At 72.3% G+C, this 48354-nt stretch carries 52 protein-coding genes and 2 pseudogenes; 25 read left to right on the forward strand and 29 right to left on the reverse strand.

Annotated features, from left to right (window positions below):
- Positions 1-126 precede the first annotated feature (126 nt).
- A pseudogene (locus ACFOWE_RS24380) lies at positions 127-1674 on the forward strand (Xaa-Pro dipeptidyl-peptidase); the annotation flags it as partial.
- Between the two features lie 159 nt (positions 1675-1833).
- On the opposite strand, the gene ACFOWE_RS24385 reads toward ACFOWE_RS24380, so the two are convergent.
- Positions 1834-2070, reverse strand: coding sequence for a hypothetical protein (locus tag ACFOWE_RS24385; RefSeq protein WP_377291647.1), 237 nt, complete (start codon positions 2068-2070; stop codon positions 1834-1836).
- On the opposite strand from ACFOWE_RS24385, the gene ACFOWE_RS24390 reads away from it, so the two are divergent.
- Positions 2063-2452 (forward strand): DUF899 family protein, encoded by a 390-nt coding sequence (locus tag ACFOWE_RS24390; protein ID WP_377291649.1) that lies wholly within the window; start codon positions 2063-2065, stop codon positions 2450-2452. The two genes, ACFOWE_RS24385 and ACFOWE_RS24390, sit on opposite strands and share 8 nt — an antisense overlap.
- A gap of 110 nt (positions 2453-2562) precedes the next feature.
- On the opposite strand, the gene ACFOWE_RS24395 is transcribed toward ACFOWE_RS24390, so the two are convergent.
- The 3 genes from ACFOWE_RS24395 to ACFOWE_RS24405 form a co-directional block, all read right to left on the reverse strand.
- Positions 2563-3015: a DNA-binding protein gene (locus ACFOWE_RS24395; protein ID WP_377291651.1), complete on the reverse strand. Its 453-nt coding sequence runs from the start codon at positions 3013-3015 to the stop codon at positions 2563-2565.
- A 259-nt stretch (positions 3016-3274) separates the two neighbouring features.
- A complete protein-coding gene (locus ACFOWE_RS24400) occupies positions 3275-4642 on the reverse strand; it encodes a PepSY-associated TM helix domain-containing protein (protein ID WP_377291653.1) in 1368 nt (455 codons plus the stop codon).
- A gap of 289 nt (positions 4643-4931) precedes the next feature.
- The gene (locus tag ACFOWE_RS24405; RefSeq protein WP_377291655.1) at positions 4932-5585 is read right to left on the reverse strand and encodes a hypothetical protein; all 654 of its coding nucleotides are present in this window, start codon (positions 5583-5585) and stop codon (positions 4932-4934) included.
- 80 nt (positions 5586-5665) lie between these two features.
- Between ACFOWE_RS24405 and ACFOWE_RS24410 the strand changes: the two genes are divergently transcribed.
- Positions 5666-6175 carry a MarR family winged helix-turn-helix transcriptional regulator gene (locus tag ACFOWE_RS24410; protein ID WP_377291657.1) on the forward strand — a complete coding sequence of 170 codons (510 nt, stop codon included), beginning with the start codon at positions 5666-5668 and terminating at the stop codon, positions 6173-6175.
- Here ACFOWE_RS24410 and ACFOWE_RS24415 read toward each other — a convergent pair.
- Both ACFOWE_RS24415 and ACFOWE_RS24420 read right to left on the reverse strand, forming a co-directional pair.
- Positions 6142-7359, reverse strand: a complete 1218-nt coding sequence (locus tag ACFOWE_RS24415) for a sensor histidine kinase (RefSeq protein WP_377291659.1) — start codon at positions 7357-7359, stop codon at positions 6142-6144. The genes ACFOWE_RS24410 and ACFOWE_RS24415 overlap by 34 nt on opposite strands.
- Positions 7356-8033, reverse strand: a complete 678-nt coding sequence (locus ACFOWE_RS24420; protein ID WP_377291661.1) for a response regulator transcription factor — start codon at positions 8031-8033, stop codon at positions 7356-7358. The genes ACFOWE_RS24415 and ACFOWE_RS24420 overlap by 4 nt, the downstream gene beginning before the upstream one ends.
- A 170-nt stretch (positions 8034-8203) precedes the next feature.
- On the opposite strand from ACFOWE_RS24420, the gene ACFOWE_RS24425 reads away from it, so the two are divergent.
- The 3 genes from ACFOWE_RS24425 (at position 8204) to ACFOWE_RS24435 (ending at position 11332) form a co-directional block, all read left to right on the forward strand.
- On the forward strand, positions 8204-9373 hold the full coding sequence (locus ACFOWE_RS24425; protein ID WP_377291663.1) for a hypothetical protein: 1170 nt from the start codon (positions 8204-8206) through the stop codon (positions 9371-9373).
- A 215-nt stretch (positions 9374-9588) separates the two neighbouring features.
- Positions 9589-10182, forward strand: coding sequence for a serine hydrolase domain-containing protein (locus ACFOWE_RS24430; RefSeq protein WP_377291665.1), 594 nt, complete (start codon positions 9589-9591; stop codon positions 10180-10182).
- 100 nt (positions 10183-10282) lie between these two features.
- Positions 10283-11332, forward strand: a complete 1050-nt coding sequence (locus ACFOWE_RS24435; RefSeq protein WP_377291667.1) for an aldo/keto reductase — start codon at positions 10283-10285, stop codon at positions 11330-11332.
- A 130-nt stretch (positions 11333-11462) separates the two neighbouring features.
- Here ACFOWE_RS24435 and ACFOWE_RS24440 read toward each other — a convergent pair whose 3' ends face one another.
- A complete protein-coding gene (locus tag ACFOWE_RS24440; RefSeq protein ID WP_377291669.1) occupies positions 11463-11882 on the reverse strand; it encodes an alpha/beta hydrolase in 420 nt (139 codons plus the stop codon).
- The gene (locus ACFOWE_RS24445; RefSeq protein WP_377291671.1) at positions 11845-12651 is read right to left on the reverse strand and encodes an alpha/beta fold hydrolase; all 807 of its coding nucleotides are present in this window, start codon (positions 12649-12651) and stop codon (positions 11845-11847) included. The genes ACFOWE_RS24440 and ACFOWE_RS24445 overlap by 38 nt, the downstream gene beginning before the upstream one ends.
- 426 nt (positions 12652-13077) lie before the next feature.
- Here ACFOWE_RS24445 and ACFOWE_RS24450 point away from each other — a divergent pair, with 426 nt between their 5' ends.
- From ACFOWE_RS24450 to ACFOWE_RS24460, 3 genes are all read left to right on the forward strand, one after another.
- Positions 13078-14133 carry an alpha/beta hydrolase gene (locus ACFOWE_RS24450; protein ID WP_377291673.1) on the forward strand — a complete coding sequence of 352 codons (1056 nt, stop codon included), beginning with the start codon at positions 13078-13080 and terminating at the stop codon, positions 14131-14133.
- The gene (locus tag ACFOWE_RS24455) at positions 14130-15017 is read left to right on the forward strand and encodes an alpha/beta fold hydrolase (RefSeq protein WP_377291675.1); all 888 of its coding nucleotides are present in this window, start codon (positions 14130-14132) and stop codon (positions 15015-15017) included. Before ACFOWE_RS24450 ends, ACFOWE_RS24455 begins: the two co-directional genes overlap by 4 nt.
- Before the next feature lie 360 nt (positions 15018-15377).
- Complete coding sequence (locus ACFOWE_RS24460) at positions 15378-16151, forward strand: SDR family NAD(P)-dependent oxidoreductase (RefSeq protein ID WP_377291677.1); 774 nt, start codon at positions 15378-15380, stop codon at positions 16149-16151.
- A 485-nt stretch (positions 16152-16636) separates the two neighbouring features.
- Here the strand turns inward: ACFOWE_RS24460 and ACFOWE_RS24465 are convergent, their stop codons facing one another.
- Positions 16637-17971, reverse strand: coding sequence for a S41 family peptidase (locus ACFOWE_RS24465; RefSeq protein WP_377291679.1), 1335 nt, complete (start codon positions 17969-17971; stop codon positions 16637-16639).
- 504 nt (positions 17972-18475) lie between these two features.
- On the opposite strand from ACFOWE_RS24465, the gene ACFOWE_RS24470 reads away from it, so the two are divergent.
- Positions 18476-18808, forward strand: a complete 333-nt coding sequence (locus ACFOWE_RS24470) for a hypothetical protein (RefSeq protein WP_377291681.1) — start codon at positions 18476-18478, stop codon at positions 18806-18808.
- A complete protein-coding gene (locus ACFOWE_RS24475; RefSeq protein ID WP_377291683.1) occupies positions 18790-19125 on the forward strand; it encodes a hypothetical protein in 336 nt (111 codons plus the stop codon). The genes ACFOWE_RS24470 and ACFOWE_RS24475 overlap by 19 nt, the downstream gene beginning before the upstream one ends.
- A 154-nt stretch (positions 19126-19279) precedes the next feature.
- On the opposite strand, the gene ACFOWE_RS24480 is transcribed toward ACFOWE_RS24475, so the two are convergent.
- The gene (locus tag ACFOWE_RS24480) at positions 19280-19819 is read right to left on the reverse strand and encodes a GNAT family N-acetyltransferase (protein ID WP_377291685.1); all 540 of its coding nucleotides are present in this window, start codon (positions 19817-19819) and stop codon (positions 19280-19282) included.
- 510 nt (positions 19820-20329) lie between these two features.
- Here ACFOWE_RS24480 and ACFOWE_RS24485 point away from each other — a divergent pair.
- A complete protein-coding gene (locus ACFOWE_RS24485) occupies positions 20330-21577 on the forward strand; it encodes an epoxide hydrolase family protein (protein WP_377291687.1) in 1248 nt (415 codons plus the stop codon).
- Positions 21578-21864: 287 nt separating this feature from the next.
- On the opposite strand, the gene ACFOWE_RS24490 is transcribed toward ACFOWE_RS24485, so the two are convergent.
- Positions 21865-22530 (reverse strand): TetR/AcrR family transcriptional regulator, encoded by a 666-nt coding sequence (locus tag ACFOWE_RS24490; RefSeq protein WP_377291689.1) that lies wholly within the window; start codon positions 22528-22530, stop codon positions 21865-21867.
- A 457-nt stretch (positions 22531-22987) separates the two neighbouring features.
- Here ACFOWE_RS24490 and ACFOWE_RS24495 point away from each other — a divergent pair, with 457 nt between their 5' ends.
- Together ACFOWE_RS24495 and ACFOWE_RS24500 are read left to right on the forward strand one after the other, a co-directional pair.
- Complete coding sequence (locus ACFOWE_RS24495) at positions 22988-24469, forward strand: alpha/beta hydrolase family protein (RefSeq protein ID WP_377291691.1); 1482 nt, start codon at positions 22988-22990, stop codon at positions 24467-24469.
- Positions 24470-24526: 57 nt separating this feature from the next.
- Positions 24527-25057, forward strand: a complete 531-nt coding sequence (locus ACFOWE_RS24500) for a nitroreductase family deazaflavin-dependent oxidoreductase (protein WP_377291693.1) — start codon at positions 24527-24529, stop codon at positions 25055-25057.
- On the opposite strand, the gene ACFOWE_RS24505 is transcribed toward ACFOWE_RS24500, so the two are convergent.
- From ACFOWE_RS24505 to ACFOWE_RS24515, 3 genes are read right to left on the reverse strand one after another with little or no spacing between them, the layout of a single operon-like run.
- On the reverse strand, positions 24963-25901 hold the full coding sequence (locus ACFOWE_RS24505; protein WP_377291695.1) for a Tn3 family transposase: 939 nt from the start codon (positions 25899-25901) through the stop codon (positions 24963-24965). The genes ACFOWE_RS24500 and ACFOWE_RS24505 overlap by 95 nt on opposite strands.
- Positions 25894-26922 carry a hypothetical protein gene (locus tag ACFOWE_RS24510; RefSeq protein WP_377291697.1) on the reverse strand — a complete coding sequence of 343 codons (1029 nt, stop codon included), beginning with the start codon at positions 26920-26922 and terminating at the stop codon, positions 25894-25896. The genes ACFOWE_RS24505 and ACFOWE_RS24510 overlap by 8 nt, the downstream gene beginning before the upstream one ends.
- Positions 26847-27239: a DUF4158 domain-containing protein gene (locus tag ACFOWE_RS24515; RefSeq protein ID WP_377291699.1), complete on the reverse strand. Its 393-nt coding sequence runs from the start codon at positions 27237-27239 to the stop codon at positions 26847-26849. Before ACFOWE_RS24515 ends, ACFOWE_RS24510 begins: the two co-directional genes overlap by 76 nt.
- Positions 27240-27436: 197 nt before the next feature.
- Here ACFOWE_RS24515 and ACFOWE_RS24520 point away from each other — a divergent pair.
- From ACFOWE_RS24520 to ACFOWE_RS24530, 3 genes and pseudogenes are all read left to right on the forward strand, one after another.
- Positions 27437-28840 (forward strand): annotated as a pseudogene (locus ACFOWE_RS24520) (transposase); the annotation flags it as partial.
- Positions 28841-29109: 269 nt separating this feature from the next.
- Positions 29110-29874 (forward strand): DinB family protein, encoded by a 765-nt coding sequence (locus ACFOWE_RS24525; RefSeq protein ID WP_377291701.1) that lies wholly within the window; start codon positions 29110-29112, stop codon positions 29872-29874.
- Between the two features lie 38 nt (positions 29875-29912).
- Entirely contained in the window at positions 29913-30179 is a 267-nt protein-coding gene (locus ACFOWE_RS24530) for a trypsin-like serine protease (protein WP_377291703.1), read from the forward strand.
- A gap of 129 nt (positions 30180-30308) precedes the next feature.
- Here the strand turns inward: ACFOWE_RS24530 and ACFOWE_RS24535 are convergent, their stop codons facing one another.
- Entirely contained in the window at positions 30309-30707 is a 399-nt protein-coding gene (locus ACFOWE_RS24535; RefSeq protein ID WP_377291705.1) for an MmcQ/YjbR family DNA-binding protein, read from the reverse strand.
- Between the two features lie 90 nt (positions 30708-30797).
- On the opposite strand from ACFOWE_RS24535, the gene ACFOWE_RS24540 reads away from it, so the two are divergent.
- Both ACFOWE_RS24540 and ACFOWE_RS24545 read left to right on the forward strand, forming a co-directional pair.
- Positions 30798-30953, forward strand: a complete 156-nt coding sequence (locus tag ACFOWE_RS24540) for a TrmO family methyltransferase domain-containing protein (RefSeq protein WP_377291747.1) — start codon at positions 30798-30800, stop codon at positions 30951-30953.
- A gap of 235 nt (positions 30954-31188) precedes the next feature.
- Positions 31189-32037 carry a recombinase family protein gene (locus ACFOWE_RS24545; RefSeq protein ID WP_449301225.1) on the forward strand — a complete coding sequence of 283 codons (849 nt, stop codon included), beginning with the start codon at positions 31189-31191 and terminating at the stop codon, positions 32035-32037.
- Here ACFOWE_RS24545 and ACFOWE_RS24550 read toward each other — a convergent pair.
- From ACFOWE_RS24550 to ACFOWE_RS24600, 11 genes are all read right to left on the reverse strand, one after another.
- On the reverse strand, positions 32034-32588 hold the full coding sequence (locus tag ACFOWE_RS24550) for a vWA domain-containing protein (RefSeq protein ID WP_377291709.1): 555 nt from the start codon (positions 32586-32588) through the stop codon (positions 32034-32036). The two genes, ACFOWE_RS24545 and ACFOWE_RS24550, sit on opposite strands and share 4 nt — an antisense overlap.
- Before the next feature lie 129 nt (positions 32589-32717).
- Entirely contained in the window at positions 32718-33479 is a 762-nt protein-coding gene (locus ACFOWE_RS24555) for a DUF4192 family protein (RefSeq protein WP_377291711.1), read from the reverse strand.
- Positions 33480-33592: 113 nt separating this feature from the next.
- On the reverse strand, positions 33593-36040 hold the full coding sequence (locus tag ACFOWE_RS24560) for a DUF4132 domain-containing protein (protein ID WP_377291713.1): 2448 nt from the start codon (positions 36038-36040) through the stop codon (positions 33593-33595).
- Position 36041: 1 nt separating this feature from the next.
- A complete protein-coding gene (locus tag ACFOWE_RS24565) occupies positions 36042-37907 on the reverse strand; it encodes a hypothetical protein (RefSeq protein WP_377291715.1) in 1866 nt (621 codons plus the stop codon).
- Between the two features lie 92 nt (positions 37908-37999).
- Positions 38000-38824, reverse strand: a complete 825-nt coding sequence (locus ACFOWE_RS24570) for an AAA family ATPase (protein ID WP_377291717.1) — start codon at positions 38822-38824, stop codon at positions 38000-38002.
- Complete coding sequence (locus ACFOWE_RS24575; protein ID WP_377291719.1) at positions 38821-39222, reverse strand: WGR domain-containing protein; 402 nt, start codon at positions 39220-39222, stop codon at positions 38821-38823. Before ACFOWE_RS24575 ends, ACFOWE_RS24570 begins: the two co-directional genes overlap by 4 nt.
- Before the next feature lie 97 nt (positions 39223-39319).
- Positions 39320-40060, reverse strand: coding sequence for a hypothetical protein (locus ACFOWE_RS24580; RefSeq protein ID WP_377291721.1), 741 nt, complete (start codon positions 40058-40060; stop codon positions 39320-39322).
- Positions 40061-40079: 19 nt separating this feature from the next.
- Positions 40080-40832: a hypothetical protein gene (locus ACFOWE_RS24585; protein WP_377291723.1), complete on the reverse strand. Its 753-nt coding sequence runs from the start codon at positions 40830-40832 to the stop codon at positions 40080-40082.
- Positions 40829-41191 carry a hypothetical protein gene (locus ACFOWE_RS24590; protein WP_377291725.1) on the reverse strand — a complete coding sequence of 121 codons (363 nt, stop codon included), beginning with the start codon at positions 41189-41191 and terminating at the stop codon, positions 40829-40831. Before ACFOWE_RS24590 ends, ACFOWE_RS24585 begins: the two co-directional genes overlap by 4 nt.
- Positions 41188-41367, reverse strand: coding sequence for a hypothetical protein (locus ACFOWE_RS24595; RefSeq protein WP_377291727.1), 180 nt, complete (start codon positions 41365-41367; stop codon positions 41188-41190). The genes ACFOWE_RS24590 and ACFOWE_RS24595 overlap by 4 nt, the downstream gene beginning before the upstream one ends.
- Before the next feature lie 125 nt (positions 41368-41492).
- Positions 41493-41945, reverse strand: coding sequence for a hypothetical protein (locus ACFOWE_RS24600; RefSeq protein WP_377291729.1), 453 nt, complete (start codon positions 41943-41945; stop codon positions 41493-41495).
- A 379-nt stretch (positions 41946-42324) separates the two neighbouring features.
- Here ACFOWE_RS24600 and ACFOWE_RS24605 point away from each other — a divergent pair, with 379 nt between their 5' ends.
- The 3 genes from ACFOWE_RS24605 (at position 42325) to ACFOWE_RS24615 (ending at position 44485) form a co-directional block, all read left to right on the forward strand.
- Complete coding sequence (locus tag ACFOWE_RS24605; protein ID WP_377291731.1) at positions 42325-43404, forward strand: cation diffusion facilitator family transporter; 1080 nt, start codon at positions 42325-42327, stop codon at positions 43402-43404.
- Between the two features lie 299 nt (positions 43405-43703).
- Positions 43704-43931 carry an ArsR/SmtB family transcription factor gene (locus tag ACFOWE_RS24610; RefSeq protein ID WP_377291733.1) on the forward strand — a complete coding sequence of 76 codons (228 nt, stop codon included), beginning with the start codon at positions 43704-43706 and terminating at the stop codon, positions 43929-43931.
- Positions 43928-44485 carry a GNAT family N-acetyltransferase gene (locus tag ACFOWE_RS24615; RefSeq protein WP_377291735.1) on the forward strand — a complete coding sequence of 186 codons (558 nt, stop codon included), beginning with the start codon at positions 43928-43930 and terminating at the stop codon, positions 44483-44485. Before ACFOWE_RS24610 ends, ACFOWE_RS24615 begins: the two co-directional genes overlap by 4 nt.
- Positions 44486-44557: 72 nt before the next feature.
- On the opposite strand, the gene ACFOWE_RS24620 is transcribed toward ACFOWE_RS24615, so the two are convergent.
- Complete coding sequence (locus ACFOWE_RS24620; RefSeq protein WP_377291737.1) at positions 44558-45289, reverse strand: cation transporter; 732 nt, start codon at positions 45287-45289, stop codon at positions 44558-44560.
- Positions 45286-45861: a YkvA family protein gene (locus tag ACFOWE_RS33920; protein ID WP_449301224.1), complete on the reverse strand. Its 576-nt coding sequence runs from the start codon at positions 45859-45861 to the stop codon at positions 45286-45288. Before ACFOWE_RS33920 ends, ACFOWE_RS24620 begins: the two co-directional genes overlap by 4 nt.
- Positions 45862-46016: 155 nt before the next feature.
- Between ACFOWE_RS33920 and ACFOWE_RS24635 the strand changes: the two genes are divergently transcribed.
- Genes ACFOWE_RS24635 through ACFOWE_RS24645 form a run of 3 tightly spaced genes read left to right on the forward strand, consistent with a single transcriptional unit; the run spans position 46017 to position 47538 of the window.
- Positions 46017-46370 carry an ArsR/SmtB family transcription factor gene (locus ACFOWE_RS24635; protein ID WP_377291739.1) on the forward strand — a complete coding sequence of 118 codons (354 nt, stop codon included), beginning with the start codon at positions 46017-46019 and terminating at the stop codon, positions 46368-46370.
- Positions 46367-47137, forward strand: coding sequence for an aquaporin (locus ACFOWE_RS24640; RefSeq protein ID WP_377291741.1), 771 nt, complete (start codon positions 46367-46369; stop codon positions 47135-47137). Before ACFOWE_RS24635 ends, ACFOWE_RS24640 begins: the two co-directional genes overlap by 4 nt.
- Positions 47134-47538 (forward strand): arsenate reductase ArsC, encoded by a 405-nt coding sequence (locus tag ACFOWE_RS24645; protein WP_377291743.1) that lies wholly within the window; start codon positions 47134-47136, stop codon positions 47536-47538. Before ACFOWE_RS24640 ends, ACFOWE_RS24645 begins: the two co-directional genes overlap by 4 nt.
- Before the next feature lie 60 nt (positions 47539-47598).
- On the opposite strand, the gene ACFOWE_RS24650 is transcribed toward ACFOWE_RS24645, so the two are convergent.
- Positions 47599-47805: a hypothetical protein gene (locus ACFOWE_RS24650; RefSeq protein WP_377291745.1), complete on the reverse strand. Its 207-nt coding sequence runs from the start codon at positions 47803-47805 to the stop codon at positions 47599-47601.
- Positions 47806-48354: the final 549 nt, after the last annotated feature.

A 48354-nucleotide genomic window follows, 5' to 3' on the forward strand; every position in this document is an offset into this window, starting at 1 on the left:
CCTGGCCCGTCTGTGGGCCGTGTAAGTGCCGAACAGAGCCAATGACAGCCGAACACAGCCAGAAAGGTTTTCCCAGCTCAGGAACGGTTTTGGGGAGGTAGCCGCAGGTCGGGGAATCGGCGTTGGAAGTACGACAACTACTTCGTGCCGCGCGGGTACGCGGTCGCCCTGGTGGAGAGCCTGGGATCGGGCCGGTCCACCGGCTGCCCGACCACCGGCCTGCCCAACGAGACCGCCGGCCCGAAGGCCGCCGTCGACTGGCTGAACGGCCGGGCGAAGGGCTACGACGCGGCCGGGAACGAGGTGCGGGCCGACTGGTCCACCGGGAACGTCGGCATGATCGGCGTCTCCTACAACGGCACCCTGCCCAACGCCGTCGCGGCGACCGGGGTGGCGGGCCTGAAGACCATCGTGCCGATCGCGGCGATCTCCTCCTGGTACGACTACTACCGCGCGGGCGGCGGCGTCGTCGCCCCCGGCGGCTACCAGGGCGAGGACGCCGACGTGCTCGCCCGCTACGTGCTCACCCGGCAGGACGGGCAGGAGGTCTGCGGCGCGCTGATGGACGCGATCGGGCGCGACCAGGACCGGGTCACCGGCGACTACTCGCGTTTCTGGCACGAGCGCGACTATCTGAAGGACGTGCGCAAGGTGCGGGCGAGCGTCTTCCTGGTGCACGGCCTCAACGACTGGAACGTCAAGACCGGGCAGGCCGTGCAGTGGTGGGAGGCGCTGGCGGAGCGGGGCGTGCCGCGCAAGATCTGGCTCCACCAGGGCGCGCACTTCAACCCGTTCAACTTCGCCTCCCGCAACGCCGAGTGGCTGCGCCAGCTGCACCGCTGGTTCGACCACCACCTGTACGGCCTGCCCAACGGCATCATGGACGAGCCGCAGGCCGACGTGGAGCACGGTCCCGGCCAGTGGGCGCAGCACGCCACCTGGCCGCTGCCCGGCACCCGCGACGTGCGGCTGCACCTGACCGCGGGCTCCGGCGGGGACGGCGGCGGGGGCGACGGCGCGCTGAGCCCCGGGCGCGGTCACCACCGCGACCACCGCAAGGGCGGCCACGCGGTCGAGTCGTTCACCGACGCCCCCGCCCGCACCGCCGAGCAGCTCGCCGAGACCGCCGTCGACGGCGCCGCCGACCCGAACCGGCTGGCCTACCTGTCGCAGCCGCTGGCCGCCGACACCCGTCTGTCCGGCACACCGCGGGTCAAGGTCAGGGCGGCCTTCTCCGCCGGGCGCTCGCCGTACCTGACGGCGCTGCTGGTCGACTACGGCACCGACGCCCGCGCCCACGGGCGGGTCGCCTACGGGGCCACCCCGGTCTGCTACGGCCAGGGCGTGCCCGGTGACACCGGCTGCGCCCGGCTGGCCGAGCACGTCCCCGTCACCGCCCCCTTCAAGATCGTCACCAGGGGCTGGCTCGACGTCCGCAACCGGCACTCGGCCGCCCGGACCGAGCTGCTGCGCGAGGGACGGTTCTACGACTTCGTCCTCGACCTGCAGCCGGGCGACCACGTCTTCAAGGCCGGGCACCGGATCGGCGTCGTGCTGCTCTCCACCGACCGGGACTTCACCCTCCGCCTGCCGGCCGGGACCCGCGTCGAGGTCAGGCCGGGCGACAGCTCGGTGACGCTCCCGCTCGTCGGCGGACGGCGCGCCCTGGGCTGACCCCGGCCGTCCGGAGCGGCCCGGGATCCGCGACGTCCGCGGATCCCGGGCCGCCGTACGGTCCCGGGCCGGGCGCGGGCGCGGCGAACGCTCCTCTCACCCCGCCGCCGGCGGCCACCGGCGTCGATCACGAACCGCCCTTCGTCTCCCGGCCTCCGGTTACGCGGAGCCGTCCCCGGATCCGGGGCCGGGCAGCACGTCGACGTCGGCCGCGCGCATCGGCTGCCCGCAGACCGAGCAGTGCAGTTCCACGTGACCGATCTGGCCGCAGGCATGGTGCCGGTACAGCACAGGCGGCCCTGACGCCCCGGCCGTCCACCGGTCCCCCCAGCGCACCATCACCAGCAGCAGGTGGCACGGAGCCCGCGACTTCTGCCCAGGCTGCTCGATGTTCACCGACAACATCGGCCATCTGGCGCACCTGCACGCCCGCGACGTCTCCATGGCGCTGGTCTCCACCGGACCGCTGGCCGAGATCACGCCGTACAGGCGGCGCATGGGCTGGACCATTCCGTGGCACTCCGCGCCGGACGGCGACTTCAACCGGGACATGGGGGCAGGTGACGGATTCGCGCTGAACGTCTTCCTCCGCGACGGCCGGGAGGTCTACCGCACCTACGCCACCAGCGGACGAGGCGTCGAACGACTCGGCAGCGTCTGGACCTTCCTCGACCTGGCCCCGTACGGACGGCGGGAGGCGTGGGAGGACTCACCCGCGGGCTGGCCGCAGAGCCGGCCCTACGACTGGTGGCGACTGCACGACGAATACGACTCCTGAAACCGGTCGTGATCCGCCTGAGAGGGGCGTCCGCCACGTCGTGCCGCCGATGCCGGTCTGGGCCGATGGGCCTCGCGCCTCGCCGCCCGCCGGAGCGGCGCCGGAGTGGTTCAGGGCCGCTCATCCTGCGGGCCGGTGGAGGTCCGTCCGGCCAGTCGTTCGTAGCGCTGCCTGGCGGCCTGCGGGGTGCCGAGCCCGAGACCGAAGGCGATCTCCTGCCAGGTCATGCCACGGCCCCGTGCCATCTGGATGAGCCCGGCCTCCAGACCGTCCGCCTGCGCGCGGGCCTGGGGGATGAGGCTCAGGGCCGCGACGATGTCGGCCTGGTCCACCTCCGGCTCGCCGTCGTCCGGCGGCACCGCCCCGCTGAGCAGGAACGACACGATCCTGACGGCCTCGTGCGGTCCGAGGAGCGAGGAGTGGGTCTGCCGCCGCCGTTGCGCGTCGGTGGCCGCGTGCCGCTCGGTGATGCGCAGAAGCGACGCGTATTCGCGGTGCGCTCGCGCCTGCTCCGGATGCAGGGGGGTGAAAGGGTCGGCGGGCTGCGCGGGAGTCATCGACATGCGACCAGGATGATCGGTGCATGATCCGTTGTCAACTCATAGTTGTGAACAATCTGTTCAAGAAGTGTGTCCGATCCTGTGAGTTCCGTCGGATCCGTTTCAGGCACCGTGCCGGGTCGGGGTGGATCCGCCGGTGGGGCGGCGGGACGGGATGCCGGTCACGACTACGTGGATCACGGCTTCGGAGCGGACGGGTGGTGTCCCGTGATCGCGGAGCAGGCGGCGGTGGAACATCGGCCGCAGCCCGGCGGCGCCGCCGTCAGCTCCGCCCCGCTGCCCTGCGGGCGGCCCTTCGGGAACGGAGTCCGAGCAGGGCGTCGACCACCAGGAAGAGCACCAGCGAGACCCCCATCAGGGGCACGAAGATCCCGGCGGCGACGGTGAGCAGGCCCAGCGGCGCCAGCACGGTCCAGTGCACCTGCCGCCAGCCGCCCCGAGGGTACGGCTCGCCGAAGCCGCGGGTGGGCCGCCGTAGCCACCACATGCGGTAGCCGAGCACGATGAGGGTGATCAGGGCGATGGCCAGCGCGGCCAGCAGGATCTGGTTGGCCGGGCCGAACAGCAGCCCCATGTGCCCGTCGACGCCCCACCGGAGGAGTTTGGCGGCGAGCGGGTAGTCGGCGAAGCGCAGCTCGCCGGTCACCTGGCCGGTGGCGGCGTCGACGGTGACCTGGTCCAGCCGGGTGGGCGCGGTCTTGTCGATCTCCTTGACGAGGTAGGGGTCGCCGGGGGCGCCGGGCCAGACGATCTCCAGCGGACCGGACAGGCCCTTGTCCGCGGCGGCCCGGGCGATGCGGTCCACGCCGACGTCGGCCGTGGCGGCACGGTGCTCTCCCGCGCCCGTGTACGTGGCGTGGCCGCCGCCCTGGGGGCTGATCGACGGAGCGGTCGTCCAGCCGAGCGTCACACTCAGGCCGGTGACGGACAGGAACAGCAGGCCCGGCACCGCCCACAGGCCGACCGAGCCGTGCCAGGACAGGGTGCGGCGCGCCCCGCGGGCGGCACGGTCGGGGAGCAGGAGCCGGCGCTTCTCGCGGCGGCGCCGGGTGACCCACAGTGCCAGACCGCCGAGCGCGACCACCCACAGCCAGCCGGCGGCCAGCTCGCTGTAGATCCCTCCGGGCTCGCCGAGGTGCAGGTCGCGGTGGAGGTTGGAGATCCAGGCCCGTACGGGCAGCGCTCCCACGTCGCCGTAGCTCTCCAGCCGGCCGCGTACCCGGCCGGTGTGGGGATCGACGAAGACGGCCAGTCGCGTGCTCTCGGGCAGCCCGGGCCGGTCCATCAGCACCCGGGTGGTGTGGCCGGGCTCGGCGGCGGGGCGCACCGCCGTGATCGTGCCCTGGGGCTGTGCCGCCCGGGCGGCCTCGACCTGCCGGCTCAGGGGGAGGGTGGTCGGGCCGGCGGGTGCGGTGAGCTCGTGCCGGTAGACGACCTGCTCGATCTGGAAGGAGGCGGCGTACAGCAGGCCGGAGCCGGCGGCGACGAGCAGGAAGGGGGCGACGAGGACGCCCGCGTAGAAGTGCAGCCGCAGCACCAGCGGGCGCAACGCGGCCCAGACCGCCGGGCGTCCGGTGGGCGTTCCGGGGCCTTGCTCGGCAGCGCTGCCGCGGTCGGCGGTAGAGGTCATCGGGTGTTTCTCCACTCGTGGGCGAGCGAACGCGTCAGGGGTGCTCCCGCCGCGGCCGTGTCGTCAGCGGGACGCGACGGAACGGGGCCGGCGGCATGGCGGAGCGCGGGGTGATGGGCCGGGGCCGGTGGACGGGCCGGCCTGCTCCATGATGGGCCGGGGCCGGTGGACGGGCCGGCCTGCTCCATGATGGGCCGGGGCCGGTGGACGGGCCGGCCTGCTTCATGGCCTGGGCGACGGCGGGCGGGCCGGTGGGCCTCGCCGCCGGCGTACGAGTCCTTGAACGTGGTCAGGCGGCGATGGAGGCGCGTCTGAGGCTGATCATGACGAACCCCAGCGTGTAAGGCACGGCGCCGGCGACTTCGATGATCTGCACGATGGGGGAGTGCGGCCCGGCGGCGAAGATCGTCAGTCCTCCGGCCGTGTAGACGACGGCCCCCGTCCCGATCAACAGGCCGGGCCACTTCGCGCCCTGCCGCATCAGGAGGCGTCCCAGCAGCGCGTATCCCAGGGGGAACAGCAGCAGCGCCGGCAGTACGACAGCGGCCACGCCGGCGTTCAGGTCCGCGGGGGTGTGCACGACGTCGGGGGCGTAGTGGGCCACCACGGGGTTGCGCGAGCCGTCGATGACGATGAGGGCGAACCAGAGAAGATGACCGATCATGGCCGTGAGGACGGTCGGAATCGCCTTCCGGCCGAGCCGTTGGAAGTTGACGGCGTATCCGGACGCCAGGCTCACCGCGAGCAGCAGCAGTCCGAGCGCCTGGACGTCGTGGGTGAGGCCGTAGACGTCTCCGGCGGAGCGGATGCCCGCGCCGTCGCGGGCCGGATGGAGCACGACGCCCAGCAGGAAGAGCACGCCGCCGGACGCCGCGGTCGTCCTGCCGATCACCTTGAGGCGCGTACGCGGGATCTCGTCGTGTCCGAATTCGGCGATGGCCATGGAGTCGCTCCAGAGAGTTGTAAGATACAACTCAGAATACAGAGATAGAGTTGTGGCTTGCAACTATGGAGGTGGGTGGCGTGGAAGGAAAGCTGGGCCCTGAAGATCTCGGGTCTCTCCTCACCGACCTGCTGATCGAGATGGGGCTCCAGCGAGCCGACTCCGTGCTCCCCGGCCTGGCGCTGTCGCTCAGCGAAGGATGGGCGCTCGTCGAACTCAACCGGGCGGGCACGGTGCATCAGCAGCACATCGCGACCCGCCTGCAGCTGGAGAAGAGCAGCGCCAGCCGTCTGCTGGCAGGCCTGGAGCGGCGGGGCTGGCTGACCAGGGAGCGAGACCCGGCCAACCGGCGCTACTACCGGCTCGCGCTCACCGCGGAAGGCCGGGCCGTCGCCGATCACATCGAAGAGCACCTGCATGAACGCCATGCGCGGATCCTGGCCCGGCTCGACGATCGGGAGCGCACCGCCCTGGCTGTCGGGATCTCCGCCCTGGCGCGCGCGATGCGGGAGACCACGGCGCACGCCGGAACGGCGACCGCCTCCCACGACCATGGTCAGGAGCGGAGCACGTCCACCCGCCCCGCCTGACGCGCCGCCGGAAGCTCCATGGTGACGCGGAGACCGCCCTGCGGGCCCGGTTCGGCACGGACCCGGCCGCCGTGGGCCGAGGCGATGGCGGCGACGATGGGCAGTCCCAGGCCGACCCCGTCGCCGGAGCGGGTGCGGTCAGGCCGGTGGCGCCGGAAGGGCTGGAAGAGCTCCGCCACCTGCTCCGGCTCGATCCGGTCTCCCGAGTTGACGACGACCAGCTCGGCGCCGTCCGGCGTGGGCCGCAGGGCGACGTCCACCGTGCCGTCCGCGCGGTTGTGCCTGACGGCGTTGGTCACCAGGTTGACGAGCAGCGCCTCGATCAGGATCGGGTCGCCGGCAACGGTGACCGGCTCCAGGTCGGCCCGGATCTCCAGGCCCGGCGGAGCGGGCGTCGCGTCGAGCACGTGCCGGGTGAGCCGGGCCAGGTCCACCGGTTCCTCTCCCGGCGACGCGTGCTCGGCGCAGGCCAGCAGCAGGAGGCGTTCGACGAGCTGCTGCGTGCGGATGGTCTGGGTCAGCGCGCGTTCGCTCGTCTGCCGCATATCGGCGAGCGTGGCCCCCGGGTCGTCCAGCCCGACCTCCAGTACGGTTCGCTGGTTGGCGAGGGGGGTCCGCAGCTCGTGGGCGATGTCGGCGATGAGGCGCCGCTCCTCGTCGAAGGCGCGCTGGAGCCGGGCGAGCATGGCGTCGAAGGTGTCGGCGAGTTCGCGCAGCTCGTCGTCGGGCCCGTCGAGGCCGATCCGCCGGCTCAGGTCGTGCTCCGACAGGCGGCGGGCGGTGGTGGTGATCCGCTGGACGGTCCGCAGGACGCGGCCGACCACCAGCCGCCCCGCCACGAGCGTCACGACGGCCGTGACTGCGAGCGTGGCGATCGACTGTCGCAGCAGTTCCTCGAGCGTCCGGTCGCGTCTGGCCACGGCGCTGTCCGCGACGGTTCGCCGGACCCGGGCGGTGCCGGACGCGCTGACGGGGCGGCCGTCCCTGACGACGATCTCTCCGGAGGAGGAGGGCGGCCCGGACGCGGCGTCCAGCCGTACGGGTAGCCGGGAGGCGACCAGCGAGTAGTTCACCGCGAGCACCGCGGCCCCCGCCAGCAGGACCAGGCCGGTGTAGAACACGGGGAGGCGCAGCCGGATCGAGGGCCGCAGGCGCACCGCGGTCACCAGGTTCACCGGGTTCACGACCCGGTCACCGGGCCGGGCAGGAGACGGTACCCGGCCGCGCGGACCGTCTCGATGATCGGTGGGTCGCCCAGCTTGCGGCGCAGGCCGACCATCGTGACGCGCACCGCGTTCGTGAAGGGGTCGGCGTTCTCGTCCCACACCCGTTCGAGCAGTTCCTCGGCGCTCACGATCACCTCGGGCTCCGCCGCCAGCACGGCCAGGACGCCGAACTCCTTGGCCGTGAGGTTCACCGCCCGCCCACCCCGTACGACCCGGCGCCGGGGCGTGTCCACGGTCAGGTCGCCGATCTCGAGCACGGGGGGCCGGATCGCCGCGCCGCGCCGGGCGAGAGCGTCGATCCGGGCGATGACCTCGGCGAACGCGAAGGGTTTCGGCAGATAATCGTCGGCGCCGAGGTTCAAGCCGGCGACACGGTCGCTCAGGCCGCCCGCCGCGGTGAGCATGAGGACCCGGGCGCCGGTACGGCCGGCCACGACGCGGCGGCAGACCTCGTCCCCGTGCATGCCGGGAAGGTCGCGGTCCAGCACGATCACGTCGTATCGCTGCCCCAGGGCCCGCTCCAGACCGCCGACGCCGTCCAGGGCGACGTCGACCGCGAACCCGTGCCGGCGCAGCCCGGCCCCGACCGCCTCGGCCATGATCTCTTCGTCCTCCACCACCAGAACCCGCACGGGCCGGAATCTAGCGCCGCGATGATTCAGTGAACGTAAGGTTCTCCGGCCTCTCCGGGCCCGGCGGCCAACGCTGCCCGAACACGCCGCCCTGTAGTCATGGCAGTGGCCGGTGCGCCGCTCGCGGCCCGCCCGGCCGTACAGCGACCCCTGCTCCCGGAGGATCACCCATGCGGCCATGCACACGCCGTTCCCTGCTGACCCGATACCTGCCCGCCCTGCTCGCGGCGGGCGTGGGCGCCGCCGCCTGCGGATCGGACAGACGCCAGACCCCCTCGCCGGCCCGGACCGCCGGGGGGACCGCCGGGGGGACGGCCGCTCCCCAGGCCGTCACGGCGATCCTCGCCCGGTTCGCGAGCCATCGGATCGTCACGATCGGCGACTTCCACGGGCTCGCCCAGCTCGGCGACTTCTACCGGACCCTCGTCACCAGCCCCGGGTTCCCCGACCACTGCCGCAACATCGTGGTGGAGTTCGGCAACGCCTACTACCAGGAGCTCGTGGACCGTTACGTGTCCGGCGGCGAGGTGGACGCCGGTGAACTCGCCAAGGTGTGGACGACCACCGTCGGTTTCGGAGACCAGCCCATGCCCGAGATGTACGGCCGCTTCTACACGGCCGTGCGCCGGGCGAACGCCGGCCTGCCGCCGCGGCGGCGGCTCAGGGTCTGGCTCGGCGACCCGCCCAACGATCCGGCCTCCCCGCTCCGCACCCCTCCGGAGCGGGATAGGCACTTCGCCGGCGTCGTCACGGCGGTGGCCGACCGAGGCGAGACCGTCCTCGCCATCATGGGCGACTTCCACCTCATGCCCGGCGGGTTCCCCTTCCCCGAACCGGGGGAGTCCGGAGGTCCCATCACCAGGACCGACGGCGGTGCGTCTCCGCTCCCGCAGAGGTCCGGCGGAGACGACGACGCACCGCCGCCCCCGCCGGCCCCCGGCCGGAACGTCCGCCAGCTGCTGGACGCCCGCCATCCTGGCCGGACGTACGCCGTCCGGATCCACAACGGGCTCGCCGAACCGGACTGCAACCGGAGACTGGAGGCCCACCTCGCCTCCTGGCCGGCCCCCGGCATGCGATCCCTGAAGGAGGACCGGGAACTGGCGGCCATCCTCCGCGACGGGAACTGCCACGACCTCATGGCCGTCCTCCCGGAGTTCGACAAGGCCTGGGCGGACGGCTATCTCTACCTCGGCCCCGTCGACGCGCTGACCATGTCGCCGGTGCCCGGGAAGCGGCCGATGACCCTCCGGGAGTTCGTCGAGCAGGCGCGCAAGGACTTCAGCGGGAACAGGCCGCAGGGGTCCGGACCCGGCCCGGCGCAGATCACGGCGCCGTAAGGGCCGGCGCCTCCCGGATCGCCCGCACCCGACGGCCGCCGGCGGGTGTTTCGAGCCCCGGTGCTCAGGATTAAGATCTGATCCCCCACGCGGCGGCAGGGCGCGAAAGACGGTTGCCGGCCATCCTGCGTGCGGGAGGGCACGAGAAAGATCGCCTACCGCATGGCACGGGCCTGCGACCGTCCGGCCCGCCTCACTCCTCGGGAGCACGACGGATGACACAGGTTCGGCCGGCAGACCACGTCGGTGCGGCTCCGCGGCGGCTGCGCGAGCCCCGGCTCGCCCATGTCGGGCACCTTGTGGTCGTACGCGACGGCGAGACGGTCGCCGCCCACGCGTTCGGCGTCCGCGGGCTGGACGAACCGGCGGACGTGTTCTCTGTGACGAAGTCGGTGCTGGCGACCGTGACCCTGCTGGCCGTCCGGGACGGCCGGGTGTCGCTGGACGCCACCTTGGGCGAGCTGCTCGGAGAACGGGTGCCGTCCGCGCGGCGCGACGCCACGGTACGGCACCTGCTGTCCATGACCGGCGGAGCGCACTGCGGCGGGCTGGAGGACATCGATCGGGTGATGGGGCGGCCGGGGAGCTGGGTCGACGCGCTGCTCGCGGTACCCGGCCGGTATCCGCCCGGCGAGGTCTTCTCCTACGACAACGGCTCCGCGCATCTGCTCTCCGCAGCCCTGCAGGCGGCGACAGGCGATGTCGCCGAGCTGGCGGCCGCCACCGGTCACGACGGCTTCTGCCGCGGCCGGCCGAGCACGCGCCTCCGCCCGGTCCGTCCGCGGCATGCCGCCCACGCCGGCACTTGATCTGGAGTCGGCTCCAGCTCGTAGGCTCCGATGCATGTCCGGCCCCGGCCATCCGGCGGGGCCGTTCCGGCGTCCCCTGACCTCCTCCAGGAGCCTGATCATGCGTTACCGCGTTCTCGGCGGCACCGGCATCGAGGTGAGCGTCCACTGCCTGGGCGCCATGATGTTCGGCGCGGTCGGCAACCCCGACCACGACGACTGCGCCCGCATCGTCCACCACGCCCTGCACCACGGGATCAACTTCATCGACACGGCCGACATGTACTCGGGCGGAGAGTCGGAGGAGATCGTCGGCAAGGCGCTGCGCGGCCGGCGCGACGACGTCGTGCTCGCCACCAAGGTGCACTTCCCGATGGGGGAGGGCCGCAACAGGAGCGGGAACTCACGACGGTGGATCACCAGGGCGGTCGAGGAGAGCCTCCGGCGCCTGCGGACCGACTGGATCGACCTCTACCAGGTCCACCGCCCCGACCCCGCGACCGACATCGAGGAGACGCTCGGCGTGCTGGGCGACCTGGTCACGCAGGGCAAGATCCGGGCGTTCGGCTGTTCGACGTTCCCGGCCGCCGACATCGCCGAGGCGCACCACGTGGCCGAGCGGCGCGCCCTGCAGCGCTTCAGGACCGAGCAGCCGCCGTACTCGCTGCTGGCCCGCGGCGTCGAGGCCGACGTGCTGCCGGTGTGCCGGCGGTACGGCATGGGCGTGCTGACCTGGAGCCCGCTGGCGGCGGGCTTCCTGTCGGGCAGGTACAGGAAGGGACAGCCCGTCGACCTGTCCACCGGCCGCCCGTCGATCAACCCGGACCGCTTCGACCCCTCGATCCCCGAGAACGCCGTCAAGTTCGACGCCGTGGAGCGGCTCGTCGAACTCGCGACGGGCATCGGCTGCACACTGCCCGAACTCGCCGTCGCCTTCCCAGCGGCACACCCGGCGGTCACGTCGGTCATCGTCGGCCCGCGCACCATGGAGCAGCTGGACGCCACCCTCAAGGGCGCCTCCCTCGCACTCGACGACGCGACCCTCGACCGGATCGACGAGATCGTGCCGCCGGGCACGGACCTGTACCGGGCCGACGGCGCCTGGCGGCCGCCCGCCCTGATGGACCCCGCGAACCGGCGCCGCCTGCCCGGCGACCGGGCCGCAGGCTGAGCCGCGACGCGCTGCGCCCGCACCCGAACAAGGAGGTCCACCGGTCCGCCCTGGTGACCGCAGGCGAGCGGCGCCGCGCCCGCGTCATCCCGGGAAAAGGCCGGCAGCGTGGCCCGGAGTCCCGGTGCGGCTACCGGGCGGTCACGTCGGGGCAGGTGGTGTCCCCGGCGGGCAGGACGCCGTCGAGCAGGTAGCGGTGGACGGCGCCGTCGACGCAGGCGCTGGGGGTGGAGGCGAACACCCCGGACACCAGGTGGCGGAAGGCGCCGCGCACGGTGACCATGCGGGAGCCGCTCAGGGCCCGGCGCCTCGCCCGCTGCCCCGGGTAGGGGGTCTTGGGATCGCCGGAGGCCCCGACGATCAGGGCCGGGACGTCGTTGCGGATCCGGGTGGGAGGTTCCGCGGGGGAGGCCGGCCAGAACGCGCAGGGCAGGTTCATGGCGCGGGTCAGCGGGCCGAACAGGGGCTCGTCGGCGCGGTGGGCCTGGATGTCGCGGTAGCAGGTGCCGACATCACGGGAGGCCGGCCCGTCCGCGCAGGTGATCGCCATCCGCGCGCTGCCGGCTCCGTCCGCCTCCGGGGAGGACAGGAACGTCAGCCCCTCCTCCGGGGAGCGGGTCGGGGTGACCTCGGCCCCGCGGGCGGCGGCCCGGCCGATCCGGTGCACGGTGGCCAGGACGCGGGCGGTCGGCGCGGCCGGGGAACAGCTGCAGGTAGACCGCGCCCAGGTAGGTGCCGTAGGACCCGCCGAGGTAGGACAGCTTCGGCTCGCCGAGGGCGGCGCGGATCACGTCCGTGTCGCGGGCGGTGGCGCGGGCCGAGGCGTGGGGCAGCAACTCCCGCTGCCCCGCGCAGCGGGCGGCCAGATCCTCGGCCTGTGCGGCGATCCGGTCGAAGGCGCGCCGGTCGGGGCCGGTCGAGCGCAGGTAGTCGCCGATGGGCCAGCGGCAGTTGACCGGGGTGCTGCGCCCGGTGAACCGGGGGTCCATCCCGATCAGGTCGTAGCGGGCCGCCAGCGCGGGGGCGGCCGCCTTGAGCAGCGGCGCGTAGATCCTTCCGGGGTCGCCGGGTCCGCCGGGGTTGACCAGCAGCGCGCCGCGCCGGTGCCCGGGGTCGGTGGCCTGCAGCCGGGAGATCGCGACCTTGATGGTGCGCCCGTCCGGGCGGGCGCGGTCCAGCGGGACCGTGACCTCGGCGCAGCGCGCCCCGGCGGCATCCAGCTGGGCGCCGAGCCCGTCTCCGGGACCGGTCCGGCAGCCGTGCCAGATGATCTTCTGCTGTCCGGGACGTCCCGCACCCCGGAGGAGACGTTCCTGCACGCCACAGGCGCGCCCGGGCGACGAGTCGGTCCAGCGCCGTCGCCGGCAACGGTGATCAGGACGGCGGGCGAGCACCGCAGCGGTCACCCGCCGGCCTCGATGAGCCAGCGCAGCAGGCGGGCGTCATCCTCGTCGGGGGCCTCCCCGCCGCGGGCAGGAGGTGTTCCGGCTCGCTGCGGAGCGCAGCAGGGCACACCTGGTAGGCCTGTGCCGCATCACGTGCGCACCAGGCGGGAAGATCGGCGCGGGCCCACAGCCGGCACGCCACGCTCGGGGCGGCCCCGGGCTGCGCCGGGCGGGCCTTTCCGCCGGCTGGGCCCGAAACGGCCGGGGCGCGCCGGATGCAGAGCCGGCCGACACGCGGCGGAGAGAAATATGTCGCCGGACCACACTGCCGGCCGGAGCCCTCCTTGGCAGGATCCGTGCATGGAACTCACTGTTCGTGGTCTGCGGCACAACCTCCTGGTCCGCGGACCCGTCGACGGCCCGCCCGTGCTGCTGGTCCACGGCAACTGCTCCTCCGCGGCGTTCTGGGAGCCGCTGGTACGGCTGCTGCCCGAGCACTGGCGGATCGTCGCGCCCGACCTGCGCGGTTACGGAAGCACCGACGCCGCTCCGGTCGACGCCACCCGCGGGCTGCGCGACTTCGCCGACGACCTGGCCGCGCTGCTGGACGCGGAGGAGGTCTTCCCGGCCGGCACCCGCCCGGCCGTGGTGGCCCACTCCATGGGCGGCGGCGTGGCGATGCAGCTTCTGATCGACGCCCCCGAGCGGGTCGCCGCGCTGCTCCTGGAGGCGCCGCTGTCGCCGTACGGCTTCGGCCTGGGCGGGGCGGGCGCGGCCAACCCCGACTTCGTGGCCCGCCTGGAGGCCGGTGACCGCGGCGACGACTCGCCCGCCAGTCCCCGGACGATCCTGCGCACGTACTACGTGGCCGATCCGGCGAGCCTGGGCGCGGACGAGGAACCGCTGCTCGACACGGTCCTGTCCACCGCGACCGGCGAGGGCAACTACCCGGGCGACGCGGTCGCCTGCGACGACTGGCCGGGTACGGGAGCCGGCCGGCGCGGCGTGCTCAACGCCATGGCGCCGCAGTGGTTCGACATCGCCGACGACCTGGTCGCGGTTCCCGTCAAGCCGCACGTGATCTGGGTGCGGGGCGACGCCGACCGGATCGTCTCGGACACGTCCCTGTTCGACCTGGCCTACCTCGGCAAACTCGGCGCCGTTCCCGGCTGGCCGGGTGAGGGGCTCTGCCCGCCCCAGCCGATGGTCACCGAGACCAGGGCGGTCCTCGACCGCTACGCCGAGGCCGGAGGCTCCTACGAGGAGATCGTCTACGAAGGGGTGGGGCACAGCCCGCACATCGAGCGCACCGCCGACTTCGCCGCGATCGTGACCCGCGTCGTGGCGGATACGGCGGCGGGCACAGCGACGGCGGGCAACGTGACGGGCGCCGCGGCCGGCGCGCCGGGCCGGTGAGCGAGCCGGTCCACCGCCGGGAGCCGGTCCACCGGCGGGAGCGGGTACCCGTCCGGGGCGGCGCGCTGCGGGCGGGGGTGTGGGGCGAGCGGGGGCCGCTGGTCGTCGCCGCCCACGGCATCACCTCCTCCCACCTGGCGTGGACGCTGCTCGGCCCGGACCTGGGGCGCGACCACCGCTTCGTCGCGGTGGACCTGCGCGGCCGGGGCGGCAGCCGGGATCTGCCGGAGCCGTACGGCATGGCCGCGCACGCCGACGACCTCGCCGCCGTGATCGAGTACTACGGCGGCGGGCCGGCCCTGCTGGCCGGGCACTCGATGGGCGGGTTCGTCGTGGCCGAGACCGCCCGCCGCCACCGGGACCTGGTGGACCGGCTCGTCCTGGTGGACGGGGGAGCGCCGCTCCCCCTGCCCGAGGGCGCGGGCACCGTACGGGAGGCGGTCGAACGCACGGTGGGGCCGATCGTGGCACGGCTGGAGCGGACGTTCGCGACCCGGGAGGAGGGGCGGGACCTGTGGCGCGCGCATCCGGCCTTCGCCGAGTGGACCGAGGCGTGCGCCGCCTACGCCGACTACGACCTGGTGGACCTGGGCGACCGGTTCGAGGCCGCGTGCCGGATGGAGGCCGCGCTCGCCGACGCGCCCGAGGTGTACGCCCTGCCCGGCGCGGTCCCCGAGCCGCTGCCGGTGCCCGCCGTGTTCCTTCGGGCGGCCCGCGGCATGCTGGACGAGCCGGACCTGCCGCTGTACCCGCCCGGCCGGGCCACCGAGTGGCTGCCCGGCATCGCGGAGTCCACCGTGGAGGGCGTCAACCACTACACGATCACCCTGTCCCCCCGGGGCGGCGCGGCGGTCGCCACCGCCGTACGCGCTCTCGCGCACTGACCCGCGGGACCCGCACCACCGGACTCGGCCGCCGCCGGGTCCGGCCGGTTCCGGCCTCGGAAAGTGTCGGCAACCGACCTGTTTCGGCTTGCAGCGATCGGATCTCGGTCCCACGAGGATCACCGGCACGCGTGTCCGTGAACCGATCCGGGTCTCGTGGAGGCCCTTGGCCGACGACTCCCGGCCCGGCTGGGGCACCGCCTACTCCGGCGGGACCGCCTGCCGCATGCGCTGGGCGCGGGCCCGGGTCGACCGCGTCCGCGCCGCGGGGGTGTCCTGGGACACCGAGCCGTCATGCCCCTGCGCTTCCGGGGAAAGAACGAGCACCGCAGAACTGGGACACGTGGATCGAGGGAGAGCATGAGCCGTTCGTATGTGGTGACGGGTGGCGGCCGCGGCATCGGCAGAGCCGTGGTCGAACGCCTCCTCGGCGACGGCGGCGCCGTGGTCGCCGTCGAACACGATCCGGCGGCACTGACCTGGGTCGACGGCCATCCCGCGGGCCGGCGCGTGGTCGCCGTGACCGGCGACGCCGCCGACGAGGCGGTCGCCGAGCGGGCGGCCGACGCCGCCCAGGTCGCGGGCGTGCTCGCCGGCTGGGTCAACAACGCCGCCGTGTTCCGGGACGCCTCCATCCACTCCGCTCCCGTCCGGCAACTGCGAGAACTCATCGCGGCCAACCTCGATACCGCGCTCGTCGGCTGCGCGGTCGCGGTCCGTCGCTTCCTGTCCGCGGAAACGCCCGGGGCGATCGTCAACGTCTCCTCCCACCAGGCGCGGCAGGCGGTGCGGGGCTGCCTGCCGTACGTGACGGCCAAGGCCGCCATCGAGGGGATGACCCGCGCGCTGGCGGTGGAATACGGGCCGTACGGCATCCGCGTCAACGCCGTGGCCCCGGGCTCCGTCGGCACCGAACGCTATGCGGACTTCCTCGCCTCCCAGCAGCCCGCGACCGCCGCCGGCATCGAGCAGGAGATGGCGCGGCTGCACCCGATCGGGCGGGTGGCGCGGCCGCAGGAGGTCGCGGCGGCCATCGTCTACCTGCTCTCCGGCGACGCCGGCTTCATCACCGGTGCGACCGTTCCCGTCGACGGCGGGCGGTCGGTGCTCGCACACGATCCCGAGGCACGATGACCGGTCAGGCGCTGCCGCGTTGAGCCGCCCCATCCGACGTTGGACACCGCAGGTCAAGGGCACGCGGCGCCTTGTGGCCGACGGACAGGACACGTCGAGGAACGCTCCACCTCGGGCGGGGGCCGTCACGTCCCGATGGATCCGCTCCACCGAGGAGCTTCCGGGCTGGAGTCCTGGCAGATCGGGGGAGACGCGCGATCGGGCCGGATCTTCATGATCAGCGGGTATCCCACCCGATCGATCGGCTTCGCGGGCAGCGCTCGCCGCACTTGTCCTGCTCTGCCGGCACACTCTCGTTCCCCATCCCTGGCCGGAAGCTCTCGCTTGATCGCCGCTCGGGTGCTCCGGTACGGCTTGCCGGCCGCGATCGGCGTGTCGTGGGTGACGATGGCGAATGTCCGTCCGGACTCGTACGGGTCCTCGAAGAGCCGGAGGACGTCCAGGGTGGGGGCGGCCGGCGCGGTCCGTCTGCTACGGCGAGTGCGTCAAAGCAGCGCAAGCGCCTTGGCCACGCCCGGGTCGTGCCCGGTGGCCAGGTCGAGGGCGGTCATGGGGGCGTGGTGGTCGACCGGTACGCCGATCGTGTCGATGATTTCGCGGGCGGGGCCGAGGTGGCGGACCTTGGGCAGGACCAGGACGCTGCCGTCGTCGAGGAGGTATCCATTGCCGGGACCGGAGACGGCTCCGGCGGTGCGGGTTCCGACGAGGGCGCCCAGGCCGTTTCCCTTGACCGCCGCGCTGAAGTCGTCGCAGGCCGAGGCGCAGCCGCGGTCGGTGAGGACGACCAGGCGCGAGCCGAGCAGCGGGACGCTGTCGTCGGTCCGGTTGGGCACGCAGTCGCCCTTGAGCGGACAGAAGTAGCTGGTGACCTTGCCGTGCGCGAACGCGCCGAGCAGCCGGGTCACCTCGCGGGGCGATCCGCCGCCGTTGCCGCGCAGGTCCAGGACCACCGCCTTCGGTCTGTCCCGCAGCTCGGCGATGACCCGGTCGGCGGCGCCTTCGTGGAATCCGGGCAGCCGGACGTAGAGAGCGCCGCCGGGAAGCTTCTTGGAGGTCACCTCCGGAGGCTGCCGGGTGAGGGGGCCCTGCCCGATCTCGACGGTGCGGGTCCGTCCCGTCGTGGGGCGCTTGAGCGTGAGCCGTACCGGGTCGGAGGCGAAGGCGTCGATGATGGCCTGGTTCACGGTGTCGCCGGTGAATGCCGGCATGCCGTTGACCTTGAGGATGATGTCGCCCGGCCTGACGTCGGCCCTGGCGGCGGGGCTGTGGGGCAGGACCTTGGTGATGAACAGCGGCGGCCGGGCCGCCGGGTCGAGTTGCGGGCCCTGCTCGGCCGACACGCCGACAATGCCCGTTCCGATCGGTCCGCCCTGTGGCGGCGGGGTGGGGTTGATCCAGCGGGCGTGGTTGTCCTGGAGCCCGGTGACCATGCCGGTGATCGCGGCACGCAGCGCGGCGGGGTCGCCGGTGCCGAGGACCTTCGCGAAAGCGGCCCAGTCGGTGTCGCGGTCACCGGTCAGGGCGGGCAACCGGAGGTCGGCCCGGTCGGCGCCGCGCCGGATCAGGCTCTGGGTGTAGGCGGCCATGGCGTTCTTCAGCAGCGTTCTGGAGTCCAGGACCGGGCCGCTGTAGTAATTGTCCAGCACGCAGAAGTACGCCTGCCGGAGCGTGTTCACCGAGGTCGGTGGCGGTGACTGCGGCGGTGGCGCCGTGACGGCGGTGCAGCCGGCGCCCTCGGTGGAGACCGGCCGGGAGGTCGGGGCGGAGGCGGACACGGTGCAGGCCGTCACCAGGACGGCGGCGCAGAAGGTTCTGATCATGTCCGCCAGCGTGGCCGGAAGCGGGTTTCCCGGCGGTAACCGCAACTGTTGACGCCGTTGTTACCACCTTTCGTATAGGAACCTCGGCACGCGGGTGCTGACGGTTGGAGACGGACGCGACCCGGCCGATCTCGTGGCGGCGGGACCGCGCCGCCACGCCATGGCCGCCGGGGGCCGACGACGAGATCGGCGGGGCCCTGAGGTGCTGTGGGGCGTCGCGGTGGTCGGCACCTGGAACGCGCGCCGTGTTCGGCGTGGTGCCGTGTTCGGCGTGGTGCCGGGAGCGCGGCCATGAGACCCCGGCCGTGCCGGGGAGGTCCTGGGCCTGGACATCGAGGATCTGGACCTGGCCGGGCGGCGGACACGGCGAAGGCGGAAGGGGCGGTGGCGGGCGAGAACCTCGGTGCCGGCGAGCCGCAGGAAGCACGAGCCGTTGCGGGCCGACCGGGAAGGCGGCAGGTAAACCCGGTGCGGTGATGCCCGGGAGCCGGCCACGATGAGGTGATGAGTGATCCGCTCGAACACGGTGGAGACCGGCCGTCGGCGCTGGCCGCCGGCGAGCTGGCACGCCTGGAGGCCCTGGTGCACCGGCGGCTGTCCGAGCGTGCCTGCACCGCCGTGGCCCTGTCACCGCTGTGCCTGCTGTGCCTGCTGTGCCCGCTGGGCACCGTCTCGGCAGTGGCGGCCGCGGACCAGAACAAGGTGGTCACGACCGTCCGCACCGCCGAGAGAGCACGGCCCTGGCCGAGCAGATCGGCGTCCACCCCGACGTCCTGCACAACGCCCGCGACCTCGGCCACTAGGTCAGGTCGGTGCGCGTGTCCGTCACCGACCTGACCGCCGGACGGCACCGCCGCACCCTGCGTGAGGGCGTCCTGGACCCGTTCACGCAGGCGTATCCCGGCACCGCGTTCGCCTTCGACGACGACCGCACCGGCGGCCGCGGCTACTACCGGGACGCCTGCTTCGGGATCCGCGCCACCACCCCGGCCGGAGACGATCTCAGCCTCGGCGACGGCGGGTTCGTCACCTGGAGCACCGACCTGCCCGGCAACGCCAGGGAACGCCTGCTCATCAGCGGTCTGGGGCTCGAGCGCCTCTGCGAAGGCTTCAGCTCATCCGCCTGCGGCGATCAGAGGGGCACCGGGGGTTGAGCGGCGAACCGAACGGCCAACGGCGTCAGAGCCTGCGGACAAAGGCCCCAGGGCTCGCGGGGACGGCAGCGCGGAGGGCCGGGCCGATCTCGTTGATGCAGCCCTGGTAAGGCCACTGGGGCAGTCGGCCGCGATCCGGAAGGAACGGCCGAGCTCACGTGGACGGCTCGACCGGGGACCGCAGGCCGAGCCACTGCTCGGCGCCCCATGCCTGGAACCGCTCCACCTCGGTGAATCCCAGCTTCGCCGCCAGGCGCATCGAGCCGACGTTGGCGGTCTGGGTGGTGAGCACCACCGGCTCCCCGGGAAGGACGCCGTCGAACCAGCCGAGTGCCGCCGCGCACGCCTCGGCGGCGTACCCGAATCCCCACGCCCGCGGCAGGAACAGGTAACCGAGATCGGCCTTCCCCGCGGCAGCCGGGCGGCGGTGCTCCGTCGCTCTCCTGAGCAGGATCTGGCCGATCATCGCCCCATCGAGATCAACGACGAAACTCCCGGGCCACCGCTCGGGCACCTCGGGCATCTCGCGCTCAAGCTCGTCACGAGGCCGGGGGCCGCCGAGGTAGGTGTGCACCTCCGGTGACGCCAGCAGCTCGACGAACACCGCGCGATCCCGGGACTCGGACGCACGGAGCACGAGGCGCCCGGTCCTGATCGGGGCGGGCGGCCAGGCGACGGGTCCGATCTCGGCCATGGAGGTCAACCTATCGCATGCTTGCGAGAGTGATCCGAAAGGACGGCTTTGACCGCCACTTCGCCCCTCGCCGTGGCCGATGGAGGTGCAACCGGCCCTCGGGGAAGAACGGTCGTGCAACCAGCCGTCCGGTGAGCACTCGCCGTAAGGGCTACGGTTACCGTCGGGGCATGCAGGCCACTTTCACCCGCACCGCGGAACGCCGCTATCGCGTGACGGTGGATCGTGAGCCGCTGGCACGCGCTGGCCGTCGGCGAGTCGCTCACCCTGGACTGGCCCTGGCCGGAACGACGCGGCGGACGCCGCATCGCATAGGAGTCGGGCACCGGTGCTGCTTGACGGCTTGGCACCGTGGGACGGCTTCGGGAGGCTGGGCCTACCAGGCCGTGTCTTCAGGGTGATCCGGTACTACAACGGCATCTCGTTCTCTTCCAGCCTGGCCGTACGTCGGATGTGGTGACCGCATCCTTAGGACGGGTTCTGACCTAAGCGCCTCCTAGGGTCGCGGGCATGACGAATCCGCGGCACGACATCCGCCCTTTCCGCATCGACATCCCGCAGGCGCAACTGGACGACCTGCGCGCCAGGCTGGCGAACACGCGCTGGCCGGACGAGCTGCCGGGCGTCGGCTGGAGCCGGGGGGTGCCGGTGGGCTACCTGAGGGAGCTGGCCGAGTACTGGCGCACCGGCTACGACTGGCGGGCGCACGAGGCGGCGCTCAACGGGCACCCGCAGTACCTGACCACGATCGACGGGCAGAACGTCCACTTCCTGCATGTGCGCTCGCCCGAGCCGGACGCCCTGCCGCTGGTGCTGCTGCACGGCTGGCCGGGCGGGGTCACGGACTTCCTCGACGTCATCGGGCCGCTGTCGGACCCGCGCGCGCACGGCGGCGATCCGGCCGCCGCCTTCCACCTGGTGGTCCCGTCGCTGCCGGGGTTCGGCTTCTCCACGCCGCTGGCCGGGCCGGGCATGAACGCCGCGCGGATGGCGGGACTGCTGGTGGAGCTGATGTCCCGGCTCGGGTACGGGCGCTACGGCGTGCAGGGCTACGACACCGGCTCGTGGGTCGCGCCCGAGATGGGCAGGCAGGCCCCCGGGCGGGTGGCCGGAGTCCACGTCAACGCCCTGCTGGCCTTCCCGGCCGGGCAGGAGGGCGAGATGGACGGGCTGTCGCAGGCCGAGCAGCGGCGCTGGCAGGCCATGCAGGACTTCAACGACGGCTACCTGCGGTGCAACTCCAAGCGGCCGCAGACGGTGGCGTACGGCCTGCACGACTCGCCGGTCGGGCAGCTGGCCTGGATCGTGGAGAAGTTCAAGGAGCTCACGCACCCGCAGGAGGGGCTGCCGGAAGACGGCGTCGAGCGCGACCGCATCCTGACCGGCGTCTCGCTGTACTGGCTGACCGGCACGGCCGGGTCGGCGGCGCAGATCTACTACGAGGAGATCTCCGCCGGCGCCTGGAGCGGAGCGGCGGACGGCTGGGAGAGCGCCGCGGGGGACGGGGCCGGTGACGGCTCCGGCGCGGCCGGGGGCACCTGGGGCGCGCAGGACGGAGGTTGGGCGGCGGCCGCGCGCGGGACGGTGCCGACCGGCGTGCTGGTCTCGGCCCACGACGTCACCGTCCGCCGCTGGGCCGAACGCGACCACGATGTCGTGCACTGGACCGAACTCGGCGGGGGAGGCCACTTCCTGGCGATGGAGGAGCCGCAGGCGCTGGTCGACGACGTGCGCGCGTTCTTCGAGAAGCTGCGCTGAGACAGGCGTCCGGACCGGCCGACGCCTTCAGGCGGCGACCGGACGGGCGGATGAACGGGGCCGGAACCCCGGCGGCCCGTCCCGGAGCCGCCGGGGAGGGCCAGGTGCGGGGCGGCCGTCGGCCTCATCGATCCGCTGGATGGTCTTCTCCCGGACGTCGTGCGGCTGCCGGCAGGCGTCGTCCGGTCAGCCGAGGCGAGATGAGCGACGGCCGAGCCTTGACCGTTCGAAACGCAGGGACCACGACATGGAAGCGTCTCTCCTGCCGGGTGAAGCCGGCGGCTACCTCACTGGGAGAATGATGGCCGCCCCATCGAGGCGGACGTCGCTGCGCCGGTCTCTGCCGGTAGTGAAGCCGAGCCGCTGAGGGCCGCCGAGCCTTCGCGGACGTAGTCCGGCAAAGGCCGTGCACGGCCGTCAAGGTGCCACTGCTCCAAGGCGCCGAAGTAGACGCCGAACAGGTACGCGCGGACGATGACGCGCGCCCGCGTCGGGTCGGCGGCCTCGGAGCCCTTCTCGGCTCCTCTGGAGCGCAGCGCGGCCGCCAGACGTCCGGCGAGATCGTCCAGTGCGGTGTACACGGCCGCCCGGACCGCCGGCTCCTCCAGGACGTAGCGCATACCGCACCAGGGCGTGTACGCCGCCGTCCCGCCGGATGGCGCGGACTCGGCGTGAACGCTCATGACGATCCGCTGGAGCGTGCCCGGAAGATCGTCCAGGTCGAGGTGCTCCTCCAGCAGATCCTGCCCGACGACGGCATGGGTGTCGGTGGTGAACAGTCCTTCCTTGGTGCCGAAGTAGCGGTAGAAGGTCCGGGTCGACACGCCGGCGGCCGCGGCGATCTGCTCGACGGTGACCGCCCCGTAACCGTGCTCGTCGAACAGGTCCATCGCCGTTTCGATGATGTGGTGCATCGCGGCCAGCCTGTTGCGCTGGCGAAGGGTCAGAGGCACGTCCCCAGCGTACCGCGCTCATGGCCCAAACCCGCTATATGGCAGATAGTGACATATTGACATGATGGGCCAATCAATTGGACGATGAACCCTGCCACACGTTCTCCCCACCGCAGGCGGCCACCGAGGCGACACCCGCGCGGGCCCGAAGCCGGCGAGACCTCCGCGACGGCATCCGGTCCCCGCCGCGCGGATGCGCCGACCTGCCGACCGGACCTGACCTATCCCGAGGAATCGAGGCGACGATGCCCGCCCACGCCCTCGCAGGACACCTGGTCGTCATCAGCGCCTCACTGGCGGCCCTGCTCTGGCCCCTCCCACGCCGAGGCTCGGAGGTCCGTCCCTGTACGGGCCGGGTCGCCTGCTCCGCCGCCGGGCCTACGGCCCTTGAGCTCTCACACCGGTTCCCTGCGACAGCCGGCGTCCACACCGCGGCGCATCCGACAAAAAGGACGACATGAGACTTCTGGAAGCGGTGCTGGTGATCGTGAATCCGCTGGCCTTCCTCATTCTGACGCTCCCGGTGCCGCACGCGGTGCGTGCGCTCCGGCGAGCGGCTCCCGTCGTGCTCGTGCCTGCGGCGGCACAGATCCTGCTGGAGGGCCCGCGCTGGCAGCTGGTCCCCGCCTACGTGCTGGCCGCGGGGATCAGCGCGGCAGGGCTGCTGCACGGTTCCGCACCGGCACACCGGCCGAGACCACGCACCCGATCCCGCAAGCTCGCCGCCCTCCTCACCGCCGGGCTGGGCGCGGTGGCGCTGATGGCCTCGGCGGCGCTGCCCGCCCTGCTGCCCGTGTTCTCCTTCGCACCGCCCACCGGGCCCCACCGGATCGGCACGACGACCCGCCACTGGATCGACACCGACCGCCCGGAGGCGTTCGCCGCCGGCCCGCATGCCCGCCGCGAACTGATGGTGCAGATCTGGTACCCCGCGGACAGCGGCCCCGACGCTCCCCACACCCCCTACGTGCACGACGGCGAGGTCTTCGCCGCCATGGCGCGGCTGGCCCGGGTGCCGGAGTTCACCTTCGGGCACCTGCGGCAGGTGACCACGAACGCCGTCGCGTCCGCCGCCGTGGCCGGTGACCGGTCCCGCTACCCGGTGCTGCTCTTCCTGGAGGGCGCCATGGGCTTCCGCCAGATGAACACCTTCCAGGTCGAACATCTGGTCTCCCACGGCTACATCGTCGTGGCCCTCGACCAGCCGTACACCGCCGCGTCGGTGCGCTTCCCCGACGGCCGCCGTACGGCCGGCCTGCCCCCGGACCGGCTCCGAGCGCTGATCGACCGCAGCTTCGACCCGGCCGGAGAGACCCCCGGCGGCCGGGTCTTCGACGACGGCCTCATCCCCTATCTCACGCGCGACGTCACCTTCACGCTGGACCGGCTGGCCGCCCTGGACCGCGCAGACCCGGACGGCATCCTGACCGGACGGCTGGACCTGCACCGCATCGGCGTCTTCGGCGTCTCGCTGGGCGGCATCGTCACCGGCGAAGCCTGCCGGCTGGAGCCGCGCCTGCGCGCCTGCCTGATGACGGACACCCGCATGACCCCCGGCGTGGTACGCGAGGGCCTGGCCCAGCCGAGCATGTGGCTCACCCGCGACACCGCCACCATGCGACGGGAGGGCTGGTCCGCGGGCGACATCGGCCAGTACCAGAGCACCACGCGGGCGGCCTTCCGCAAGGGGCGCGCGGACGGTTACTTCGTGCGCGTACCCGGGATGTTCCACGCCGACTTCACCGACATCCCCTCCTGGTCGCCGCTGCTGTCCCGCCTCGGGATCACCGGCTCGGTACCTGCGGAACGGGCGCACGCCATCGTCAACGCCTACAGCCTGGCGTTCTTCGACCGGCACCTGAGGAACCGGCCCTCGCCGCTGCTCGACGGTCCCGCACAACCCCACCCCGGCGTGCTGCTGGAGACACGCCGGCCCTGAGACGCCTGGCCAGGTCATCGCGGAAAAGCCCCCGGCGAAGACAACAGGAGGAAAACGATGACAACGAATCCAGACCACCCGAGATCAGGCATCCTCGGCCGGTTGTACGCCGTCAAGCGGTGGATGTACCGCGGCGGCCGCCCCGGCCCGCTGGCACGGGCGCTGAACCGCCTGGACGCTCTGCTGTACTCGACCGGGCTGCTCGTGCCCCGCCGGGCGGCCACGCTCGAGGTGCGCGGCCGCTCCAGCGGCCGGACGATCGCGGTCCCGGTGGTGGTGACCGACCACGGCGGCCACGAGTACCTCGTGTCCATGCTCGGTGACGGCGCCAACTGGGTGCGCAACGTCCGAGCCGCCGGCGGCCACGCGGTCCTGCGCCGGCGCCGGCGTCGGCGCACGCCTGTGGTGCTCCAGGAGGTCGAGACCGGGGCGCGCGCCCCGATCCTGCGCCGTTACCTGGATCTGGCACCCGGCGCCCGGCCGCACCTGCCGGTCACCCGCAACTCCCCGCCGGAGGACTTCGACGCCGTCGCCACGTCGCATCCCGTCTTCCGGATCGGCCCGGCGCACACGGCCGAACACACTTGACCCGTCCGCCGTGCAACCGGCAGGCGATCTCCGGATGGCAGAGGCGGCGACCGTCACCGGCGATGATCACCCGCAGTGCCACGGTGAACAGCACCTGCCCCGCGATCCACGCCGGGCCGTGCCCGGCCTGCAGGTAGGGGATGAGGTGCCAGATCGCCCACACCAGGCCGAGGACGACTCCAGCGCCGGTCAGGCCCCAGTGGGCCCGCAGCGGATCGGTGGCAAAGGTGGCGTTGACCAGCGTCACGATCGCCTTGCGCAGGTTGTCGCGGTTGACGAACAGGTGCCGGATCGCGCGCAGGGCCGCCTCGGTCTCGCCGTGACGGCCGCCGTCGGCGACCCGTTTGATCCCGACATTTGTACCGAGTGCGTACAGGACCAGCAGCAGCCGTTTGCGGATCACCTCGCGCGAGGTCGCCTCCCTGGTGGCGACCGTGGTGAACGCGTCGGTGAAGTCGGTGACGAAGTCCGACTCCTTCAGGAAGTCCAGCAGGTCGATGATCCCCCAGCGGGCGGCGACCTCGGTGTGCAGCGCCCGCAGGTTCTCCGGGACCTTCAGCTTGCCCAGGTCGGGGATGTGCCAGCGTGGCTCGCCGCGGTGCGTCTTCACCTTCGCACCGCCGGATTTGTTCTTGCTGATCACCTCGCCGCAGGCTGCCATGGAGGCGCGCATCACCTCCTTCAGCGTGGCGATGAACACGCTGGCATCCAGCGGCTGGCGCAGGTTCTCGTAGTGGACGTCGCGGTTGTCCTCGAAGTCGGTCGGCAGGCCTTCCTCGGGGTTGCGCCGACGACGTAGATCTCGCGGCGGCGCAGCGCGTCCTTGAGCGAGACGATCACGCACAGCTCGTAGGAGGCCCGCTCGATGATGCCGTTCTCGTCGACGACCGCTTCCAGCCAGCCGTCCGGCACCACCCCCCTTGGATGGGGACGTTCTCCGAGGCGTCGTAGTGGCGGGTGGTGTTCGCAATGTCGGCGTAGCGCTGCAGCAGCTCCAGGGCGTCCATCACCGGCCGATAGGCGGTGTTGTTGCACTTGAACTCGATCGCGGCCAGCAGCTTGGGCAGCATCCGCCGGTAGTAGTTCGAATACGAGCTGGTCAGGACCGTCCGCACCCGAGCCTTGTAGGCATTGGCGTCCGCCTTTGCCTCCGCGACCAGCGCCTGCAGCGTTGCCTCCCCGCCTGACACCGCCGGGAACACCACCTGACGGACCGTGCCCTCCGGAGCCCGCAGCGACGCCTCGGCGATCGAGAACAGCTTCTCGGTCTTGCGATGCACCTTCTTGGCCTCGGCCTCGATCGCCCGCTCGACCTTCCTCTCCGCCCGCGTGTTGATCTTCGACACCAGGCCGATGAACAGATCGACCAGCGCGTCCGTGATCTCCGTCGCCCGCGACCACGCCAGCGCAGCCACCAACGTCAGACGGACCGGCGGCTGGTTCGCCGCGAAGTCCGACGGATGCGAGGCCATCGCCCGGGCCCGCCAGGAGGCCACCAACCGGTCGGAGTACCCGCCGAACAGATCCGCCGACAGGCCCAGCGCCTTCGCCCGCCGCAGCTTGACGATCTCCTCCAGCAGCGTCTCCAGGCCCAGCCGTCCGGGATCGGACTTCAACTCCAGCAGGAACCCGTCCTCACCCGTGGCCAGCTCCCACAGCGACCGCGCGGAATCCGCCGACAACCCGTTCAGTACATGGAGACAGAACTCCCGCTCGAACCGGGTCCGGCCCGCACCCACGATCCGGTCCACCCGCCCCGGCGGCTCGATCTTCAACGTCCGGCAGCGCCTCAGCAGGGCCGCCCGCAGCACCTCGTCGGTGAACACCATCGGACAGATCTTGTCCGCCAGCCACTTGGCCAGCACGTCCTCATCCGCTCGGGCCGACTCCCGAAACCCAGCGCTTCCCGCACCTGCGCCCGGTGGTACTCGATCGTTGACCCCGACCACCGATACTCCGAGAACAGCGCAGCGTCGACCTTCACCTGCCCGGCCATGTAGTCCACCGCCGCCCGCGGCACCTCACCCGTATGTCGCGGGAAGCGGCCCTCCTGCTCGAAGAACTTCAGCAGCAGGCCGAAGCCCAGACGGGTCGCCCCCGTCTTGTTTCCCACCAGATCCCAGTCGCTGTCCAGCAGCGTCCACGCCGCGATCAGCTCCTCAGGCTCCCACTCCCGACGCATCCCCGCCGCTCCCTTCGCCTGACCGACCCCCGAGAACAGGGCACACGATCAAACGGGGAACACCCCCTACACCCCGGTACGCGCGATTCGTGATGACTACGAACCGCAACCGTGATCCAGCTCATCGCTACTTTGGGGCTGGGGACGCCTTCGGGAGCAGGACGCCGACTAGAGGAAGCGGGCGAAGAGACCAAAATCTCCATCGTGGTCCCGGAGGGGGACGCCCCATGCTGAACGTGGAGCGGCTCGGCGCGCTGGGCGAAAGCGAGATGCTGCGCTGGCTACGGGCGACGACCGCCGCGATGCTGCCCCGCATCGAACTGCCGGATCTGCTGTTCGAGGTGCACTCCTGGACCGGATTCCTGGACGCCTTCGTCCACGCCGCCGATGGCTCCACTCGGATGGAGGATCTGGCTACCTCGCTGGTGGCGTTGCTGACCAGCGAGGCCTGCAACATCGGCCTGTCTCCGGTGATCAACTCGAATGTGCGGGCACTGACGCGGGACCGGCCAGCGCATGCGGACCAGTACCACCTGCGCGGTGAGACTCTGGCGGCGGCCAACGCGCTGCTCATCCAGGCCCAGAGCGAGGTGCCCATTGTGAACGGCTGGGGCGGCGGGCTGCTCGCCTCGGTCGACGGGCTGCGCTTCGTCGTGCCCAAACGCAGCATCAACACCGGGCCGTCGCCGAAGTACTCCCACTTCAAGCGCGGACTCACCTGGCTCAACGCGATCAACGACCAGGTGTCCGGGATCGGGCAGATGGTGGTGCCCGGCACCCCGCGCGACAGCCTGTACATTCTCGACACCCTGCTGAACCTGGACGGCGGCATCAAGCCGGAGATGGTCACCACCGACAACGCCTCCTATTCCGACATGGTCTTCGGCCTGTTCGACATCCTCGGCTACCGCTTCTCACCTCGCTTCGCCGACCTGGTCGACCAGCGGTTCTGGTACGCCGACCTGCCCGACCAAGCCCGTGGCAGCTACGGCCCAGTGGACGCGCTAGCTTGCAACAAGATCAACCTTAAGAAGATCATCACTTGGTGGCCGGACATGCTGCGCGTGGCCGGGTCGCTGATCACCAACCAGGTCCGCGCCTATGACCTGCTGCGCATGTTCGGCCGCGAAGGCCGCCCCACGCCGCTCGGGCAGGCCTTCGAGGAGTACGGCCGCATCGCCAAGACTCTCCATCTCCTCGCCGTGATCGACCCGGTCGATGACACCTACCGGCGCCGGGTCAACCGGCAGCTCACTATCCAAGAAGCCCGCCACACGCTGGCCCGGGAGATCTGCCACGGTCGGCGCGGCCGTATCCACCAGGCGTACCGTGAGGGCCAGGAGGATCAGCTCGGATCCCTCGGCCTGATCCTGAACGCGATTGTCCTGTGGAACAGCCGCTACCTGGATGCCGCCGTGGAACAGCTGCGTGCCCATCCGCCCAAGGACCGAGAAGTGCTCGACGAGGACGTGGCCCGGCTCTCACCCCTCGGCTATAAGCACATCAACACGCTGGGCCGCTACAACTTCATCGCCTCCCAGCCCGGCGAAGGCCTTCGCCCGAAGCGAGACCCCTCCCAGCACGAAGAAGACGAGGGCTGATTGCAGGCCTTAACCCGCCCATGAGGGGTCGTAAGTAAGAGGCATGCGCCCAGCCGCCAAATTCGTGATCATGGCGACCCCGTCCGACCTTGTCCAGGATCGGGATTTCGTTCCAAATCACTCCGACCCCCTCAACCGTGCGGGCAAGATCGATCGTCGAGTGCTCGCCAAGATGCTCGATCCCGCACTCCCCCACCCGGACGCAACACGCAACCCTCACGTTGTGCCATTCACTGGCATGGGCGGGACGGATACGGGAAACTGTCCCAATGCCTGCTGAGTACACCCAAAGTGACCAGTTCCGTGGTGCCCGCATCCACCTGTGCGACCTCTCCGGCCTCGAGATTCGCGATTGCGACGTCACCGGCTTGAAGATCGTGGACTGCTATGGGGGCAACGTCTCCCTCGGCGGCGGCTTCGAGCGTGTCGTTGTCAACGACGTCGACGTGACCGCCTACGTCGAGGCCGAGCTCGACCGGCTGCATCCCAACCGGGTGCTGGCCCGTGAGGCCACGTCCGCCGCCGAATACCGGGCCGCTTGGGATGCCATCGAGAAGCAATGGGAGGAGACGCTCGACCGCGCCAGGCGCCTACCCGAGGCGAAGCTGCACGAGCAGGTCGACGGCGAGTGGTCGTTCGTCGAGACGCAGCGGCATCTGCTGATGGCCAGCGATGCCTGGATCGGCAACGCCGTGCTCGAGGAGGACGCGCCGTACCACCCGTTGGGCCTTCCCGCCGGCGGGATGCCGGCCGAAGCATCGGCGAAGCTCGGGCTCACCCTCGATGCCACCCCGACGCTCGACGAGGTACTCGCGCCGCGGCTCGCCCGCATGGCCACGATGCGCCGGGTCGTCGACGAGCTCACCGAGGCCGAGCTCGACCGGGTATGTGGTCGCAAGCCGGCCGACCCCTACCCGGACAAGGAGTACGTCGTGCGCCGCTGCCTCACGGTGGTGTGCAAGGAAGAGGCCGAGCATCACCGGTATGCGGTCCGCGACCTCACCGTGCTCGAGGCCGGTGCCCGAACCGAGTGAAGGCGCGTCCCGGCAATGGGCGGCGATCTCGCGATCCTGTGCTTGACCAGCCCATCCTGCTGTCGGAGCCCCTCATCGCACCCGCACTGCCCAGCCAGGGCGCGGTGCCGACCGGCGAGGTATTCACGACCGGCTACGGAAAGACCAGCAATGCGGGCTTCCCCAACGAACGACGCGAGGTCTTCCTCGATGTCACGCCGCGGTGGACGTGCGAAGGCATCTACCAGTTCGTGAAGCCGATCACGCCCGGAATGAACTGCACCCGCAAATCCGGCCAGACGGCCCGAACATGCGGCACTGGGTGATGTCGTCATCGGAATCGACTCCTGAAATATCTCTGGCCAGTGCGGCAACCCGACCTATCCCACCGTGAATAGGAATGTTTCTCAGCACCGAACCTGGATAAGCGGCAACGTGGGGAAGTAGCCGGCGGTTCATCCACCTGCCTTCAGCCGGAACGCGAGGCGGCGGGGCGCCTGCACGCGATAGCTGTCCGTCACCAGCTCGGCAACCTCGACCCAGTCCGTCTCGTCGTCCAGCACCATTCCCACGACATTCACACCCCAGTCGGCCCGGAAGAACGGAGGGGCGGCATGCGCCAGCGCGGCCAACTCCCCGGGCGGCGCCCGGAAGGTCATCAGGATGGCCGGATCGTCCATATCGATGTACGCCGACCCCCTCACGTCGGTGGTATAGACGTGCAGGAACGTCCGCCGGCGAATCCGCCACCGCAGGCCGATCCACGCCGGCTCCTCGTACGCCTCGGGCAGCTCCCCGCAGATCACCCGGAGCCGGCCCACAACGGCGGGTGGAACGTCCGCGATGTCGCTCATCTGTACCTCCCGCGCCCATCCTGCCCGCCGGGTAGGACATCAGCACATTAGAGTCTCCGGGGTTGGCGGGGCCGCGCCGACGTCATAGGACTGTCGGGCCCTGGGCGCGCGCTTCACGTGGCCGATCTTGACGCCCTGGATGGCACGCCGGTGCTGGACATCAAACCGTACCTCCGCGAGTTCGCGCCGCAGGACGAGGTATGGCAAGCCCCCTGGGCAACCAACCTGATGCATCAGTACTACTAAAACTGGATCGCGGGCCCCGGAAGATCTCGTCCCACAGAACCGGTCGGCTGAAGGCTGGGCCCGCGAGATCACTTCCGGTCGATCCCGGCGGGCGTTTCATAGACGAGCACACATGAAACAGTTCTCACCGGAGATCGCGAGCAGGGCATTCGCCGTTTCATAGGTCGTTTCAAAACTGTAGCCACATGAAACGACCCCATGAAACACTCGCCGGGTGAATGACGGGTACCTCAGCGTGGAAACCCACGGCTGCCCCATGTCCAGCTGTGCCGCGCCCGCCGGGTCACCTTGCCGGACCAGCAAGGGCAGGGTGGCGACCAACTACCACACCGCCCGGTTCCGCCTCGTCCCCTCGCTCGCCAAGGCCCTGACGGTTGTCACCCCGCCGATCCGCAAGCCGGGCACTCCGTGGGTCGAACTGCCCCGCCCCGCAAGCTCCGGGGCCGAGCTGAGCGGGCACGTCCGGATCGGGTACGCTCGCGCGTCCACAGCCCGGCAGCCGCTCGACACCCAGCTCGACTCTCTCACCGCCGCGGGCGTGACGAAGATCTTCTCCGAGAAGATCTCAACTCGCGCCGTCAGTCGTCCCGAGCTCGACCGTGCGGTGGAGTTCGCGCGGGAGCTGCGGGCCGCCAGCCTCGGTGTCACGCTAGTGGTCCACGAGCACAAGCGCCTCGGACTCGGCCTGGCCCTGGCTGAGCTCGCCGAGCAGCTCAAGTCCTATGGCGTCGCCCTGGAATTCCTCACCGGCGAACTTCAGGGCAACCACGACCCGTCCGGGATCGTGTTCACCGTGCTCGCCGCGCTTTCCGGCATGGAACGCGAGTACATCCGCGACCGCACCCTGGAAGGCCACGAGTCAGCCCGTACCCGCGGCCAGACCATCGGCGGCGCCACCGTCACCGACGACGCCATGCTCTCCCTGGCCCTCCACCTGCGCGAGAAGAACCTCAGCCTGCGCGAGATCGCGGCCAAACTCGTCATCACCAAGGGCAAGAAGAAGGGCCGACATCCCTCACCCGCGACCGTCCTGCGGATGCTCCGCGAACACGACGAAGCCGATGAAGATCATTCTCACCGCTAATGGCTGTACCGCTGTTCCTCAACCCCGGTCTCGGTGCGGTCGGTGTCGTAGTGCAGGGTGGTGGCCGCGTCGATGCCCAGCCCGCGGGCGACCTCGAAGGTGTCGAGGGCGGCGCCGAGGAACACGAACGTCCAGGGTCTCGGCGCGGCCTGTAAGCCGGTGATGAGGGCCCTGATCTGGGCGGTGTCGTAGATGGTGGAGGCGTTGTCGACGCCGTCGGTGAGGATGACCACGGCGACCTGCCCGGGCCGGTCGGCCTCGGCCAGGGTGGACAGGCGGTGCCGGGTGCGGGCGATGGTGTGGCCGATGGCGTCCAGCAGCGCGGTGGCCCCGCGCGGGTGCAGGTGGAAGCCGGGTACGGCGGGCAGCGGCAGGTCCTCGTAGACGGCCTCGAACCGGTCGTCGAACGTGTACAGCGAGACCGTGGCGGTGCCGTCGGCGGTGCGCTGCTCGGTCAGGAAGGCACGCAGGCCGTTCTCCGTGGCGGCTCTGGCGGCGGCCATGGAGCCGGAGCGGTCCAGGACGATGGCGATGTGCCGGTCAGCGGACATGGTCGGGTTCTCCTCGTCGCGAGCGGAATTGGTCCTCGTCGCGGGTGGAACGGGAACGGCCGGTCGGCGGGCAGGCCGACCGGCCGTAGGGCGCAAGGACCCCCGGGACGCGGTGTCCCGGGGCGGCGGTCAGTTGAGCGGCTGGGCGTAGCGGGCGAGCAGCGGCCGGAGCGGATCCAGCCAGGTGCCGCGTGCCGGGCCCATCTCCCGGTCGATCTCGGCCGGCGTCGGCACGTCGGTGAAGGCCGCGGCGGGAACCCCGCTGTGCAGGGCCAGGTGGAGCAGGTGGGCCATGGAGTAGGCCGGGTCGATCCGCAGGGCGCCGACGAGTGCGGCGTGCGCGGCCTCGTGCTCGCCGCCATGCCAGGCGGCGTATCCGAGCAGCGACAGCAGCGGTGCGCGCAGCGGCTCCTCCGGCCGCTCGCCCACCTCCAGCAGCAGGCCGACCATCGTGTCCGGGTCGAGGTGGAGCGCGACCCAGGCCTCGTCGCGGATGCGGATGATCTGCAGGTCCCAGCCGAGTTCGACGGCGGTCAGGTCCTCCAGCGCCCGGCCGTCGCGGCGGGCGGCGACGGCGCGGTGCAGCCGTTCCAGACCCTCGGTGACCAGCGCCTGGACGGGCGGGTCGGCGGCCCGCAGGCGGGCGGTCAGCCGGGTGGCGACCTGACCGGTCAACCGGCGGATCGGGCCGGAGCCGCCGGTGAGCGGGTGCGGGGCGAGCGGGGATGACGTCACGGGTCCTCCTGACGGACGCGGTGGATGGTCCGCCGGAGAGGCCGCGTCCTGCGGGGCGCGGGCGCTCCGGGGCGGGAGGCCCTTCCGGCGACAGCCGTCCGCGGTACGGAGGACCGCCCGGCAACCGGGCGGGACGGAGTGCCGCAGGCTGCGCAAGCCGGAAGGGAACGCCCCGCCGGTGCCCGCCGACCGGATGCACCGCCTCTCGGCCGAGCCGTCGGGCGGAGGTTCCGGCGGGACTCCCCGGCCGCGTCACCACCGGCCGTGTCTCACCCGGTGAGCTGGCGGGTGATCGACGGGTCGGTGATGGCCGCGTCGCCGGCGAGCAGGAACGCCTTGGACAGGATGACCGAGAGCATGCCGCCGTCCTCCTCGAAGGGCAGGAAGACGGAGGCGGCGTCACGGTCGTGGCCGGGGACGATGCACAGGTAGGCGTCGTTGGGCTCCATCAGGATGTTGCCCGACCCGAGATGGATCTTGTAGGTGCGCAGGTCTCCGCGGACGCGCAGGAACCGGTCGGTCAGCTCGGCCCGGTCGGCGATCCTCAGCCGGGGCAGCAGCCGGGCCAGCGCGTCGCGCCGGGTCTTCGCGGTCTCGGTCAGCTCGCCGAAGCCGTAGGAGTGCCAGTAGTCCTCGTGCCCGCCGACCGCCCGCTCGTCGAGACCGACCGAGGCGACGCCCACGGCCAGGTCGGCGTCGCGCAGCACCTCCGACAGCACCAGCGGCGGCACCTCCGTCAGCGACACGCCCTCGCGGTGGCCGTAGTCGTAGCGGCCGGGCGCGTCCTCGGCCCGGTGGAAGGCGATCTGCTCGCCGGCGCAGAAGGAGGCGGTACCCCAGCCGTCGGCCTCCGCGTCACCGACCACGTTCATGCCCCAGCGGGCCTGCCAGCCGGCCAGCTTCTTGACCGCCTCGCCCTGGTCGCCGCCGCACTCGTAGTCCCAGTGGCCGATCGACAGGTCGGTCCAGCCGCGCTGGTTGAGCAGGGCCTTGGCCTGGCCGTAGCGGAGCACGTGCCCGGCGAAGCGGTTGGAGAAGGTCCCGGTCGCCTCCTCGGCCGGGGTCAGCAGGTAGACCTCGCGGAAGGCCTGCTTGTACGGCTGGCGGATCCCACGCTCCAGCAGGTGGTCACGCCAGGCCCGCACCTCCTCCGCGCTGGCGTGGATCGGGTGCCAGAGCAGGACCGGGGTGCCCGGGTAGGGCTGGATGCGGCGTCCCTGCGGGTCGGTGAGCTCCCAGCCATCGGCGGTCCTGACGGGGATGCCGGCCGGGCCCTGCAGGATCTGCCAGATCAGATTCCGGGCGTACAGGCCGGTGACCGGATGGTCGAGGAGGAACTCCGTCACCTGCCGCCAGCGCCACATCCGCTCCTCGGCCAGCGCCCGCTCCAGCCGGAACCGCTCAGCGGGCAGCGCCTGTTTGAGCTCCTTCAAGGTGGTCTTGATCTCGGCCAGCACGGGGTCGGCGCGGATGGCCTGCGGCGCCGTCTTGAGGACCTTCCCTGCGGTGTTGACGAACCGCAGCGCAGGGCCGTCGGCGCACAGCCGTACCCGGTAGTCACCGATCCGCTCCTCGCGCACCCCGTCCGGGCCGAGGCCGAAGTCCGGCACGGTGCGGTCGAGCAGCTGCTCGCGGCTCAGCCCCGCCTGCTCGGCCACCGCGTCCAGGGTGCGTGCCACGCCTGCCAGCACGGTCTTCTTGCGGACCTTGGTCTGAAGGCGGGCCAGCGGCGCGACCGTCTCCAGGCCGCCGCGGCGGGCCAGGATGTTCACCGCGGCGTTGGCGAGCATCTCGCTGCGACAGTTGGCACCCGACCCGCCGATCCCGGTGCCGCAGGTCAGGGCGACATCACCGAGGAGCGAAGTCACCCACGGCTCGTCGATCAGCGCGCAGGTCCACACCATGCCGCGCACGGGTACGGCGGTGCGCTCGTGCAGGAAGACGGTCGTCGTCCACTCGTAGCCGTTGTCGGCCCGGTGGTCGATGCGCTTCTCCCGGTGCGCCGTGACCAGGGTGAGGATCTCGCGGACCAGAGCGGCGGCCTCGGGCGTCAGCAACGTGGCGGCGGTCTTGAGCCACCTGTCGCTGGGCTTGGCGGAGCGGGCGGTGTTCCAGTGGCGCAGCAGCGGCAGGGCCTCGGGGTCGGCCAGGCGCGGGCCGTACTCCTCGGCCAGCAGCCGGGCCACGTCGTCGCAGTCCCAGAGCACGTTGCGCACCATGCCGGCCGGACCGTGCTCGGGAGGTTCGGTCAGCACTTCCTCCAGCTGCCCGTGCAGGACATCCCAGGCCGGCCGGTGGTAGCGGCGCAACCACTCCGGCGTCCACTCCAGGATGCGGCGGCGGTCGGCATAGCCCAGGCACCGTGTCGCGGCGAGCGGGACGCGGTACAGCTCCGCGTAGTCGGTGTGCGCCCACGTCATCAACCCGTGGGCGACCGACCAGAGGAACTCGACGTCCCCGACCGTCCAGGGGATGTCGGCCTCTTCCACGAAACGGGTCAGACGCAGGACACGCTCGTCGTGGTCGTGGCCTCCGTCCTGGCCCAGGCTGAGCCGCAGTTGCGCCCAGCGGCCGAACACCCGAAGGTCGTCCTCCGCACCGAGGGGTTCCCGCCCTTCGGCGAAGGCCGTATCGAAACGGGCAAAGGCCTCGAGGGTCGGCAGGTCCACCTGGCGGAAAACGTCGTGAGCGCGGGGGAAGTCAGCGAGCACACCCATGTCAGCCCCCGACCAGCGGGACGAGCTTGATGAACGACACCACCGGGTCGGCGGTCAGGTCGATCACCTCGGACAGGTCCTCGATCTGGCGGTCCCCGACCAGCAGCACGAACCCGTTGCGCAGGAAGGCCCGCTCGGCGGCCTCCGCCTGCTTCTCCCAGTCGATCCGCCGCCGCTCGCCCATCCGGTAGCCGTTCAGCTCCACCTCGGCGTCCGTGGGGCGGACCAGGCCGGTGAACCGGGCCGAGGGATCGGCGTTGTACCGGGCGACCTCCTCCCGGACGCGCAACCGCACCAGCTCCCGCGCCGGGATGCTCTCCGGCAGATCGGGCAGCGCGAACTCGGCCATCGGTTTCCCTGTCGCCGTCTCGTCCCGGAAGGTGACCGTCGCCATTCCACAACCTCGCAGATCATCGGATGTCGCAACGGAGGCAGGAATATCACCGGGGGACGACAGAACCGCGGGTACCGAGGGGACCGCCCGGCCGTGCGCAGCCGCCGGACGGCCGGACGGGTCAGGCGGTGCGCCCGGCGGGGCCGTAGCGCAGACGGCCGTCGACGAGCACCCGCAGCCGGGCGTCGGCGGCGGAGTCGCGGGTGTGCAGCTCGACGTCGATGCCGCCGTCGGGAGCCTGGCTGATGTAGCCGGTGACCTGTTCGGCCTGGACGTGGGCGACGGGCCGGTCGGCGGCGTCCTCGAGGACGTCGGCGCGGATGGAGACGGGCGCGGCGGGACGTGCGCCGGGGATCCGCGCGCCCGGTACGGCGGGCGGCTGGGCGAGCGGACCCCGTGCCGGCGGGACGGGCGGACCCTGCGGATCGCACCTGGCCGACGGATCGGGCGGGCCAGGTGGTTCGGGCGGGCACATCCCGGTGCCTCCTTCTGGGCACGGGTGGCCATGGCCCGGACGTCGGGGCCGGTGGCGGCCTCGAGGTCGGCCAGTTCGGCGGCCGCCTCGCCGATGCCGGCGTCGGAGACCTGGCGGGCGGTGCTTCCCACGGCGTCCAGCAGCGGGTGTGCCGGAGCCGCACCCGGCGTCCCGTTCCCGCCCCCGGTCTCAGGTCCGGAACCCGAAGGGGATCCTGCGCCGGAGGCGGGAGTTCCGCCGGGAGCAGGCCGCCCCAGCGTGCAGCCCGTACCGGACACGCCGCTGCCGTCGTCGAGGCGCAGCAGGGCGCGGACCTGCTCGGCCAGGGTGAACAGGCCGTCCAGATCACCCTCGGCCAAGGTGAGCGCCCGGCGCCAGCGGGAGCACAGCTCGTCTACGACCTGGCCGCCGAGGACCGCCCGCACCTGCCGGTCGGCCTCGGCCGTGTCGGCGGCGCTCAGCACCCCCGCGTCGACGCGGCCCAGCACCAGCACCGCGCACAGTCCGGCGGCGCCGCGTAGCTGCTGGTCGGTCGGTTCGGCGGGCAGCGCCGGGGGCTTGAGGAGGTGGCGGGCCGCGGCGCGCAGCCACCGCCGGTCGGCGGGACGGTGGCGGAGCTGGCCGGCCTCGATCCACAGCTCTTCCAGCCAGTCGGCGATCTCTCCGGTGCGGGGCGCGCCGCGGTGGCGTTCGGCCCGTGCGGGAGTCCTCCATCCGGGGGCGCGGGCGTGGCCGGCCTCGTGGCAGCACAGTCCGACCAGCACCGGGTGGGCCAGGCGGCCGCGCACGGTGGTGGGGTCGACGGCGGCGGGATCGGTCCCGACGGGCAGGGCGATGTCGGCGTTGACGGTGATCTCGGCCAGCTCGGGATCGAACCAGGCGGGCGGGGCGCCGTCGCCCCGCCCCCAGACGACGTCCAGCAGGACGTCGGTGCGGCCGGTCAGCGGGCCGACGAGGTGGTGGAGGCGGGCGGTGAGCTCGGCACGGGCCCTGGTCACCGCGTCCACCGGAGAGGCCGGGGCGGTCGTGACGGCGGGAGCGACCGGGCCGCCCGGGTGAGGACCCTCCGGCGCGGGAAGGGCGGGAGTGCTCATGCGCCGCACCGCCCTTCCACCCGGGCCGCGACGGTGTCCGGGAAGACCTTGCGCAGCGCGGTGACGATCTCGTCCCGGTCGTGCTCGGGCGCGGCGGCGGCCAGCGCGGAGGCCGCGTAGGCCTCGCCGTACACGGCGGCCAGGTCGCGGAAGGCCAGCAGTTCCCGTAGTTGCGGAGACCAGGTGATCTCCCCCTTGGTGCGGCGCCACTCCAGGTTCTCGGCGACGGTGACGACCTTGCCGTCCACGCCGAGCCCGCGCGCCAGCGCCCAGTCGGTGCCCACGAGCAGGTGGTGGATGAAGCGGCTCTTCAACGCCTCCGACAGCCGAGCGCCGGGCACGTCGCACTCCACCGACCGGTGCAGCGGACCGGGCGCCCAGACGTAGGCGCGGGTGGCCGGGTCCTGGACGAAGGTGCCCAGCAGGTCGGTCTCGGTCAGGTCGGCCGAGCCGACGACCGTCTCCAGGCCGGGCCCGTCGTAGGAGGCGAACGCGGCCTCGATCAGCGCGGTCTTGCCGGTGCCCGGCGGCCCGTACAGCAGCACGTGCTGGCGGCGGCGCTGGGCCTCGCGCAGCAGCGCCAGATCCTCGTGCGGGCCGACCTGCCGCGGTTTGTAGACCTGGCCGTTGGGGCGGGCGCGCTCGCCCACCGGTGTCAGCGCGCCCGGCCGTACCAGCGGCCGGGGTGACGCGGGGCGGGAGGCGGTCGCGGCGAGCGCGTCGGGGAGGGTGGTGGCGAAGAAGTCGGCCTCGGTCAGCGCGGAGAGCATCTGCGCGGCGTCGAGGGCGGCGGGGGTGCTCGCCTGGGCGGGAGTGGTCATGATGTCCTCGTCTCGTGGGTCGGGTGGGCGGTGCGCGTCGTGCCGCAGGCGTCCAGGAACGCGTCGACGAGCTCGCGACGGGCCGGTGCGCCGAGTTGCAGACAGGCTTCGGGGACGGCGGCGGGCACCGGGAAGCGCAGCGGCGCGATCGACGGCCGGTAGCCGGTGCGTTCCTTGTCGGTGGTGATCCAGATCGCCTTGTCGCGGGCCGCGTTGAAGGACGCCAGGCGGTAGGCCCGGGAACAGCCGCTGTGACCGATCCGGCCGTAATTGATCATCAGGATCGGACCGGAGACGATCAGCCGGTAGAACTTGCGGTTGTCGTGGGCGGGGTTGATCAGGGTCAGTTCCCAGCCGACCGCCTGCGTCCAGGCGGTCGCCGGTGGTCCGTCGGTCACGAGGCGCCTCCGTGATGGGCGGGAACGGGAAAGGCCCGGCCGGTGGGGTCGGGCCTGCGTGGTCTGGGCGGAGCCGCTCCGAAGGCGGCGCGGAAGGTCAGGGCTGGAGGGCGGTCAGGCCGAGCTGCGCCAGCACTTCGGGGCCGAGGCGGCCGAGCCGGGCCAGCACCTGCGCGTCGGTCCCCGCCGCGGCGGCGAGGGCGGGCACGGCGGTGGACGCGGGCGGCGCGGTCCGGGCGGCCAGGGCCTGCAGCACCCGCTGGGCGTCCAGCGGCGCGGCCCCGGCCGGCACGGCGGGCATCCCGGCGGGGACGGTGGATGCTCCGACCGGTACGGCGGGCATCCCGGCCGGTACGGCGGACGCTCCGACCGGGGCGGTCGCGGCAGGGCCGGGGTCGTCGGCCATCAGAGCGGCGTTGGCCTCGTTGACCGGCGGGACGTACTCGGCGTCGTAGTGCTTGGGCGGCCTGCCGCCGGCCACGGCCGGCTCGCCGTCGCCGATGTAGGCGACCGCCAGCGTTCCTCCGACCGCCAGCCCGGAGGCCCCCGCTCGCCGTACGGCCTCCCGCACGGCGATGCGCATGCGGCCCTTGACGTACAGGGCGCGCCGGCCGGTGTCGCCGGGGACGCCGGGGAGGCGCTCCTCGGTGGCCAGGTGGACCACCACCTGCATGCGGGGCGTGCCGTCGTCCCAGAACTTCACCTTGCCGGTGCCGAACTCGGTCTGCGGCACGGGGTTCGGCAGGCCGATGATGACGCCGCTGACGCGCGTGCCGATCACCGGGAAGGACGCCGACTTCAGGCCGCCGGCCATGAGCAGGTCGTTCGACGTCGTCATGAGCACTCCTTTGAACGGGTCAGATGGGAACAGGGGTGAGCAGGCCCGCCGTACCGGGGCAGGCGCGGGTGAGGTCGGTGCTGCCGGGCCGGAACCACGGGCAGTAGAGGCAGTGGGCCTCGGCCGTGCGCAGCAGCGGCAGCACGTGCGGCCCGGCCGCGGCCACGGCGGCGGCGATCGCCTCGACGCGGCGCAGCGCCTCCACGGCGATCCGCTCGTCGTAGGGCTCGTGCCACCAGTGCCGGTGCACCAGCTCCCGGGTGCGCGGCAGGAACGCGATGGCCACGTGGGTGACCGGCAGGCCGCGCCGCCGGTAGCCGCGCCCGTAGGTGTGCAGCTGCACCCGGTACTGGTGGCCGGGGCCGTGGGCGCGGTAGCGCCGCAGCGAGGTCGTGCCGACGAGTTTCCAGTCCACGACGACGCCGGCGACGTACAGGTCGCTGGTGCCGGTGACGGTCCGGCCGCCGACCTCGCCGACGTCGAGCGGTTGCTCGGCGAGCAGGCGCGCGCCGTCCGGCAGGGTCCGCCCGTCCAGGTCGGCGGCGAGCCTGCCGTGCAGGGCGGTGCCGAGGTAGGCCAGCCACGGCAGGTGCGGGTTGACCGGGTCGACGCCGGCCAGCCGGTAGCCCAGCCGCCGGTCGCACGGGCATCCGATCTCCGACGGGCCGAGTTCCCGCTGCAGGGAGCGCGGCTGGTGCGTGACGGCGTGCTTGAGCGCGGCGTCCAGGTGGCCGATGACCTCGGCCACCGCGACGGCGGGCGGGCTCGTCACGGGCCGCCGCCGGACGGCGCGGGGACCGCGGCGGCCGCCTGGGCCAGGGTGAAGCGGCGGCTGGGCGCGCCGCGCACGGTGTAGGCCTTCAGCAGCGGCACCACCTCGGGATGCTCGGTGCACAGGCGTTTCTTGTCGAGGCGCTCGCCGCCGGCGATGTGCCGCCAGAACACGACCGGCCGGCCGGCGATGAGGCCGACCTCGGCGTCGCCCAGGGCGTTCTTCAGTACGGCCTCGGAGACCTTCCGGTAGGTGTCGAGCTGCTGCTGCCGTTCGGCGAGCAGGTGCAGCACCTCGACGTAGACGGCGACGTCGGCGGGGAGCTCGACCGGGGGCGGGACCGGCGCCGGGGTCGTCATGGCGCCTCCCGCGGTGCCGTACCGGCCGTGTCGGCGCCGGGGTCCGCCCGGACCTCGTCGGCTCCGGAGGCGCCGGTGGGAGCGCTGCCGGACCCGTCCGGGTTCTCCCGGCTCTCCGGCAGTCCCTGCTCGGCGGCGCCGGGGAGCTCGCCCGTGCGGGCGGATGCCGCAGGCATGCGGAAACTCCTTTCGTCTGCTGGGAAGACGGCGCCCCCGGTGCCCGTCCTGCCGCCGGGGGCGGGACGGGACGGGCACCGAGGGCGCGGCGGGCGGCCGGATCGCGGCCGCCCGCGGGAGCAGGTCAGCCGGCGAGCGCGGCCTCCTCGGCGACGGCGGTGGGGGCGCCCTGGACCAGGCGGGGCGACGGCTCGGCCACTCGGACGGCGGCGCCCTCGTGCACCGCGGTGTAGCGGGAGGCCAGGCCCAGGTTGGTGGCGATCACCTTGACCACGCCGCGCAGGACGGCCCGGCCGTTGCGGTCCCTGGTCTCGTAGGCGCGGCCCAGCAGGTCGCAGCCCTGGGCGATGACCAGGTGGCCCTTGCGGTAGGACTCGTGGGCGCGGATCGCGGCCACGCCGTGGACGACGACCTCGATGTAGCGGGTGGGGACGTAGGTGTCGCCGCCGCGGCGGGGCGTGGGCGGGCCGTTGACCTCGAGCACGGCCGACCACATGGCCGAGGTCTCGTGGTCGGCGGGGAAGAAGCGGGGCGGATGGGTGATGCGGCCGGTGAGGCTGACCTGGATGTCGAGCACGGGCGTGTCTCCTTCGTCGCGGGCGGTGCGGGTGCCGCCGGATCGGGCCGCCTCCCGTGCGGGAACCTGCCCGCAGATCAGCGGACCGGCCTGGAGGGTGTCCCCGGTAGCCGGGAAGGCGCGACATGCGGCTGATATCGGTCAGCCGTGACCTACGCCGACGGCCCCGTCAGGAGATGCTTCCTGGCGGGGCCGCCGACGTATGCGTGCGTCTGACCGCTGCGCCGGTCCGGCTGAACCGCGGACGGACACAGCGATGCGGTCGGCGATCCCGCGCCGGGACCGACGGTGGCCGGTCGTGGCGCGACCGTCTCGCAACAGCGTGAGCTGCGCTGATGTCGAGATGCTGCAATCGGCATCGTGGGTCATCGTGGGGAGTATGAGCGATCAGCACGACACCGTCGGCCTCCCCTCGGACAATCACCGCCATGACCATCACGGCCACGGCCACCAGCACGGGCACGGGCATGGGCGCGGTGCGGCAGGGATCCGGGCGAAGGTCACGCACCTGCTGCGGCCGCACTCCCACGAGGCCGCCGACAAGGTCGACGCGGCGATGGAGTCCAGTACCGAGGGCATGCGGGCGCTGTGGATCTCGCTGGGAGCACTCGGTCTGACCGCGGCCGCCCAGGCCGTCATCGTGGTGCTGTCGGGGTCGGTGGCGCTGCTGGGCGACACCGTGCACAACGCCGCCGACGCGCTGACGGCGGTGCCGCTGGGCATCGCGTTCGTGCTGGGCCGCCGCAGGCCCAATCACCGCTACACCTACGGCTACGGCCGGGCCGAGGACTTGGCCGGGATCGTCATCGTGCTGACCATCGCGGCCTCGGCCGTGCTGGCCGGGTGGACGGCCATCGACCGGCTGCTCCACCCCCAGCCGGTCTCCCATCTAGGGGCGGTCGCGGCCGCGGGACTGGCCGGGTTCGCCGGCAACGAACTGGTGGCCCGCTACCGCATTCGCATCGGCCGCAAGATCGGCTCGGCCGCGCTGGTGGCCGACGGCCTGCACGCCCGCGCTGACGGCTTCACCTCCCTGGCGGTGCTCCTGAGCGCCGGCGGCGCCGCGCTCGGTTTCCCGCCGGCCGACCCGATTGTCGGCCTGGCCATTACGGGGGCGATCTGCCTGGTGCTGCGCGATGCCGCCCGCCAGATCTACTACCGGCTCATGGACGCCGTCGATCCCGCGCTGGTCGCCCAGGCCGAGCGCGCCCTGGCTGGTGTGCCCGGCGTCCAGCGCGTCGGGGCGGTACGGCTGCGCTGGGTCGGGCACACGCTGCGCGCCGAGGTCGAGATCGCAGTGCGCCACGACGCGCTGCTGGCCGAGGCGCACGCCGTGGCGGTGCAGGCCGAGCACGCCCTGATGCATGAGCTGCCCCGGCTGCGGGCCGCCACGGTGCACGCCGATCCCGACGGCCCGGCCGGCACCGATTACCACGCCCTGCTCCTGGCCCATCGGTAGCGGCCCGGGACGTCGTCAGCCGGCGCTCCAGGCGTCAAGCCGTCGGCGGGTCCGGCGGTCAAGGCCGCCGAGCGAGCCCCGGAGAGGGAGCGGCCTTGAGGGGCGGGCCGCAACGGCTACGATCCGGCCGGTCCGGGGCGCCAGGGGCCGGGCAGGGCGCGGCTGCGCGGTACGGGAGGGAGGCGATCAGCCGGGCTGAGCGCATATCTTGTCACCCCCCCGATCCGGGGAGGACAGTTTCCCGGGACGAAGTGCGCCGGGCCGGTGACCGCGGCGGAGAAACCCCCGGCGGCGCGCCGATGAGCGTCGGCGAGATCGTGCAGGCCTCCGAGGTGGGCCAGTCCACCGTCTCCCACCACCTGAAGAGCCTGGCCGAGGTCCGCTTCGTCCTGGTCGAGCGGCGCGGCACCGCCAGCCTGTACCGGATCAACGAGGCCTGTGTGCGCTGCTTTCCCACCGCGGCCGACGTGGTGATGGGCAACCCCGCCCCGATCACCCCCGCAGACGAGAAGGACCCCGCGCCATGACCCGCGACCTCGCCGACGACCCGCACCCCGAGACCGCCCGGCCGCCCGCGGCTGACGGCCTGGTCGTGCGGCCGTTGGACGACGGCGACGCCGAGCAGGTGCTGGCGGTCTACCAAGCCGGGCTGGACGGCGGGCAGGCCAGTTTCGAGACGACCGCGCCGAGCTGGCAGGACTTCACCGCAGGCAAGATCCGCCACCCGTGCTTCGTCGCGGCCGACGCCGGGAGCAGCGCGGTGGCCGGCTGGGCGGCGGCCTCGCCGGTGTCCTCGCGATGCGTGTACGCCGGGGTGGTCGAGCACAGCGTCTACGTCCACCCCGGCCACCGGGGCCGCGGCGTCGGCCGCCTGCTGCTGGGCACGCTCGTCACGGCCTGCGAAGAGGCCGGGATCTGGACGATCCAGTCCGGCGTCTTCCCGGAGAACACCGCCAGCCTGCGCCGGTACGAGGCGTTCGGCTTCCGCGTGGTGGGCGTGCGCGAGCGCATCGGCCGCCACCGCGGCGTCTGGCGGGACGTGGTGCTGCTGGAACGGCGCAGCACCACCGTCGGCCGGTGACACCCGGCCCGGATGCGGGCCCGGTTCAGGTCACCAGCAGGGCGGCCAGGCCCGCGGGCATGGGACAGCGCTTCATGATCCGCTCTCCTTCGTGGCCGCGGCGGTCTCGTGCTGGCAGCAGACGCCGGTGCAGCCGGGCGCGCACCCGCACCCGCTCACGGGTTCTTGGCCGGGCCCGGGCAGGGCGCAGTCGTCGCACCGCTCGCCCTTCCACGCCTGGATGCCTTCCCGGACGGCGACGGCGGCGATGATGAGGGCGGCGATCGGATCGGCCCAGGAGAGGCCGAAGGCGGCATTGAGCACCAACCCGACCAGGAGGACCGCCGACAGGTAGGTGCACAGCAGGGTCTGGGTGGAGTCGGCCAGCACGGTGGCCGAGCCGAGCGCGCGGCCGGTGCGGCGCTTGGCGGCCGCCAGCAGCGGCATCACCACCACCGAGACCGCGGCGATCGCGATGCCGGCCGGGGAGGCGTCGGCGTCGCCGCCGCCCAGCAGGGAACGCACGGCATCGATGCTGACCCAGGCGGCCAGCGTGAAGAACGACAGGGCGATCAGCCGCAGGGCGAGGCGTTCGCGGTCCTCGGGGACGCGGGCGCGGAACTGCCAGATGACCACGGCGGCGGAGGAGACCTCGACGAAGGAGTCCAGGCCGAAGCCGAGCAGCGCGGCCGAGGAGGACGCGGCGCCGGCGGCGATGGCGATGATGCCTTCGGCCAGGTTGTATCCGGCGGTGGCGTAGGCCAGGTGCAGGCTGCGCCGATTCAGCGCCGCGCGCCGCTGGGCGGTCAGGGCCGGGGCGCTCACCGGACCGCCTCCACCGCGCCGGATTCGTCGGCCGGGCCGGAGACCGGGCACAAGGTGACGGCGTGGCCGGTGGCGGCCAGCAGGGTCTCGGCGGCGGCGAGGAGGTCCATCAGCTCAGGCCGGGTCAGCGCGTAGAACGACTGGCGGCCCTGCGCCCGGTAGTCGACCAGGCCGCACAGCCGCACCAGGACGGCGAAGCCGTCATCGGTGCCGGGCCAGTGCCGCCGCACGGCATCCACCCCGGCACGGCGCACCACCGAACGCAGCACCAGGACGACGATGATGGCGTCGTCGGCGTAGCCGAGCACCGGGATGAAGTCGGGCACCACATCGATCGGGAAGGCCAGATAGGCCAGCAGCAGCGCCAGCCGCACCCGCACACCATGCGGCAGCTCGGGATCGGCGGCCAGGCGGCGCACCAGGCGCAGCACATCGGGCAGCAGCCGCAGCGCCTCGCGCAGCAGGCCACCGCGCGGCGCGGCGGCGGCCAGCGCCGCGGTCAGCACCAGCCAGGCGACCAGCAGCGCGATCGCCAGCGCGATCAGCAGATCCCATCCCCATGATCCGGTCACGTCCGCCCCTCATCTGCGCTGGATCAGGTCACGGGCCCACGAGGAACGGCAGCCCCGCCACCACCTAGGCGACTCCGCCGTATCCGATGTTATAGATACCTGCCAATATAGATATAGGTGGAAGCCATGGAATCCGGCACGGGCGAGGAGAGACGATGGAGCCGTCGAAAGTCCTGGAGTGCAGCTCGTCGCTGGACCACCAGCCGCTTGATGCCGAGCAGGCAACCGATCTGGCGCGGGTGTTCAAGGCGCTGGGGGATCCGGTGCGGCTGCGCATCGTCTCGATCGTGGCCAGCCACACCGGCGGCGAGGCCTGCGTGTGCGACCTGACGGCGGCGTTCGAGCTGTCCCAGCCGACCATCTCCCACCATCTCAAGGTGCTGAAAGACGTCGGCCTGCTCACCAGCGAGCGGCGCGCGTCCTGGGTGTACTACCGCCTGGTGCCCGAGACGCTCGCCCGGCTGTCCGGTCTGCTCGACCTCCCGTGCCCGGCCGGGGCGACTGCGTGATCCCGCTTTTCCGCCGCGTCCTGGCCGAGGCCGTCGGCACGGGGCTGCTGGTGGCCGTGGTGGTCGGCTCCGGGATCATGGCCCAGCGCCTGTCGCCGGACGACGTGGGCCTGCAGCTGCTGGAAAACGCTTTGGCCACGGTGTTCGGCCTGGGCGTGCTGATCGCCGTGCTCGGCCCGGTCTCCGGCGCGCACTTCAACCCGGTGGTCTCGCTGGCCGACTACTGGCAGGGGCGCCGTACCGGCGCCGGGCTGAGCGCCCGCGAGCTGGCGTTCTACGTGATCGCGCAGATCGGCGGGGCGATCGCCGGGGCGGTGCTGGCCAACGCCATGTTCGCCGAGCCCGCGATCAGCTGGGCGGCCACCGAGCGATCCGCGAGCCACCTGTGGCTGGGCGAGATGGTGGCGACCGCCGGGCTGATGCTGGTGATCTTCGGCCTGGTGCGCGAGGGTCGCACGGCGGTCGCGCCGGCGGCGGTCGCCGGCTACATCGGCGCGGCCTACTGGTTCACCTCCTCCACCTCCTTCGCCAACCCGGCCGTCACCATCGGACGGGCGTTCTCCGACACCTTCGCCGGTATCGCCCCGGCCTCGGTGCCCGCCTTCATCGCCGCCCAGCTGGCCGGCGGGGTGATCGGCCTGCTGCTGGTGACCGGCCTGTTCGGCCGTGCCCCGGCCGGATCGCAGCAGGAGGCGGTCATGACGCACCCGGGCCAGCCATCCACCGACCGCACCGTGCGGCCTGCAGAGAGGACCTCCGGAAGATGAGTGGCAAGCCCAGCGTGTTGTTCGTGTGCGTGCACAACGCCGGCCGCTCGCAGATGGCCGCCGGCTGGCTCGCCCACCTGGCCGCGGGCCGCATCGAGGTCCGCTCGGCCGGGTCCGCGCCGGCCGAGACGATCAACCCGGTCGCCGTCGAGGCGATGGCCGAGGTCGGCATCGACATCACCGCGGAAAAGCCCAAGGTGCTGACCACCGAGGCGGTGCAGGACTCCGACGTCGTGATCACCATGGGCTGCGGGGACGCCTGCCCGTTCTTCCCCGGCAAGCGCTATGAGGACTGGAAGCTCGAGGACCCAGCCGGCCAGGGCATCGAGGCGGTCCGCCCGATCCGGGACGAGATCAAGGCCCGCGTCAGTCAGCTGATCGCCGAGCTGCTGCCCGCCTGACGACCGGCCGCGGGATCGGGGAAAACGCCTGGCAGTACGGCCGGGGAGCCGCGTACCTTCTCAGAGGCGGATACCAACGAACAGCGGCATCTGCGGCAGCTGATCAGTTGGCTGGCGCGTATCGAACCGTGGCAGAAGCTCACCGGGCAGGACTCGCGTGCCTGGCAGGCCGACCCGCGTAGCTCCCTGGCCGGTGACGATGCCAAGACCAACCGGCCCGGCGCCGATCACTACGACCGGCAGATGGCCCAGCTGCGGTGAGAGCACGACCTGCTCACTGTCGGTGGCCGGGGCGGTCTGGGCGGGTACGGCCTACACGCTCTGCTCGGCGGGGGCGGCCGGGCCTGCAATGCTTCAAAAGTCATCGCAGTGTTCTTGACCTGGGGATCAATCTGATGCGACGGTACGTGCGAGATCGGTTCTCCTGTCTCTTCGTCTCCTGTACCTGATCGTGCTCCAGGTGTTCAGTCGGCTGGCGCTGCTGGGCCGGAGCGAGGCGCCAGCGGGCCTTTTGTTTGTCAAGGTGGAGGAGCGGGAAGCGGCAGTTGTCGAACGTTGTACAGGGAAGATTGCTCCTGCGGGCTAGGTCATCAGCGCTTCCTACCCTGAAGCGCGCCTTTTGCCAGAAAGATACCGTCACGCTCCTTGTATGTCGGTGTCACCGGATCTATGTCGGGTAGCTCAGGGAACGGCAAGCTCGCAGCTGGTGAATCCGACGTTTTCGCCGACAGCCCTCGATTTGCCTGCCGGGTATCCCGCGCATCTGGAGATCGACGTGCGCCTGCGTCTCACACCTAGTGAGGACAGCTACTACGA

Origin of the sequence: Planomonospora corallina (assembly GCF_042650625.1) — a bacterium.
Taxonomy (GTDB): Bacteria; Actinomycetota; Actinomycetes; order Streptosporangiales; family Streptosporangiaceae; genus Planomonospora_B; species Planomonospora_B corallina.

Coding starts and splice junctions, on each gene's coding strand:
- ACFOWE_RS24440 (WP_377291669.1), bottom strand. CDS start 11,882: ATGGCGATCACCTGCGCGGACGGGCCGGCCTCCCGTGATGTCGGCACC.
- ACFOWE_RS24495 (WP_377291691.1), top strand. CDS start 22,988: ATGAGACTTCTGGAAGCGGTGCTGGTGATCGTGAATCCGCTGGCCTTC.
- ACFOWE_RS24430 (WP_377291665.1), top strand. CDS start 9,589: ATGACACAGGTTCGGCCGGCAGACCACGTCGGTGCGGCTCCGCGGCGG.
- ACFOWE_RS24560 (WP_377291713.1), bottom strand. CDS start 36,040: ATGGGTGTGCTCGCTGACTTCCCCCGCGCTCACGACGTTTTCCGCCAG.
- ACFOWE_RS24570 (WP_377291717.1), bottom strand. CDS start 38,824: ATGACCACTCCCGCCCAGGCGAGCACCCCCGCCGCCCTCGACGCCGCG.
- ACFOWE_RS24405 (WP_377291655.1), bottom strand. CDS start 5,585: ATGGCCATCGCCGAATTCGGACACGACGAGATCCCGCGTACGCGCCTC.
- ACFOWE_RS24480 (WP_377291685.1), bottom strand. CDS start 19,819: ATGGCCGAGATCGGACCCGTCGCCTGGCCGCCCGCCCCGATCAGGACC.
- ACFOWE_RS24395 (WP_377291651.1), bottom strand. CDS start 3,015: ATGTCGATGACTCCCGCGCAGCCCGCCGACCCTTTCACCCCCCTGCAT.
- ACFOWE_RS24460 (WP_377291677.1), top strand. CDS start 15,378: ATGAGCCGTTCGTATGTGGTGACGGGTGGCGGCCGCGGCATCGGCAGA.
- ACFOWE_RS24470 (WP_377291681.1), top strand. CDS start 18,476: ATGAGTGATCCGCTCGAACACGGTGGAGACCGGCCGTCGGCGCTGGCC.
- ACFOWE_RS24485 (WP_377291687.1), top strand. CDS start 20,330: ATGACGAATCCGCGGCACGACATCCGCCCTTTCCGCATCGACATCCCG.
- ACFOWE_RS24450 (WP_377291673.1), top strand. CDS start 13,078: ATGGAACTCACTGTTCGTGGTCTGCGGCACAACCTCCTGGTCCGCGGA.
- ACFOWE_RS24535 (WP_377291705.1), bottom strand. CDS start 30,707: ATGAGCGACATCGCGGACGTTCCACCCGCCGTTGTGGGCCGGCTCCGG.
- ACFOWE_RS24550 (WP_377291709.1), bottom strand. CDS start 32,588: ATGTCCGCTGACCGGCACATCGCCATCGTCCTGGACCGCTCCGGCTCC.
- ACFOWE_RS24425 (WP_377291663.1), top strand. CDS start 8,204: ATGCGGCCATGCACACGCCGTTCCCTGCTGACCCGATACCTGCCCGCC.
- ACFOWE_RS24595 (WP_377291727.1), bottom strand. CDS start 41,367: ATGCCTGCGGCATCCGCCCGCACGGGCGAGCTCCCCGGCGCCGCCGAG.
- ACFOWE_RS24435 (WP_377291667.1), top strand. CDS start 10,283: ATGCGTTACCGCGTTCTCGGCGGCACCGGCATCGAGGTGAGCGTCCAC.
- ACFOWE_RS24610 (WP_377291733.1), top strand. CDS start 43,704: ATGAGCGTCGGCGAGATCGTGCAGGCCTCCGAGGTGGGCCAGTCCACC.
- ACFOWE_RS24400 (WP_377291653.1), bottom strand. CDS start 4,642: ATGACCTCTACCGCCGACCGCGGCAGCGCTGCCGAGCAAGGCCCCGGA.
- ACFOWE_RS24635 (WP_377291739.1), top strand. CDS start 46,017: ATGGAGCCGTCGAAAGTCCTGGAGTGCAGCTCGTCGCTGGACCACCAG.
- ACFOWE_RS24605 (WP_377291731.1), top strand. CDS start 42,325: ATGAGCGATCAGCACGACACCGTCGGCCTCCCCTCGGACAATCACCGC.
- ACFOWE_RS24645 (WP_377291743.1), top strand. CDS start 47,134: ATGAGTGGCAAGCCCAGCGTGTTGTTCGTGTGCGTGCACAACGCCGGC.
- ACFOWE_RS24515 (WP_377291699.1), bottom strand. CDS start 27,239: ATGCGTCGGGAGTGGGAGCCTGAGGAGCTGATCGCGGCGTGGACGCTG.
- ACFOWE_RS24580 (WP_377291721.1), bottom strand. CDS start 40,060: ATGACGACGTCGAACGACCTGCTCATGGCCGGCGGCCTGAAGTCGGCG.
- ACFOWE_RS24500 (WP_377291693.1), top strand. CDS start 24,527: ATGACAACGAATCCAGACCACCCGAGATCAGGCATCCTCGGCCGGTTG.
- ACFOWE_RS24465 (WP_377291679.1), bottom strand. CDS start 17,971: ATGATCAGAACCTTCTGCGCCGCCGTCCTGGTGACGGCCTGCACCGTG.
- ACFOWE_RS24525 (WP_377291701.1), top strand. CDS start 29,110: ATGCCTGCTGAGTACACCCAAAGTGACCAGTTCCGTGGTGCCCGCATC.
- ACFOWE_RS24390 (WP_377291649.1), top strand. CDS start 2,063: ATGTTCACCGACAACATCGGCCATCTGGCGCACCTGCACGCCCGCGAC.
- ACFOWE_RS24615 (WP_377291735.1), top strand. CDS start 43,928: ATGACCCGCGACCTCGCCGACGACCCGCACCCCGAGACCGCCCGGCCG.
- ACFOWE_RS24590 (WP_377291725.1), bottom strand. CDS start 41,191: ATGACGACCCCGGCGCCGGTCCCGCCCCCGGTCGAGCTCCCCGCCGAC.